Source organism: Pseudomonas sp. NPDC089428, assembly GCF_044749325.1.
Classification (GTDB): Bacteria; Pseudomonadota; Gammaproteobacteria; order Pseudomonadales; family Pseudomonadaceae; genus Aquipseudomonas.
This window is the reverse complement of sequence record NZ_JBIVHT010000005.1, coordinates 225,805-283,475: the sequence shown is the minus strand read 5'-3', so window position 1 is coordinate 283,475 and position 57,671 is coordinate 225,805. Positions and strand designations below refer to the sequence as shown.

Below are 57,671 nucleotides of genomic sequence, written 5' to 3'. Positions count from 1 at the left end.
GTGCTGGACGCATGTGTTCGACGATGCTACGGCCAACTTCGCCGAAGCTGAAGCGGGAAACGGCCAGCTGACGACCATTCTCGGCAATTCGCCCGGCCAGTGCTGGGTCGGCGCGCAAGGTACGCAACTTCGCCTGCAAGACCGGGATGGTGTCGTAAAACACCACGTTGTGCATGTCCTGCAGACCGAGGGCGCGATTTTCCTCCTCGCCCTGGTCGAACGCCAGCAGCACGCAACCACAGGCCATGGCTTCGAAGTTCTTGATCATATACTCGCCCATGCCGACATCGGCACTGACGAAGAAACGAATACGATTCAGCGTGTTGCAGTAGTCCTCACCCGACTTGGTGCGGGTCACCACCAGATTCTCGACCTGCCCCAGTTCATCCAGCAGTGCCTTGCGCCCGCTGTAGGCAACGCTGTTGGTGCTGCCGACGAAGGCCAGTTCGATATCGCGCTCGCGGCCTTGGTCGGCCAGCAGTTGCTCATCGTAGCCCTTGGGCACGAACACTGCGTCGAAACCCTCCTGGCGCAGGCGTTCGCTAACCATATAGCCCGAGCTGATCACCCGCGCCCAAGGCAACTTGCGGTAATGTGCGCTGAACTTGCCGGTGTACTTGCAGGGAATGTAGTTCTGGTAGGCGTCATGCTCAAGAATGACCAGGTTAGGCACCGTGCGGATAAACGCTACCTGACGGATCTCTTGCTTGAAGCGCAGGAAGAAGACAATGCGGTCATAGCGCTCGACCTGCACTTCACGTTTGAAATAACGGCGCAGGTTGCGCTGGTCTTCGCTGCTCAGCCAGCGCAGGTCACATTCACAGTTGGCCGCGACGCCGTCGTACAGGCGATCGAGAATCGCGCGCTGTTCCTTCTGTACCAGAAATAGAACTTTCATTGCTTTCCTTGGGCGCTCTGCGCCTTCGCGGTCAGGTTTACAGCTCTCGCCACCAGAACAATTCATGCCGGCGCACGGCCTTGCGGAAGAATTCGTTCTCCCCGTAAGGAGATGCTCGGCGCCCGGCCAGCCAGCGCTGCAGCAACCGGCGCAGACGGCGCTTGAACGGTGCCGGGGGCTGCAGGTCGTGCATCATGCCCAAGGCCATGGCCTTGTCGCGCTGGGTGGCGACATCCAGCAGCAACGTGCACGGCGCCCAGGCGTGCTCGGCGCTCAATTGCGGCGGCAGGGCCACACCATCGCCGCTGTCACCCATTGGCCAGCGGTCGTTGTCATGCAGGTGGTTGGCGTAACACAGCAGCGTCTGTGGCTGCCAGGCCATGCCCTGCAGGGCCTCCAGGACGGCAGCCTGGGCACAGACATGATCAGGATGTGGGTCGAGCTGCGGATGCGGCATCACCAGCACTTCAGGCCGGGCCATGTCCAACAGGGCGCGCAGGTCGGCCAGCAGGTTGTGCCAGGTTGGCGCACCATCGCGGTCGGCCGGCAGCGGAAACGGATTGAACTGACGGAACGGGCGGATATCGGCCATGTCTGCTTCGCGGGACACGGCAGGCTGATCGGGGGCCGCCTGCATGGCAGGCAGCTGCAGGCAGAAGTACCCCAACTGCACGCAATGCGATTCTGGCACGCCGCCCCAACGTGGCACCGCGATGCTGTCCCAGGCGCGCAGGCGGCCCTTCAGGCGGGCAGCCTCTGACTTGCCCAGGCCCATCTGCTGATAGTGCTCGGCCTCGATCTCACCTGCGGTCAGGGTCACCACCCAAGCCTCGTCCGCCTGGCTGTACAAACCATAGGCAGCCAGCTCGGCGTCATCAGCATGCGGCGCGATCACCATCACGCGGCGACGCTGCAACTCGACACTGGGTGTTATCCACAGACGTGGCTCGCCCTGTAACCGGCAATGACGCCCGCGCAGGCGCAGCGTGCCCGCCTGCAGGGCTGACGCCAGCCCGGTAAGGTTGAGGAAACGCAGCCCATCGACGCCACGTTCGAAGGTTTGCCGGTCACCGAGTTCGGCGCCATGCAACTCGACCTGCGGATCAAGGAAGCGCCCCAGCCAGCGACTTTTCACCCGCACTTCAAGTACCAGGGTTTCATCGCCCTGCAGCGCCGCGTTCACCTTGAGCAGCCCGTCGCGCAGAAGCACCGGTGTTTCGTGGCTCAGTTCGCCGAAGCGATAGGCGTAATCCTCGCCAGGTGCATAGAACAGGTGATCGGCGAACCAGGCCTCGTGAGCGGCCCAGAGCAGCGGCAGCAGCAAAAGCGGCAGCCACCACCAGGTAAAGACCCCCAGCGCCACCAGCACGACCAGGCTGGCCAGCAAGCCCAGGCGCTTGTTGCGCCGATGGCGCTTGAGCAGCTGCTGTTTGCGGCTCACGACTGGAATACCGGCACAGGGTTGCACCAACGGTCCTTGTACTCACGGTCGGCACGACCGAACGAGAAGCGAAGTGGCTTGTTGCGCGCACGAGCATCTTCCCAGGCCGCCTGGGTATTGAGGAAGCTCAGTACGCTACCGGGGCTGAAGGCCTTGGTTTCCGGATCGACGCCGCCGTTGATGTATTCGACGCTGATCCACTCTGGGGCTTCGACGCGATACACCAGCTGAATGGCGATCGGCTTGTCCTCGAGCATCAGCACCGAGCCGATCAGTAGCTCACGCAGGCGCTCCAGCACATCGGCCATGCGCTCGGCACCGGTGGCAGGGAAGCCCCAGCGGCGCTGGAACAGGTCGCAGTACATGGTTGCAATCTGCTGCGCACTGAAGTCGCTTATCGGGCGCACCACGCCACCCGCTTCTTCCAGCAGGCGCAATTCGCGGCGCTGGTTGTAGCGGAACTTCTTCGACAGGTCTTCGTGGGCGCGGGCCATGGCCAACTGCTCCTTCTGCACCTTGAGGCCACTGAAACGGCCCTGGTTCAGCTCGGACAGGTAGCGTGCGACATGGCGCAACGGGGCGCTGGCATCAGCCGCCGCCGGCAGGATGATCTCGGCATTACCAAGGTCGAACAAGGCTTTCTTGCCCGCACGCTTGAGCACCTCCTTGGACAGCGCCAGATGGCGCCCCCAGGTCGGGATGGCGGCTTTGAGCTCACCCGCCTGATACCAACCCAGGTAACGCACGGGAATCTGCGCCAGATCCGCCAACTGCTCGACCACCAAAGGGTGCGTCGCGACGCTGCCACCAAAACGCGCCCACGCCTCGGCGTAGCCTGCCGCGTCGATGACTTGCCAGCCGCGCTCGCGGATGGCCTGAATGTGATTGAGCATCAAGCCTTCCCCACCAGCGCACGAACCTGTGGCAACTGCCAGAACGCTTCGCGCACCGCCTGGTCGGAGAAACGCTCATGCAGGCGCCGCAGCATGTGCGCAGCACAGGCATCTCGCTGCTGTGCATCCAGCGCAGCCATGTGCCGCAGGGCTTGCGCCAGTTGCGCGGCATCGGCCAGCGGGAACAGCACGCCAACGCCTTCGACCACTTCACGAGCACCGCCACAAGCCGTGGCCAGCACCGGTACGCCGGCGACCATGGCTTCGAGCAGGACCATGCCGAACGGCTCATGATCGGAGCTCAGGGCAAATACATCGAAGGCCTGGAAATAGCGACGGGCATCCGCCACCTGGCCGAGGAAATCCACCTGCCCGGCAATGCCCAACTCGGCAGCCTGGGCCTTGAGCTTGGCCTCCAGGCGACCCTTGCCAAGGATTGCCAGGCGCGCGCCGGCTGGCAGGCCCGGTAGCGCCTCGGCAAAGCCACGCAGCAAGGTCGCCTGGTCCTTGTCAGGGTGCAGGCGGCCGACATTGCCAACCACCCACGCCTGGGCATCCAGGCCTAACGCCTCACGGGCCTCTGCACGGGGCACCAGGGCAGCTTGCAGGGCGTCGATGTCGATACGGTTGTACAGCGTCTGGATACGCTCGGCTGGCCACTGCGGCAGGCAACGGCGCATGTCGTCACGCACAGCGTCCGACACGCCCAGCAGGCTCAGGCGCTTGCTGAACAGGTTGGCAAACAGACGCCGGCCCTTGCGCTCATAGTCGCCAAACGCATGGTGCACGCCGATCACCGGCAAGCCGGTGCCCAGCAGCGCGACATAGATCGGCTTGAAACGGTGAGCGATGCAGAAGCTGAAATTGCGCTCGGCTGCGATGCGCCGCAGGGCACGAATCGCACCGAGTTTCAGACCACGCACGGCCTTGGAGCTGAATTCCAGAAACAGCACCTCGTCCGACGCACAGCCAGCCGCAACGTGCGGGTCGGCAGCGCCGGTGAGGAACACGGTGGTGACCTTGTAGCCGCTGCCCTGGAACAGGCTGGCGTACTGACGGGCACAATCGAGGAACGGCCCGTCATAGCCATGGCAGAACTGCAGGATCCGCGCTTCAGAGCGGCTGGTCATAGGCGGCGGCGCCGTCCTTCACGACCAGGATGTCTTCCATGATCAGGTACTGCAGGTCCGAACCGAAGAACATGTTCAGCGCATCGGTCGGCGAGCAGATCATCGGCTCGCCACGGCGGTTCAGCGAGGTGTTCAGCGACACGCCGTTGCCGGTCAGGTCTTCCAGCGCCTTCATCATGTCGTAGTAGCGCGGGTTGTATTCGCGCTTGAGCACCTGGGCACGCGAGGTACCGTCCTCGTGGACCACTTCCGGCACACGGGTCTTCCACTCTTCAGCCACTTCGAAGGTGAAGGTCATGAACGGTGCAGGGTGATCGACCTTGATCATCTGCGGGGCGACGGTGTCGAGCATCGACGGGCAGAAAGGTCTCCAGCGTTCGCGGAACTTGATCTGCTCGTTGATGCGGTTGGCCACGCCCGGCACGCTCGGGCAGCCAATGATCGAACGGCCACCGAGCGCACGCGGGCCGAACTCCATGCGGCCCTGGAACCAGGCCACCGGGTTGCCTTCGACCATGATCTTGGCGATACGCTGCGGCATGTCGTCGAGCTTGCGCCACTTCGGCGCGTTCGGGTGACGGGCGCAGGCGGCGATAACGTCCTCGTTGGTGTACGAAGGGCCGAGGTAGACGTGCTCCATCTTCTCGACCGGCACGCCGCGGGCGTGGGATACGTAGGCCGCAGCACCGACGGCGGTACCGGCGTCACCGGAAGCCGGCTGGACGAACAGTTCCTTGACGTCAGGGCGGGCGATGATCTTCTGGTTGAGCTTGACGTTCAGTGCGCAGCCGCCGGCGAAGGCCAGCTTGCCGGTTTCACGCAGGGTGTCGCCCAGGTAGTGGTCGATCATCTGCAGGGCGATCTTCTCGAACAGCGCCTGCATGCTGGCGGCGTAGTGGATATACGGCTCGTCGGCGATGTCGCCTTCGCGCTTGGGACCCAGCCATTCGATCAGCTTCGGCGAGAAGTAGAAGCCTTTGCCCTTCTCTTTATAGCGGCGCAGGCCGATGACGTTGGCGTACTCGGTGTTGATCACCAGTTCGCCGTTCTCGAAGCTGGCCAGGCGGGAGAAGTCGTACTTGCTGGCATCGCCATACGGTGCCATGCCCATGACCTTGAACTCGCCGTCGAGCATCTCGAAGCCGAGGAATTCGGTGATCGCGCCGTAGAGGCCACCCAGCGAGTCCGGATCGAAGAATTCCTTGATCTTGTGGATCTTGCCGTTTTCGCCGTAGCCGAAGAAGGTGGTGGCGTACTCACCCTTGCCGTCGATGCCGAGGATCGCGGTCTTTTCCTTGAAGCCCGAGCAGTGGTACGCGCTGGACGCGTGGGCCAGGTGGTGCTCTACCGGCTCGATCTTGATCTTCTTAGGGTCGAAGCCCAGCTGCTCCAGGCACCAGACGATCTTCTTGCGGTAGCGCTTGTAGCGACGGTTGCCCATCAGGATCGCGTCGAGGGCGCGGTCCGGGGCGTACCAGTAGCGCTTGGCATAGTGCCAGCGGGCCTTGCCGAACAGGCTGATCGGGGCGAACGGGATGGCTACCACGTCAACGTCGGACGGCTTGATGCCAGCTTGTTCCAGGCAGAATTTCGCCGACTCGTAGGGCATGCGGTTCTTCGCATGCTTGTCACGCACGAAGCGCTCTTCTTCGGCGGCGGCAACCAGTTTGCCGTCGATGTACAGGGCCGCGGAAGGGTCATGGCTAAGGGCGCCGGACAGGCCAAGAATCGTCAATGCCAAGGGATTAGCCTCTTCATTCGGTAGAGATGCGCCAGCGGCCTCATGGGCGGGTGGCGGCTAAAGGGCGAGATTATAACGCAAACATCAGGCGCTGCGCGTCGTTGTAGGAGCGGCCTCGTGTCGCGAAAGGACTGCGCAGCGGCCCCAGGATTTCAGCTTCGCAGCAGAAATTGCCGGGGACGCTTCACGCCCCTTTCGCGACGCAAGGCCACTCCTACAGAAATCGCGGTGCAGCTTATTCTGCGATCAGCCAGTCCATGCGGAAGCTGCCAGCCGTCTGCGCCAGCTCCTTGGCCAGCCACGGCAACAGTTCACGCAGCTCTTCTTCCAGCCCCCACGGCGGGTTGGCGATGGCCAGACCAGAGCCATTGAGGCCTTGCGGGCTGTCCTGATGGTGTACATACAGCTCGACACGCAGCAGTTTCGGTGCGCCGGTGCTGGTCAGGTCCTGGTAAAAGCGGGTCAGCGAACGCTGGTCCTTGATCGGATACCAGATGGCCGCAACGGTCTGGCGCATACGGCCGATCGCCTCCTTCATCGCGGTAGTGCAGCGCTTGAGCTCGTCCGCCTGCTCGAACGGCGGATCGATCAGCATGATCGCGCGCTTTTCCTGCACGGGCAGCAAGGCCCGTGGCACGTGCCAGCCCTCGCCCAGGTGCACGACCACGCGCGGGTCCTTCTTCATGTTCTCTTTGAGCAGCGGCCCGTCTTCCGGGTGCTTTTCATTGAGCAGCGCACGGTCCTGCTGTCGCATCAGGCGACGAGCCAGCTCGGGCGAACCTGGGTAGTAGCGCAGCTCACCATCGGCATTCAGGCGCTTGATGATGCGCAGGTAGTCCGCAGCCATGGCCGGCAGGTCTTCGCGGTTCCACAGGCGGGCGACGCCCTCCAGGTACTCGCCGGTGCGGGTCGCCTGATCACCTTGCAGGTCATAAAGGCCGAGGCCGGCATGGGTGTCGATGTAGGCGAACGGCTGCTCCTTGCGCGACATCAGGGCGATGAGGCGGGTCAGCACGATATGCTTGAGGACGTCGGCGTGGTTGCCGGCGTGGAAGGCGTGACGATAGTTCATGGCAACTCCTGCGGGGGTGGCAAGTTTACCTTGCCTTGCAGGCAGAGTCAGGCCTGGCTGCTGATCGGCGGCGCCCGCGAGGCAGGCGCCGCTGATTCAACAAGGATTACTTGTCAGCGTGATACGCCGCATCAGCGGTTTCGAAGCGCTGCACCATCGCCTGCGAAGGGCGACCCAGCTTGCTCACCAGAATGATGGCAATGCTGGCGAACAGGAAGCCGGGGATGATTTCGTACAGACCGAGCGTATCGAAGTTTTTCCACAGGATCACGGTCAGCGCCCCCACCACGATGCCGGCCAGCGCGCCGTTACGGGTCATGCCCTTCCACAGTACCGAGATCAGCACCACGGGACCGAAGGCGGCACCGAAACCGGCCCAGGCGTAGGCCACCAGGCCCAGCACGCGGTTTTCCGGGTTGGCCGCCATGGCAATGGCGATCAGGGCCACGGCCAGCACCATCAGGCGGCCGACCCACACCAGCTCACCCTGCGAAGCGTTCTTGCGCAGGAAGGACTTGTAGAAGTCTTCGGTCAGGGCACTGGAGCAGACCAGCAGCTGGCAGCTCAGGGTGCTCATCACCGCCGCCAGGATGGCCGACAGCAGCACACCGGCGATCCACGGGTTGAACAGGATCTTGGCCAGCTCGATGAACACGCGCTCATGGTTCTCGGTGACCGGGCCCGCCAGGTCAGGATGCGCCGAGAAGTAGGCGATACCGAAGAAGCCCACGGCACAGGTACCAGCCAGGCACAGGATCATCCAGGTCATGGAGATGCGACGGGCGTTGGCGATCGACTTCACCGAGTCGGCGGCCATGAAGCGCGCCAGGATGTGCGGCTGGCCGAAATAGCCCAGGCCCCAGCCCATCAGCGAGATGATGCCGATGAAGGTTGCACCCTTGAGCATGTCGAAGTTGGCCGGGTTCTGCGCTTCGATGGCCAGGAAGGTGGTATCGAAACCACCGGTGGAGATCAGCACGATCACCGGAGTGAGGATCAGCGCGAAGATCATCAGCGAGGCCTGCACCGTATCGGTCCAGCTCACTGCCAGGAAGCCGCCCACGAAGGTGTAGGCGATGGTCGCCGCGGCACCGGCCCACAGGGCGGTCTCGTACGGCATGCCGAAGGTGCTTTCGAACAGGCGGGCACCGGCGACGATGCCAGAGGCGCAATAGATGGTGAAGAACACCAGGATGACGATCGCCGAGATGATCCGCAGCACGCCGCTGCTATCTTCAAAGCGGCTGGAGAAGTAGTCCGGCAACGTTAGCGCGTCACCGTTGTGCTCGGTCTGCACGCGCAGACGGCCGGCAACGAACAGCCAGTTCAGGTAGGCACCGACGGTCAGGCCGATGGCGATCCAGGCTTCGGAAAGGCCGGAGAAGTAGATGGCGCCCGGCAGGCCCATCAGCAGCCAGCCACTCATGTCGGAGGCACCGGCGGAGAGCGCGGTAACCACACTCCCCAGGCTGCGACCGCCGAGAATGTAGTCGGAAAGGTTGTTGGTGGAGCGATAGGCCGCGAAACCGATCAGCACCATTGCCGCGATGTAGATCACGAAGGTGATCGTTAGTGGATTGCCCATGCGTGTGCCCTGGCGTTTGTTTTTATCTCATGCGCAACCGTCATCGAAGACGGTTGCACCCAGGCGGCGCATCCTATGCAACAACGCAAAGTCGGTGCAACCATTTTTCATTTGCAAGTTGCACCCACTCGTGCCATTTCAGAAAATTCTGCTTTTTTGCTTCATTCGGGAGCAAAAAGCGCGTTTTTCATAAGAAAAAGCACTGTAGGCCGTTCCTTTTTTAGCTGTAGGAAATGTCGCCAGACGAGTTGCACCTTTTCTTCAAGAAATTCGGGTTGCACCTGGTTGCACCCGAATTCGCCTGCAGCTAATCTTGGCGCAGCTTAAGCCACAGCCGTGGCAATAATGAGGATAAGAAATTGGCGACGACCACCCTTGGGGTCAAACTTGACGACCCGACCCGTGAGCGACTCAAGGCAGCTGCGCAGTCCATCGACCGCACGCCGCACTGGTTGATCAAGCAAGCGATCTTCAATTACCTAGAGAAGCTCGAGGGTGGCGCCACCCTGACCGAACTCAACGGTCACGCCAACAACCTGGTCGATGACGCTGGCGAGGTCCAGCCAGACCACGCCCACCAGTGCTTCCTCGAGTTCGCCGAGAGCATCCTGCCGCAGTCGGTATTGCGTTCCGCGATCACCGCCGCCTACCGCCGCCCCGAGCAGGAAGTGGTGCCGATGCTGCTGGAGCAGGCGCGCCTGAGCGCTCCACTGGCCGAAGCCACCAACAAGCTGGCGGCCGGCATCGCCGAGAAGCTGCGCAACCAGAAGAGTGCTGGCGGCCGTGCCGGCATCGTTCAGGGCCTGCTGCAGGAGTTCTCCCTGTCGTCCCAGGAAGGCGTGGCCCTTATGTGCCTGGCCGAAGCCCTGCTGCGCATCCCCGACAAAGGCACCCGCGACGCCCTGATCCGCGACAAGATCAGCAACGGCAACTGGCAGCCGCACCTGGGCAACAGCCCGTCGCTGTTCGTGAACGCTGCCACTTGGGGCCTGCTGCTGACCGGCAAGCTGGTCTCCACCCATAATGAAGCTGGCCTCACCTCCTCGCTGACCCGCATCATCGGCAAGAGTGGCGAACCGATGATCCGCAAGGGCGTCGACATGGCCATGCGCCTGATGGGCGAGCAGTTCGTGACCGGCGAAACCATTGCCGAAGCCCTGGCCAATGCCAGCCGCTTCGAAGCCAAGGGCTTCCGCTATTCCTACGACATGCTTGGCGAAGCCGCACTGACCGAACATGACGCACAGAAGTACCTGGCGTCCTACGAGCAGGCCATCCACTCGATCGGCAAAGCCTCCCATGGCCGCGGCATCTATGAAGGCCCGGGCATCTCGATCAAGCTGTCGGCGCTGCACCCGCGCTACAGCCGCGCCCAGTACGAGCGCGTGATGGAAGAGCTGTACCCGCGCCTGCTGTCGCTGACCCTGCTGGCCAAGCAATATGACATCGGCCTGAACATCGACGCCGAAGAGGCCGACCGCCTGGAGCTGTCCCTCGACCTGCTCGAGCGCCTGTGCTTCGAGCCGGCCCTGGCGGGCTGGAACGGTATCGGTTTCGTTATCCAGGCCTACCAGAAGCGTTGCCCGTACGTGATTGACTACGTCATCGACCTGGCCAAGCGCAGCCGCCACCGCCTGATGATCCGCCTGGTAAAAGGCGCCTACTGGGACAGCGAGATCAAGCGCGCCCAGGTCGAGGGCCTGGAAGGCTACCCGGTCTACACCCGCAAGGTGTATACCGACGTATCCTACGTGGCCTGTGCCCGCAAGCTGCTGGCCGTGCCGGAAGCCATCTACCCGCAGTTCGCTACCCACAACGCTCACACCCTGTCGGCCATCTATCACATCGCCGGCCAGAACTATTACCCGGGCCAGTACGAGTTCCAGTGCCTGCACGGCATGGGTGAACCGCTGTACGAACAGGTTGTAGGCAAGGTCGCCGACGGCAAGCTGAACCGTCCGTGCCGTGTATACGCCCCGGTCGGCACCCACGAAACCCTGCTGGCCTACCTGGTCCGCCGCCTGCTGGAAAACGGCGCCAACACCTCGTTCGTCAACCGCATCGCCGACCACTCGATCTCGATCCAGGAACTGGTCGCCGACCCGGTCGCCAGCATCGAGCGCATGGGCACCCAGGAAGGCAACATCGGCCTGCCGCACCCGCGTATCCCGCTGCCGCGTGAGCTGTATGGCAGCGACCGCGCCAACTCGGCCGGTATCGACATGGCCAACGAACACCGCCTGGCGTCGCTGTCCTGCGCCATGCTGGCCACTGCCAACAACGACTGGAAGGCCACCCCGCTGCTGGCCTGCGCAGCCAGCGAAGCTGCACCCGTGCCGGTACTGAACCCGGCGGACCACCGTGACGTGGTCGGCCACGTGCAGGAAGCGACCGTCGCCGACGTCGACAATGCCATCCAGTGCGCGCTGAACGCTGCACCAATCTGGCAGGCCACCCCGCCAGCCGAGCGGGCCGCGATCCTCGAGCGCACCGCCGACCTGATGGAAGCCGAAATCCAGCCGCTGATGGGCCTGCTCATCCGCGAAGCCGGCAAGACTTTCGCCAATGCCATCGCCGAAGTGCGCGAAGCCGTGGACTTCCTGCGCTACTACGCGGTGCAGGCACGCAACGACTTCAGCAACGACGCCCACCGCCCGCTGGGTCCGGTGGTGTGCATCAGCCCGTGGAACTTCCCGCTGGCAATCTTCACCGGCCAGGTGGCCGCAGCCCTGGCTGCCGGCAACCCGGTGCTGGCCAAACCGGCCGAACAGACCCCGCTGATCGCTGCCCAGGCCGTGCGCCTGCTGCTGGAAGCCGGTATCCCGGAAGGCGTGCTGCAACTGCTTCCAGGTCGCGGCGAAACCGTCGGTGCCGGCCTGGTCGGTGACGAGCGCGTCAAAGGTGTGATGTTCACCGGTTCCACCGAAGTTGCCCGCCTGCTGCAGCGCAACGTCGCTGGGCGCCTGGACAACCAGGGCCGGCCAATCCCGCTGATCGCAGAGACCGGCGGCCAGAATGCGATGATCGTCGACTCCTCGGCACTGACCGAGCAGGTGGTCATCGATGTGGTGTCCTCCGCCTTCGACAGCGCCGGCCAGCGTTGCTCGGCCCTGCGCGTGCTGTGCCTGCAGGAAGACTCCGCCGACCGCGTGATCGAAATGCTCAAGGGCGCCATGGCCGAAAGCCGCCTGGGCTGCCCGGACCGCCTGGCCGTGGACATCGGCCCGGTGATCGACGCCGAAGCCAAGGCCGGTATCGAGAAGCATATTCAGGGTATGCGCGAGAAAGGCCGCACGGTCTATCAAGTGGCAATCGCCGATGCTGCCGAGATCAAGCGTGGCACCTTCGTCATGCCAACCCTGATCGAGCTGGACAGCTTCGACGAACTGAAACGTGAGATCTTCGGCCCGGTGCTGCACGTGGTGCGTTACAACCGCCGCAACCTCGACCAGCTCATCGAGCAGATCAACGCTTCCGGCTACGGCCTGACCCTCGGCGTGCACACCCGCATCGACGAAACCATCGCCAAGGTGGTGGAAACCGCCAACGCCGGCAACATGTACGTCAACCGCAACATCGTTGGCGCCGTGGTGGGCGTGCAGCCGTTCGGCGGTGAAGGCCTGTCCGGCACCGGCCCGAAAGCCGGTGGCCCGCTGTACCTGTACCGCCTGCTGTCGACCCGCCCGGCCGACGCCATCGGCCGCCACTTCCAGCTGCAGGATGGTACGGGCCAGCCGGACCGAGCCCTGCACGACCAGCTGATCAAGCCGCTGCACACCCTCAAGGCCTGGGCCGAGAGCAATCAGCAGACCGAACTGGCCGCGCTGTGCAACCAGTTCGCCAGCCAGTCGCAGAGCGGCATCGCCCGCCTGCTGCCCGGCCCGACCGGCGAGCGCAACACCTACACCATCCTGCCGCGCGAGCATGTGCTGTGCCTGGCAGACAACGAAGCCGACTTGCTGGCGCAGTTCGCCGCGGTGCTGGCTGTGGGTAGCTCGGCGGTGTGGGCAGACGCAGAACCCGGCAAGGCCCTGCGCGGTCGCCTGCCGAAGGAGCTGCAGGCCAAGGTCAAGCTGGTTGCGGACTGGAACAAGGACGAAGTGGCGTTCGACGCCGTGATCCACCATGGCGACTCCGACCAGCTGCGCGGCGTGTGCCAGCAGGTGGCCAAACGTGCCGGGGCGATCGTCGGTGTGCACGGGCTGTCCAGCGGCGACCACCAGATTGCGCTGGAGCGCCTGGTGATCGAGCGGGCAGTGAGTGTGAACACTGCTGCTGCAGGTGGTAACGCCAGCCTGATGACCATTGGCTGAGGCCAGGGGTTGTTGAGGAACAAGGAGAGCTTCGGCTCTCCTTTTTCATGGCGCACGCCTTGAGATATTTGGCGCCTGCCAGATCGAGCGCCGCGCGGGCGGCGCTCGATTTCACAGGCGCTGAAAGCATCAAGGCATGCACCTGCATGCCCCACCCTTTTTATAGCCATATCACCCAAACCTATTAACCTCCCCCTGCCTCCACGCACCCCCTAGACTCGCTGCATCCCGCCTGAGGACCGCCCCCATGCCCGAGACCCTGCTCAGCCCCCGCAACCTTGCATTCGAGCTCTACGAAGTCCTCGACGCCGAAGCCCTGACCCAACGCCCCCGCTTCGTCGAGCACAGCCGCGAGACCTTTGACGCAGCACTGTCCACCGCGCGCACCATCGCCGAAAAATTCTTCGCCCCGCACAATCGCAAGGCCGACGAAAACGAGCCGCGCTACGTGAACGGCCGCGCCGAATTGATCCCTGAAGTGAAGCCCGCCGTCGACGCCTTCCTCGAGGCCGGCTTCCTCAACGCCAACCGCGACTTCGAAGCCGGCGGCATGCAACTGCCCAGCCTGGTCTCGCAGGCCTGTTTCGCTCACTTCCAGGCAGCCAACGCTGGCACCACGGCCTACCCGTTCCTGACCATGGGTGCGGCCAACCTGATCGAAAGCTTCGGCACCGACGAACAGAAACGCCTGTACCTGCAGCCGATGATCGAAGGTCGCTACTTCGGCACCATGGCGCTGACCGAACCCCATGCGGGCTCGTCGCTGGCTGACATCCGCACCCGCGCGGAGCCCGCAAGCGACGGCACTTACCGACTCAAGGGCAACAAGATCTTCATCTCTGGCGGCGACCACGAACTGTCGGAGAACATCGTGCACATGGTGCTGGCCAAGTTGCCGGATGCACCACCTGGGGTTAAGGGCATTTCGCTGTTCATCGTGCCGAAGTATCTGGTCAACCAAGACGGCGAGCGCGGCCCGCGCAACGACGTGCTGCTGGCCGGGCTGTTCCACAAGATGGGCTGGCGCGGCACCACCTCCACGGCGCTCAACTTTGGCGACAACGGCCAGTGCGTCGGCTACCTGGTAGGCCAGCCGCACCAGGGCCTGGCGTGCATGTTCCAGATGATGAACGAAGCGCGTATCGGCGTCGGCATGGGCGCGGTGATGCTCGGTTACGCCGGTTACCTCTACTCCCTGGAGTACGCTCGGCAGCGGCCCCAGGGTCGGCTGCCGGACAACAAGGACCCGCAAAGCCCCGCGGTGCCAATCATCGAACACACCGACGTAAAGCGCATGCTGCTGGCGCAGAAGGCTTACGTGGAAGGCGCCTTCGACCTGGGCTTGTATGCCGCGCGGATATTCGACGACACCCATACCGCCAGCGACGAAAGCGCCCGCAAACAGGCCCAGGAACTGCTCGACCTGCTGACCCCGATCGTCAAGTCCTGGCCCTCGACCTTCTGCCTCAAGGCCAACGAACTGGCAATCCAGATTCTCGGTGGCCACGGCTACACCCGTGAGTACCCGGTTGAGCAGTACTACCGCGACAACCGCCTGAACCCGATCCATGAAGGCACCGAGGGTATCCAGTCGCTCGACCTGCTGGGCCGCAAGCTGGCGCAGAACAACGGTGCCGGGCTCAAGCAACTGATCCGCCTGATTGCCGGCAGCGCCGAACGCGCCAGCCACCACCCGGCCCTGGACACCCTTCGCCAGCCGCTGGAGCAGTTGGTCAACCGCCTGCAATCAGTGACCCTGGCGCTGCTCGGCGACCTGGCCGAGGGCAAAGTCGCGGGCGCCCTGGCCAACTCGGCCCTGTACCTCAAGGTCTTCGGCCACTGCGTGATTGGCTGGCGCTGGCTGGAACAGGCGATCCACGCCGAACTTGGCCTGCTCAAGGGCATCCCCGCTGACCGCGACTTCTATCTCGGCAAGCTGCAGGCCGCTCGTTATTTCCTGACCTGGGAAATCCCTGCCTGCCATAATGAGCTGGCATTGCTCGAGGCACGCGACGACACGTGCCTGGCCATGCAAGACGGGTGGTTCTAGGGGGAGCCACCGTGAAAACGGAGGCTTCCAGATGTTCGATTCCAGCGCCCTGCTGCGCCAGCGCTTTGCCGCGCTGCGCAGTACGGCCGAATTGTTTTCCCTGCGCCATGTGAAACAGTCGCACCAGGCGCTTTCGGTTCGCCGCAATGTGGCCGAGCCGCCGGTCTTCAGCCACGACGAGGGCGCCATGCTGACGGTACGGGTCAATGGCGTGGAGGCCTATGCGGCCACCGCCGACCTGTCACAGGCCGGCCTGCAACGGGCACTGGAACAGGCCGAGGCACTGGCTCGACAGATCGCCCGGCACAGCCTGCTCGACTTGCGCGCGCAGCCTGTGACCAGCGCTCGTCATGACCACCTCTCGCCCAACTTCGACCAGCCGGTACCGAGCCTGGCCGACTGCCTTGGCCTGCTTGCCGACGAATCGGCCAGCGTGCCCAAGGACAGCCGCCTGGTGGACTGGCAGGCCAGCCTGGGCCTGAGCCTGGTCGAGCAGACCTACCTGAACTCGGCCGGCGCCGAACTGCGCCATGCCCAGCGCTTCCTGTTCCCGGGCCTGAGCGTTACCGCCAGCGACGGCCAGGACAGCCAGAGCCGCAGCCTGGGCCGCGACAACTTTGGCCAGCAAGGCGGTTTCGAAATCGTCGAGCGCTGTGGCCTGGTCGGCGCTGCCCGCCGGGTCGCCGATGACGCCTTGCAGCTGCTGTTGGCACCCAACACCCCGAGCGGCGCGCGCGACCTGCTGCTGATGCCCGACCAGATGATGCTGCAGATCCACGAGTCCATTGGCCACCCGCTGGAGATGGACCGCATCCTCGGTGACGAGCGCAACTACGCAGGCACCAGCTTCGTCAAGGCCAGCGACTTCGGCCACCTGCAATACGGCTCCAGCCTGCTCAACGTGACCTTCGACCCGACCATCGGCGAAGAGCTGGCCAGTTACAGCTTCGATGACGACGGTACGGCCGCCAGCAAGCAGTTCCTGATCCGTGAAGGCCTGCTGGTGCGCCCTCTGGGTGGGGCCCTGTCGCAATTCCGTTCGGGCCTGGATGGCGTTGCCAACAGCCGCGCCTGCGGCTGGAACCGTGCGCCGATCGACCGCATGGCCAACCTCAATATCGAACCGGGCGACCAGACGCTGGATCAGCTGATCCAGGGCATCGAGCACGGCATCCTGATGCGCACCAACCGCTCATGGTCCATCGACGATGCGCGCAACAAGTTCCAGTTCGGCTGTGAATGGGGCCAGCTGATCGAGAACGGCGAGCTCAAGGGCATCGTCAAGAACCCCAACTATCGCGGCATCTCCGCGCAGTTCTGGCGCAACCTCGCGGCGGTCGGCGACCGCAGCACCTTCCAGGTCCTGGGCACGCCCAACTGCGGCAAGGGCGAACCCAACCAGGTGGTGCGGGTCGGGCATGCCTCGCCTGCCTGCGTATTCCGCCAGATCGATGTATTCGGAGGAGACGCCTGATGAAGCACGTTTTCGAAGCCCTGATCGCGGATGTGCGCCGAGCGTTGCAAGCCGACGAGCAATTCACCCTCGGCTACAGCGCCGAACAGTCGCAATTCGTTCGTTTCAACCACGCCAAGGTGCGCCAGGCTGGCGAAGTGAGCCAGGCCAGCGCCCAACTGCGGTTGATCCGTGACGGCCGCCAGGCGGAACAGCAGGTGACCCTGAGTGGCGACGCGCAACTCGACCAGCAACGCCTGATCGCAGCCTTGGAGCAGTTGCGCCAGACCCTGCCACTGCTGGCCATCGACCCGTACCTGCGCCTGGATGAAAGCGCATGGCACAGCCACAGCCAGCAGACGCAGCCCTTGCCCGCGCTGAGCGAAGTGCTGGCCCTGCTCGAGCGCGAGGCCGGCGACCTGGACCTGGTCGGCATCTATGCCGCCGGCCCGGTCTGCCGAGGCTTCGCCAGCTCGTTCGGGGCCATTGGCTGGCACCAGGCCAACAGCTTCAACTTCGACTGGAGCCTGTTTCACGAAAATGGCGAGGCGGTGAAGGCCAACTATGCCGGCCAACTGTGGAACGCCGACGAATTCACTACCCGCCTGCGCCAGGCACGGGAACAGCTGGGCTTTCTCGGCCGACCGGCTGTGACCCTCAAGCCCGGCAGCTATCGCGCTTACCTGGCACCTGCGGCCATGGACGAAATTGCCGGAATGCTCTGCTGGGGTGGTTTTTCCGCACAGGCCCTGGCCACCGGCAACAGTGCCCTGCAGCGCCTGTACAACGGCGATGCGCAACTGCACCCGATGGTGAGTTTCAGCGAGCAGGTCAGCGGCTCGCTGAGCCCGGCATTCTCCGATGAGGGTTCACCGCGCCTGGATGTACCGCTGATTCAGCAGGGCAAAGCGCTGCAGCGGTTGGTCAGTGCCCGCAGCGCAGCGGAGTTCGAGTTGCTGGCCAATGGCGCCGACAGCTACGAGTCGCCGTGCGCGTTGAGCCTGGCGCCGGGTAACTTGCCCGGCGAGCAGATCCTTGAGCGGCTCGGTACCGGGCTGTACATCAGCAACCTCTGGTACCTGAACTACTCCGACCTGCCAGCGGCACGCATGACAGGGCTGACCCGTTTCGCCACCTTCTGGGTGGAAAACGGCCAGATTCAGGGGCCGGTGAGGACCATGCGCTTCGATGACAGCCTGTACAGCTTGCTTGGCAGCCAGCTGGAGGACCTGACCCAGGAGCGCGAGATGATCCTCTCGACCAGTACCTATGGACAGCGCAGTACCGGGTCGAGTCATCTGCCGGGGGCGCTGGTCAAAGGTCTGACCCTGACATTGTGATTGCCATTACCTGCCTCTTCGCAGCTAAAGCCGCTCCACCGGGGTTATTCGATCCCTGTGGGAGCGGCTTTAGCCGCGAAGAGGCCGGAACAGACGGAAGAAGACGTCATGCCTGATCGAGCACCGCTAGACCCCACCACCACCCGCTGGCTGCCCTGGGTGGTGGCCATCGCCTTCTTCATGCAGTCCCTGGACGGCACTATCCTCAACACCGCCCTGCCGGCCATGGCACGTTCGCTGGCCGAAGACCCGCTGCGCATGCAGGGCGTGATCATCGCCTACATGCTCACCGTGGCCCTGCTGATTCCCGCCTCCGGCTGGATCGCCGACCGCTTCGGCACCAAGCGCATCTTCTTCAGCGCCATCCTGCTGTTCAGCTTCGGCTCGCTGCTGTGCGCCACGGCCAACAGCCTCGGCTTCCTGATCTTTGCCCGCGTCGTGCAGGGCCTGGGCGGTGCGCTCATGCTGCCGGTGGGGCGCCTGGTGGTGCTACGTGCCTACCCACGCACCGAGCTGGTGCGGATCATGAGTTTCATCACCATCCCTGGCCTGCTCGGCCCGTTGCTGGGCCCGACCCTGGGCGGCTGGCTGGTGGAGATCCTCAGCTGGCACTGGATCTTCCTGATCAACCTGCCAGTCGGTGCACTGGGCTGCTATGCGGCGTGGAAGTTCATCCCCGACCTGCGCGGGGTGGAGCGCACCCGCTTCGACGGGCCCGGCTTCATCCTGTTCGGCGCAGCGATGGTGTTGATCACCATTGCCATGGAAGGCCTGGGCGAACTGCACCTGCCTCACCTGCGGGTGATGTTGCTGCTGTTCGCCGGCATGGCCTGCCTGGCCGCCTACTGGCTGCGTGCAGGGCGCGACCCGGAGCCGCTGTTCTCGCCCAGCCTGTTCCGCGTGCGCACCTTTGCCATAGGCATCCTCGGTAACCTGTTCGCGCGCCTGGGCAGCGGCGCCTTGCCGTTCCTGGTGCCGTTGCTGCTGCAAGTGGCGCTGGGCTATTCGCCGGCTCAGGCCGGCATGAGCATGATTCCCCTGGCCGCCTCGGCGATGCTGGCCAAGTCCGTCGCCCGTTCACTGATCGAGCGCCTGGGCTATCGCATCGTGCTGACCGGCAACACCTTGCTGCTGGGCATCCTGCTGGCCAGCCTGGGCCTGGTCGACGAACAGACGCCGTACGCCGTGCTGCTGGTGCAACTGGCCTTGCTCGGCGCGGTCAACTCGATGCAGTTCACGGCGATGAACACGGTGACCCTGATCGACCTCGACGATGCCAGTGCCAGCAGCGGCAACAGCCTGCTGTCGGTGGTCGCGCAGCTGTCGCTGAGCCTTGGCGTGGCCTGCGCCGGTGCCTTGCTCGGCGGTTTCACTGCGGCAGGCAGTTCCGAGGGCGTGGAGACCACCTTGGGTGCGTTCCAGCTGACCTTCGTCACCATCGGGGTGATGGCCATGCTGGCGGCGGCGATCTTCCTGCAACTGTCGCCGACGGACGGAAGGCGTGCCCGTCGTCCGGAACAACACATGGAGTCGTAGGGCGAATGGCCACGAGGCTGGTAGACTGTGCGGCATTTTTCGCTTCGCAACGCAGGCCCGCCTCGTGACCACCGAATCCACCGCCTTTGCCACCTTGCCGCTGTCCACCGCCATGCTGGCCAACCTGGACGCCCTCGGCTACGCCTCGATGACGCCGATCCAGGCCCAGAGCCTGCCCGTCATCCTGCGCGGCCAGGACCTGATCGCCCAGGCCAAGACCGGCAGCGGCAAGACTGCCGCCTTCGGCATCGGCCTGCTCAACCCGATCAACCCGCGCTACTTCGGCTGCCAGGCGCTGGTGCTGTGCCCTACTCGCGAGCTCGCCGACCAGGTGGCCAAGGAGCTTCGCCGCCTGGCCCGTGCCGAGGACAACATCAAGATCCTCACCCTCTGCGGCGGCGTGTCGCTGGGCCCACAGATAGCCTCGCTGGAGCACGGTGCGCACATCATCGTCGGCACCCCAGGGCGCATCCAGCAGCACCTGGACAAAGGCACCCTGGTGCTCGATGGCCTGAACACCCTGGTGCTGGACGAAGCCGACCGCATGCTCGACATGGGTTTCTTCGACGCCATCGCCAGCATCATCGGCAAGACCCCGTCGCGCCGCCAGACCCTGCTGTTCTCGGCCACCTACCCGACCGGCATCGAACAGCTGGCCGCCGACTTCATGCGCAAGCCGCAACAGGTCAAGGTCGAAAGCCTGCACACTGACAACCAGATCGAGCAGCGCTTCATCGAGATCGACCCGCAGCAACGACTGGAAGCCGTCACTCGCGTGCTTGGCCACTATCGCCCGCAATCGTGCGTGGCGTTCTGCTTCACCAAGCAGCAGTGCGAGGACGTGGTTGCCCACCTGACCGCCAAGGGCATCGTCGCCCAGGCCCTGCATGGTGACCTGGAGCAGCGTGACCGCGACCAGGTGCTGACCATGTTCGCCAACCGCAGCAGCTCGGTCCTGGTGGCCACCGACGTGGCGGCCCGCGGCCTGGATATCGACGGCCTGGACATGGTCATCAACGTCGAGCTGGCGCGTGATGCCGAGATCCATGTGCACCGCGTGGGCCGTACCGGCCGTGCCGGTGAGAAAGGTGTGGCGGTCAGCCTGGTGGCGCCAGCCGAAGGCCATCGTGCCCAGGCCATCGAAGACCTGCAGAAAAGCCCGTTGCGCTGGGACCAGCTGGACAGCCTGAAGAACAAGGGCGAGCCGTTGTTGCCGCTGATGAGCACGCTGTGCATCGCCGCCGGGCGCAAGGACAAGCTGCGTCCGGGCGACATCCTGGGTGCGCTGACCGGGGACGCCGGGATCCCGGGCAAACAGGTGGGCAAGATCGCCATCTTCGATTTCCAGGCCTTCGTTGCCGTGGAACGGCCTCTGGCAAAGCAGGCCATGCAGCGCTTGAACAGCGGCAAGATCAAGGGCCGGTCCCTGAAAGTCCGTATCGTCTGATCATTCTTGGGGGCCGCTGGGCGGCCCATTCGCGGGACGAGCCCGCTCCCACAGGATCACCAAAATCCTTGAGAGCGGCGCTGTACCTGTGGGAGCGGGCTCGTCCCGCGAATGGGCTGCAAAGCAGCCCCGGCAATTGCGAAGAGGTAACACCGTGCACTCCACCGACGTGATCATCCTCGGCGCCGGCGCCGCCGGCCTGATGTGCGCCCAGCTCAGCGCCCGCCGTGGCCGCCGGGTGCTGCTGCTCGACCACGCCAACAAGCCCGGCAAGAAGATCCTCATGTCCGGCGGCGGGCGCTGCAACTTCACCAACATGTACACCGAACCGAGCAACTTCCTCTCGCACAACGCGCACTTCTGCAAGTCAGCCCTGGCCCGCTACACCCAGTGGGACTTCATCGAGCTGGTCAGCAAGCACGGCGTGCCGTACCACGAGAAGAAGCTCGGCCAGCTGTTCTGCGACAACAAGGCCAGCGACATCCTCGACATGCTCCTGGCCGAGTGCGACGAGGCCGGTGCCGAGATCCGCATGCACACCAGCATCGAACAGATCGAGAAGACCGAAGCCGGCTACCTGCTGCAAACCAGCGGTGGCCAGTTCGCCTGCCAGTCGCTGGTGATCGCCACCGGCGGCCTGTCGATCCCGACCCTGGGCGCCACCGGCTTTGGTTACCAGGTGGCCCGCCAGTTCGGCCACACCCTGCTGCCGACCCGCGCCGGGCTGGTGCCGTTCACCATCACCGAGCCCCAACTCAAGGCACTGTGCACCGAGTTGTCGGGCACCTCGCTCGACTGCACGGCCAGCTGCAACGGCACCAGCTTCCGCGAGAACCTGCTGTTCACCCACCGCGGCCTCAGTGGCCCGGCGATCCTGCAGATCTCGTCGTTCTGGGAAGCCGGCGACACGGTGGAGATCAACCTGCTGCCGGATCGCGATGCGCTGAGCTGGCTGCAGCAGATGCAGGCCGAGCGCGCCAACACCGAACTGAAGACCGTGCTGGGCGAGGTGTTCACCCGCAAGCTGGCCAACCTGCTGGCCGAGCAGTGGTTCGAGTCCCGGCCGATGAAACAGTACACCCCAGCGGAACTGGCGCAGATCGCCGAAAAACTGGCGAACTGGCAAGTGGTGCCGGCCGGCACCGAAGGCTACCGCACCGCGGAAGTGACCCTCGGTGGCGTGGACACCCGCGAAGTGTCGTCCAAGACCATGGAATCGCTGAAAAGCCCTGGGCTGTATTTCATCGGCGAAGTGCTCGACGTCACCGGCCATCTGGGCGGTTTCAATTTCCAGTGGGCCTGGGCATCCGCCAACGCCGCTGCGCAGTTCGTGTAGAGTAGAATCCATTCAGCAGCACGGAACGCTTCTTGCTGGCCGTGCTGCAATGCATTCATTCGATCACTGCCTAGCAGGCCATCATGTCATCGAGTTCGTTCCGTCAGTCACTGCGTCGCCTGTGGGGCCAAGACAAGTTCAGCTACAGCATCCGGGTCACCATCGCCCTCACCGGCAGCCTGGCCCTGTGCTGGTACCAGAACGAGATGGCCCTGCTGATTCCACTGTTCCTCGGCATCATCGCCAGCGCCCTGGCCGAGACCGATGACAGCTGGCAGGGCCGCCTCAGCGCCCTGGCCGTTACCCTCAGCTGCTTTGCCATCGCCGCGCTGGCGGTCGAGTTGCTGTTCCCCTACCCATGGATCTTCGTCATCGCCCTGGCCCTGGCCGCGTTCGGCCTGACCATGCTCGGCGCCCTTGGCGAGCGCTATGGCGCGATTGCCTCGGCCACGCTGATCACCTCGGTGTACACCATGATCGGCGTGGACCAGCGTGGCGGGCAGGTCACCGACTTCTGGCACGAGCCGATGCTACTGGTGGCGGGCGCGGCCTGGTACGGCCTGCTCTCGGTGCTCTGGCAGGCGCTGTTTTCCAACCAGCCGGTGCAGCAGAGCCTGGCCAAGCTGTTCTTCGAACTCGGCAGCTACCTCAAGCTCAAGGCCAGCCTGTTCGAGCCGATCCGCAACCTCGATGTCGAGGCCCAGCGCCTGGCGCTGGCCCAGCAGAATGGCAAGGTGGTGGCGGCGCTCAATGCGGCCAAGGAAATCATCCTGCACCGGGTCGGCAACAGCCAGCCGAACTCCAAGGTCAGCCGCTACCTCAAACTGTACTTCCTGGCCCAGGACATCCACGAACGGGTCAGCGCCTCGCACTACCCTTACAACGCCCTTAACGAGGCGTTCTTCCACAGCGATGTGATGTTCCGCTGCCAGCGACTGCTGCGCAAACAGGGTGCCTCCTGCCAGGAGCTGGCCCGCTCGATCCGCCTGCGCCAGCCTTTCGTGCTGGCCACCGGCTTCGCCGAAGCCCTGGAAGACCTCAACGCTTCGCTGGAACACCTGCGCATCCAGAGCAACCCGGCCTGGCGTGGCCTGTTGCGTTCGCTGCGCGCCCTGGCTGCCAACCTGGCAACCCTCGACCGCCTGCTAAGCGCCGCCAGCAATCCCGACAGCCTGGCCGATGCCAGCGACAGCAGCCTGCTGGACCGCTCGCCACGCAGCCTCAAGGACGTGTGGACGCGCCTGCGCACCCAGCTGACACCGACCTCGCTGCTGTTCCGCCATGCCCTGCGCCTGCCGCTGGCGCTGTCGATCGGCTATGGCATGGTGCACCTGATCCACCCGACCCAAGGCTACTGGATCATCCTCACCACGCTGTTCGTCTGCCAGCCCAACTATGGTGCCACCCGACGCAAGCTGGTGCAGCGGATCTTCGGCACTGCGATCGGCCTGACCGTCGGCTGGGCGCTGTTCGACCTGTTCCCCAACCCGGTCATCCAGTCGCTGTTCGCCGTGGCGGCGGGCGTGGTGTTCTTCGTCAACCGCACCACCCGTTACACCCTGGCCACCGCAGCGATCACGCTGATGGTGTTGTTCTGCTTCAACCAGATCGGCGATGGCTACGGCCTGTTCCTGCCGCGCCTGTTCGATACCCTGGTCGGCAGCCTGATCGCCATTCTCGCGGTGTTCCTGTTCCTCCCCGACTGGCAGGGCCGGCGCTTGAACAAGGCGCTGGCCAACACCCTGGCCTGTGCCAGCGTGTACCTGCGCCAGATCATGCAGCAATACGCCCACGGCAAGCGCGACGACCTCGCCTACCGCCTGGCCCGGCGCAACGCCCACAACGCCGACGCGGCGCTGTCGACCACACTGGCCAACATGCTCATGGAGCCAGGGCATTTCCGTAAGGAAGCCGATGTCGGCTTCCGCTTCCTGGTGCTGTCGCACACCTTGCTCAGTTACCTGTCGGGGTTGGGGGCGCATCGCGATGCAGCCCTGCCGGCAGAAGTACAGGAGCAGTTGATTGATGGCGCCGGGCAGAGTCTGGCCAATAGCCTGGACGAAATTGCCAATGGCCTGGCGGCGCGGCTGCCGGTGGCGATTCACAGCGATGCCGAAGAAGCGCTGGCCGATGCCCTGGAGCAGATGCCCGAAGAGCTGGATGAGCACCAGCGGCTGGTACAGACGCAGCTGGCGTTGATCTGCCGGCAGCTGGGGCCGCTGCGCACCTTGGCCGCGCACCTGATCAAAGAGGGCTCACCGGCCTGATTTCTCGTTGCCTTTGCCGGCCTCTTCGCGGGGCAAGCCCGCTCCCACAGGTCCCCCGCTAGGCTCAAGGGTTGTAGATAACCTGTGGGAGCGGGCTTGCCCCGCGAAGAGGCCGGCGAAGGCGTTACAAGTCAAAAGCCATGCTGGCGCATCAGCCGTGCATAGCTGCCATCGGCCTTCATCGCCGCGATGGCCTGTTCGAACCGCTCGACGATCTGCTGGTGATCGGGGTGCTTGAGGCTCACCAGGATATGCAAGGTATTCTCTGCCAGCGGCGGCCCCACCAACGTCACGCCCTCGCGCACTGCCTGCGGCTCGCGTTGCAGGTTGTAGCGGGCCACGTATTCATCTTCCACGGCCAGGTTGACTCTTCCGGCTGCCAGCATGCGTACGGCGGTGGAGAAGTTGCGTACCGCCACCTTGTTCAAGCGGGTATCGCTATCGAATGCGGGTGAATAGGCATAGTCACGCACGACCGCAATACTGTAGGGAAAAAGATCGCCCTGATTTTCGTAGCTGAAGGTGTCGTCCCTGCGCTTGAGCAGGCGAATGCGATTGCTCAGGTAGCCCTTGAAAAACTGCCCGATCTGTTTGCGCGCATCGTTGTACCAGGCACTGATCAGCACGTCGTAGCGCCCTTCGCCAATGCCCATCAATGCCCGCGCCCAAGGCACTTCCTCGTAGCCGCTAGCATACCCCGCACGAGCCAGCGCTGTAGTGACCAGGCTGGTGGCCAGCCCGCCACCCGGCATGGCGCTGTCGGTGAACGGCGGCCAGTTGTCGGCCACCAACCGCAGCCTGTCCTGGCCGAAAGCAGGTGCTGCCAGGAGCACACCCAGCAAACCCAACGCGCAAAGCAGTGGCCGCATGCAGATGTCCTTTTGCAGTGGGAGGCACACGCTGTGAAAGGCGATTCGCAGATGAGGTTACACAAAGCCGTCGCCTGGGGCAGCGGCCAATAATGTCATTTAGCCTCTATTTTGGCCGAACTGCGAAAATTTGCGATGATCAGTCATCCATTTCAGGAGTTACCCCATGTCCATCCGCTGGCTCTGCAAGCATCACTCCGACCTCGAAAAGCAGGAGCTGTACGCCATCCTGCAACTGCGTACCGCCGTGTTCGTGGTCGAGCAACGCTGTGCCTACCAGGAAGTCGATGGCCAGGACCTGACGGGCGACACACTGCACCTGATGGGCTGGCAGGGTGACAAGCTGGTGGCCTACCTGCGCCTGCTCGACCCGCAGTCCCAGGGTGGCGATGTAGTCATCGGGCGAGTGGTGACCTCACCTGATGCGCGCGAGCTGAAACTCGGGCATCCGTTGCTGCTCAAGGGGCTGGAAGCAGCCGAGCACTGCTGGCATGGCACGCCGGTGTACCTGTCAGCCCAGGCACACCTGCAAGGTTTCTATGCCCGCCACGGTTTCGAGGTGGTCGGCGAGCAGTACCTGGAAGACGATATTCCGCATATCGGCATGCGCAAGGTCATGGATACCCCAGTACTTCCCTGATCTGCCGCAGGTGTTGGATGATCCACTGCTTGTCGATCGCCCCCCAGTCATGGATGCGGTAATGCCCGGCATGATTGCGCGCCCCTTCCAGCTGCTCGAACTCGCAAACGATGTCCAGGTCGGCGAGTGCGGCGATGGTGTCCTGTGCCGTTCGCCGCGGCATGCCGGTAGCCTCCATCAGCGCCGGCACGCTGGTGGCGGTCTGGCTATCGATCAGCCAGGCCACGTACAGGCGGCGGTAGAAACTGCTCTTGGTCTTGCTCACATCCATGCTGCGTGATCCTTACAGGTTGCCCGGCAACTCCCGATAGGTCAGGTAGACGCGCAGGTCGAATTCCAGTTGGTGGTAAGCCGGCTCCATGTGCTGACAGAGCTGGTAGAACGCCTTGTTGTGATCACGCTCGCGCAGGTGCGCCAGTTCGTGTACCACGATCATGCGCAGGAATTCCGGCGCCGCCTCCTTGAACAGCGAGGCGATACGGATTTCCTTCTTTGCCTTGAGCTTGCCGCCTTGCACCCGCGACACTGCGGTATTGAGCCCCAGGGCCCGATGGGTCAGGTCCAGGCGGTTGTCGAACAGCACCTTGTCCAGGTTTGGCGCACTGCGCAGGTATTGCTGGCGCAGGTCCTGGGCATAACCGTACAGCGCCTTGTCGCTCTGCACGTCATGGCGGCCAGGGTAGCGGCGCTGCAGGTACTCGCCCAGGCGGTCGCTGTCGATCATCTGCCGCACCTGCTCCTGCAGGTGCGGTGGGTAGGCTTGCAAATAGCGTAATACGGTCATGGCACGGCATTCGGCGTAACGAATGCCGATTCTAGCCAATCATGGCTGCAGCCAGGGAAAAATCGCGTTGAAGGCAGTGGCATCCACCGCCGTCATGGGGCGTGCGACCAGAAAGCCCTGTACGTAAGCGCAACCGTTTGCCTTCAGCCACGCAGCCTGGGCCTGTGTTTCAACCCCCTCTGCGATCACGGTGATGCCGTAGTCCGCGCACAGGCCGATGACACTGCGCACCAATGCAGCATCCACCGCAGAATCCGGCAGCCGCGCTACCAGATGGCGGTCCAGCTTCAACGTGTCGATGTGCAGGTCGCGCAACATGCGCAGCGAGCAGTCACCCGCGCCAAAATCGTCCAGCGCCACACGCACACCCAACTCGCGCAAGCGGTGAATCTGCTTGATCGCCGTGTCGATGTTGTACATCAGCGAGGTCTCGGCCACCTCGACCTCCAACTGCGCCGGGTCGAGCTGATATTCCTGGATTACCCGCTGCAGCTCATCGACCAGGCTGGGCATGGAGAACTGCGCGCGGCTCAGGCTGATGCCCAACACCACTTCCGGGGCAAAATGCTGGCACCAGGCCTTACGCTGTGCGGCTCCTTGGCGGTAGATCCAGCTGGCCAGGCGGTTGATCAGCCGGGCTTCTTCCAGCAACGGTATGAACAGCCCCGGCGGCACATCACCAACGCTGGGGTGCTGCCATCGCAGCAGGGCCTCGAACCCCCGCAGCTGGCCATCGGCAAAGGCCACCTGGGGTTGGTAGACAAGGCTGAAATCCTGGACCTCGATGGCATTGCGCACGCTGTCTTCAAGCATCAGCCGCGAGCGGGCACGGCCATTGAGTTCCTGATCATAGAAACGATACTGCTGACGACCGGCCTGCTTGGCTGCATACATCGCCGTATCGGCAGCGCGTAGCAAGCCTTCGACATTGCTGCCACAGTCGGGATAAGTGGCGATACCGATGCTGACGCCCAGGCACACATCCAGCCCTTCCACCTGCTGCTGGATCGACACCCGCTCAAGCAGTTTCTCGGCATAGCGGCCGGCCTGTTCCGGATAGGGCAGGCCGTCGAACAGCGCGGTGAACTCGTCGCCCCCCATGCGCGCCAGCAGGGCCTCGCTGCCCAGGCAGTCCTTGAGCTGCTCGGCCACCCAGTGCAGCACGCGGTCACCGGCCTCATGGCCCAGCGAGTCATTGATCCGCTTGAAGCCATCGAGGTCCATGTACATCAGGGCCTGGGTCTTGTTCGAGCGCTCGCCGCGCAGCAAAGCGCCTTCGGCGGCCTGGTAGAAGCCGCGGCGGTTGAGCAGCCCGGTCAAGGGGTCGGTCACCGCCTGGTACTCGAGCTGCTGGTGCAGATTGCGCTCAACCGACATGTCCAGCACCGTGACCACCATCGCCTGTTGCTCCACCGGCAACGGCGCGCACGACAGCGCCACGGGCACCAGCTGACCACCCGGGGTACGCAGGAGGGCATCATGGACCCGCACGATCTGCCGCGCGAGATAGGCGTTGTGGAATTCGGATTCGCTCCACAAGGTTGCATTGGCCAACTGCAGCAGATCGAGCAGGTGGGCGCCCTGCAGTTGTTCGACCGGGGTATGCATCAGGCGCGAGATCGCCGGATTGGCAAAGCTGATGACACCCTCGGCGCCGACCACGAGGATGCCTTCGGCGGCATTTTCCAGGATCGAAGCATTGAACGCCCTGGCGGCCTCCAGCTCGCGGGTCAGCCGCTGTAGCATGCGCCGGTTACGCTGCTGGTCCAGCTGCGCCTGCACCTTGGGTTTGAGAATCTGTGGATCGAAGGGCTTGAACAGGTAATCCACCGCACCACTGGCATAACCCTTGAGCACGGCAGCATCGGACTGCTCGTTGGCGGTAAGGAAAATAATCGGGGTCAGGCGGGTTCGTTGGCTGCCGCGCATCAGGCGAGCGACCTCGAAGCCGTCCATTTCCGGCATCTGCACATCGAGCAGCACCAGATCGACCTCGTGTTCGAGCAAAGTACCCAAGGCTTCCATCCCTGAGCTTGCCGTCAACACCTGCCAATCACTACGTGCCAACAAGGCCCGCATGCTGATGAGGTTTTCCGGGTAATCATCTACCACCAGGAGAACCGATTTGCCATCCAGTGGCTGAGGGTAAGCGCCATCCATGCTGCTTCTCTTGTTTGACCGACTTCGACTTGCTATTGGATCCGTTTAATACTCTAGACCTGCCGTTGCGACTAGCAATGCAATCAGATCGCTATCAGTGAATAAGTTTCACGGTAGCCGACTAACGGTTGCCTTGCCGTATTTTCAACGCATAAAAAAACCCGCATCGCTGCGGGTTTTTTCTTCGTGCGCCTGTGGATCAGTTGACCTTGGCGGCCAGCTCACCCTTCAGATAGCGCTGGAACATGCCTTCCAGGGAGATCGGCTTGATCTTCGAGGCATTGCCGGCAGTACCGAACGCTTCGTAACGGGCGATGCACACGTCACGCATCGCTTTCACGGTTTCACCGAAGAACTTGCGCGGGTCGAACTCGCTCGGGTTCTGTGCCATCAGGCGGCGCATGGCACCGGTGGACGCCAGGCGCAGGTCGGTGTCGATGTTGACCTTGCGCACGCCGTGCTTGATGCCTTCGACGATCTCTTCGACCGGTACGCCGTAGGTCTCTTTGATGTCACCGCCGTACTGGTTGATGATCGCCAGCCACTCTTGCGGTACCGAGGAAGACCCGTGCATCACCAGGTGGGTGTTAGGGATGCGCTTGTGGATTTCCTTGATGCGGTCGATGGCCAGCACGTCACCGGTAGGTGGCTTGGTGAACTTGTAGGCACCGTGGCTGGTGCCGATGGCGATGGCCAGGGCGTCCACCTGGGTCTTCTTGACGAAGTCGGCGGCTTCTTCCGGGTCGGTCAGCATCTGGCTGTGGTCCAGCACGCCTTCGGCACCGATGCCGTCTTCTTCACCGGCCATGCCGGTTTCCAGCGAACCCAGGCAACCCAGCTCACCTTCCACCGAAACGCCGCAGGCGTGGGCCATGGCCACGGTCTGCTGGGTGACGCGGACGTTGTACTCGTAGTCGGTCGGAGTCTTGCCGTCCTCGCCCAGCGAGCCGTCCATCATCACCGAGCTGAAGCCCAGCTGGATGGAACGCTGGCACACGTCAGGGCTGGTGCCGTGGTCCTGGTGCATGCACACCGGGATGTGCGGGAATTCTTCGATGGCGGCCAGGATCAGGTGGCGCAGGAACGGTGCACCGGCGTATTTGCGGGCGCCGGCCGAAGCCTGGACGATCACCGGGGAGTCGGTCTTGTCGGCCGCTTCCATGATGGCGCGCATCTGCTCGAGGTTGTTGACGTTGAAAGCCGGAACGCCGTAACCGAACTCGGCGGCGTGGTCCAGCATCTGGCGCATGCTAATGAGTGCCATTGTGTATCTCTCTCCCGACAAGCGTCGTTTGTTTCGTGCAAGCCTGCCGCAGGGGCGGTTGCTGTTCAAGTAGTGTGGGCCGCCTGTGCGGCCCGGCCAGTCACGGTGCCTTGCAGCCCCGCCCAATCAGATCGTTGGTTGCCACCCAGTACACCAGGCCTTCTTCGCCCTTGGTGTGGAAGGCCAGCACGCCATCGCTGTACAGCGCGCCAGAGGCGCCCGGCTCGGACTTCAGCCGGTAGACCTGGTCGCCACCGCCGAGGCGTACGTCAACCTGGTCCCGTTGTGCATCCGTGAAGCGCCACAGCACTTCAGCCTGGGTATCGCAGACCCAGCGGGTCCAGTTGTCCGCCGGGGCGGAAGGTGCTGGCTGTATCAGCGAGCATCCTGCCAGTGTCGCCAGGGCCATCGAGGCCAGCAGCGCTTTCATTACATATCCTCTAGATGACCACACAGCGGTCGCTTGGTTGCCTGCCCCGACGAAACGCACAGTATCAGGGGCAACCCGGCGCCTGGCGCTGGTGTTCTTCGTCATACTTTTCCAGGCCTTCCGGGCCTACGCGCTTGCTGATGACCGGCACGGTCTCGGCCTGCCACTCAGACTGGTAACAGCCACCCTTGGGCGGCTGCGCCGGGTCAGCATCCGACGACGGGCTGCTGGAGCAGGCGCCCAGCAGACCGGCCAGCAACATCACAGGCAATAGCTTGACCATCAGGTCGCTCCCTTTGCCAGGCGCCACCATGGTCAGGCTTTTGCCCGCTCTTCCAGGATCGCCACGGCTGGCAGCACCTTGCCTTCGACGAACTCGAGGAAGGCACCGCCACCGGTAGAAATGTAGGAGATATCCTTGCTGACGCCATATTTGTCGATGGCAGCCAAGGTATCGCCACCACCGGCGATGGAGAATGCAGCGCTTTCAGCGATGGCCTTGGCCAGCACCTTGGTGCCATTGCCGAACTGATCGAACTCGAACACGCCGACCGGGCCGTTCCACAGGATGGTCTTCGACGACTTCAGCAGCTCGGCGAAATTGGCAGCGGTCTGCGGGCCGATATCCAGGATCATGTCGTCTGCGGCAACGTCGCCGATGGCCTTGACGGTGGCTTCAGCGTCCTCGGCAAACGCTTTGGCAACCACGACGTCGACCGGCAGCGGCACGCTGACCTTGGCGGCAATGGCCTTGGCGGTTTCGACCAGGTCAGGCTCGTACAGCGACTTGCCAACCGGGTGACCGGCAGCGGCCAGGAAGGTGTTGGCGATGCCACCACCGACGATCAGCTGGTCGCAGACGCTGCTCAGGCTGTTCAGCACGTCCAGCTTGGTCGACACCTTGGAACCGGCAACGATGGCCGCCATCGGCTTGGCTGGGGCCTTCAGGGCTTTGCCCAGCGCGTCCAGCTCGGCCGCCAGCAGCGGGCCTGCGGCGGCAACCTTGGCGAACTTGGCTACGCCATGGGTGGAGCCTTCGGCGCGGTGAGCGGTGCCGAAAGCATCCATGACGAACACGTCGCACAGGGCGGCGTACTTTTGCGCCAGCTCGTCAGCGTTCTTCTTCTCGCCCTTGTTGAAACGCACGTTTTCGAAAAGCACCAGGTCACCGGCGTTCACCTGGACACCGTCCAGGTAGTCGGCCACCAGTGGCACTTCGCGGCCCAGGGCCTTGCTCAGGTAGTCGGCAACCGGCTTGAGGCTGTTCTCGGCCGAGAACTCACCTTCGGTCGGGCGGCCCAGGTGCGAGCAGACCATTACCGCCGCACCCTTTTCCAGGGCCAGCTTGATGGTCGGCAGCGCTGCCAGGATACGCGCATCGCTGGTTACCACACCGTCCTTTACAGGTACGTTGAGGTCTTCGCGGATCAGTACGCGCTTACCTTGCAGGTCGAGGTCGGTCATCTTCAACACGGTCATGAATGCAGTCCTTCAGGGCTGTTTGCTGCGGGTTGGGTGGACGACGTGCAGATAATGTTCGGCGACGTCGAGCATACGGTTGGCGAACCCCCATTCGTTGTCGAACCACGCCAGCAGGTTCACCAGGCGTGGGCCTGAAACGCGGGTCTGGCTGGCATCGACGATGGCCGAATGCGGGTCATGGTTGAAATCACAGCTGGCGTGAGGCAGTTCGGTATAAGCCAGCAGGCCTTTGAGCGGGCCGCTCTGCGCCGCCTCGCGCAACACACGGTTGACCTCGGCCGCGCTGGTGTCGCGGGCGGTCTGCAGGGTGATGTCCAGGCACGAGACGTTGACGGTCGGCACGCGTACCGCTTTGGCCTGGATTCGCCCGGCAAGTTCCGGAAGCAGGCGCTCGATACCGCGCGCCAGACCAGTGGACACCGGGATCACCGACTGGAAGGCCGAGCGCGTGCGGCGCAGGTCTTCGTGGTGATAGGCGTCGATCACTGGCTGGTCGTTCATCGCCGAGTGGATGGTGGTGATCTGTACGTACTCGATGCCAAACGCCTGGTCCAGCACACGCAGCAGTGGTACACCGCAGTTGGTGGTGCAGGAGGCGTTGGACACCAGGCGTTCGTTGCCGGTCAGGCAATGCTGGTTGATGCCATAGACCACGGTGGCATCGACATCGGCCTCGCTGGCCATGGGCTGCGAGAACAGCACGCGCGGCGCGCCGGCATCGAGGAATCGCTGGCCATCGGCGCGGGTGTGGTAGACGCCGGAGCACTCCAGCACCAGGTCGATCCCCAGGCCGGCCCAGTCGATGCCTTCAGGGGTGGCGCTGCGCATGACTTTCACGCAGTCGCCATTGATGTGCAGACAGTCGCCGTCGACCTTCACCTCGCCGGGGAATCGCCCGTGGGTGGAGTCGAAGCGTGTCAGGTATTCGATGCTGGCCTGATCGGCCAGGTCGTTCAGTGCAACGATCTCGAAACCGGCCTTTGCCCCCCGCTCGAACAGTGCGCGCAGGACACAACGGCCGATGCGGCCGTAACCGTTGAGTGCAACTTTGTAAGGACGCGGGTGGGGCATTCGGTGCTCACGAGACAGTTTTATAGTCATCAGCCTGCGGCATGTGGCGTGACCCCTTTCGCGGGCAAGCCCGCTCCCACAGAGTTGCATGCGACCCTGTGGGAGCGGGCTCGCCCGCGAATCAGGGGCGACATCGCCCGCAGATCTCTACATCAGTCTTCCAGCAGCTCTTCGGCGGTGCCCAGGATGTTTTCCAGGGTGAAGCCGAACTCCTCGAACAGTGCAGCGGCCGGAGCCGATTCACCGTAGGTGGTCATACCGATGATACGACCTTCAAGGCCGACGTACTTGTACCAGAAGTCAGCGTGGGCGGCTTCGATGGCGATGCGCGCAGCGACTTCGACCGGCAGTACCGACTGCTTGTAGGCGGCGTCCTGGGCATCGAACACGCTGGTGCAAGGCATGGAAACCACGCGCACCTTGCGGCCCTGCTCGGTCAGCTTGGCTTGCGCCTGAACAGCCAGGCCCACTTCGGAACCTGTGGCGATCAGGATCAGCTCAGGCTCGCCAGCGCAATCCTTGAGCACGTAGCCACCGCGGCTGATGTCGGCGATCTGCTGGGCATCACGCTCCTGGTGCTGCAGGTTCTGGCGCGAGAAGATCAGCGCCGATGGGCCGTCCTTGCGCTCCAGGGCGTTTTTCCAGGACACGGCCGATTCGACTGCGTCGGCTGGGCGCCAGGTATCCAGGTTCGGCGTGCTGCGCAGGCTGGTCAGCTGCTCGATCGGCTGGTGAGTCGGGCCGTCTTCGCCCAGGCCGATGGAGTCGTGGGTGTAGACGTGGATCACGCGCTGCTTCATCAGCGCCGACATGCGCACGGCGTTGCGGGCGTATTCCATGAACATCAGGAAGGTCGCGCCGTAAGGTACCAGGCCACCGTGCAGGGCGACGCCGTTCATGATCGCGGTCATGCCGAACTCACGCACACCGTAGAACACGTAGTTGCCGCTGGCATCGTTGGCTTCGACGCCCTTGCAACCTTTCCACAGGGTCAGGTTGGAGCCAGCCAGGTCAGCCGAACCGCCGAGGAACTCAGGCAGCATCGGGCCGAAGGCGTTCAACGCGTTCTGGCTGGCCTTGCGGCTGGCGATGGTTTCGCCTTTGGCAGCCACTTCGTTGATGTAGGCCTGGGCCTTCTCGCTGAAATCGGCCGGCAGCTCGCCGCTGACACGGCGCTTGAACTCGGCAGCCAGCTCCGGGTAAGCCTTGGCGTACGCGTCAAAGCGCTGGTTCCAGTCGGCTTCGGCCTTGGCGCCGGCTTCTTTGGCATCCCACTCGGCGTAGATGTCCGCAGGAATTTCGAACGGACCGTGGTTCCAGTTCAGTTCCTTGCGGGCCAGGGCGATTTCGTCGTTGCCCAGCGGTGCGCCGTGGCAGTCTTCCTTGCCCTGCTTGTTCGGCGAGCCGAAACCGATGATGGTCTTGCAGCAGATCAGGGTCGGACGGTCGCTCTTGCGCGCGGTGTCGATGGCCATCTTGATTTCGTCGGCATCGTGGCCGTTGACGTTGCGGATGACCTGCCAGTTGTAGGCTTCGAAACGTGCCGGGGTGTTGTCGGTGAACCAGCCGTGCACTTCGCCGTCGATGGAGATGCCGTTGTCGTCGTAGAAGGCGATCAGCTTGTTCAGGCCCAGGGTGCCGGCCAGCGAGGCGACTTCGTGGGAGATGCCTTCCATCATGCAGCCGTCGCCGAGGAACACGTAGGTGTTGTGGTCGACGATGGTGTGGCCTTCACGGTTGAACTGGGCAGCCAGCACTTTCTCGGCCAGGGCGAAGCCCACGGCGTTGGCGATGCCTTGGCCGAGCGGGCCGGTGGTGGTCTCGACGCCCGGGGTGTAGCCGTATTCCGGGTGGCCCGGGGTGCGGCTGTGCAGCTGGCGGAAGCCTTTGATGTCATCGATGGTGACGTCGTAGCCAGTCAAGTGCAGCAGCGAATAGATGAGCATCGAGCCGTGGCCGTTGGACAGCACGAAGCGGTCGCGGTCGGCGAAGCTTGGGTTGCTCGGGTTGTGCTTCATGTAGTCGCGCCAAAGCACTTCGGCGATATCCGCCATGCCCATTGGGGCACCTGGGTGGCCGCTGTTGGCCTTTTGCACGGCATCCATGCTGAGGGCACGAATGGCGTTGGCACGTTCACGACGGCTGGGCATCGCTTATCTCCTGGGGCTTGAAAGAGGTGGTGTTACGAAAAAAGGCGGCCATTTTCGCCCACTGCGGGGGCTGGGGGCAATGACGGATGGTCGCAGTTGGGGGATTTTCCTGTGATTGGCCTCCATTACGGCGAAAAATCCCCCGGCCTCACCCGCCCATCAGCCAATATCAAAACTTTTTGATATTGGCCTTGCGAGGGCAGCCTTGCCTGTCTAGACTGCCGCCCCATGGACCTCCGTGCGCAACCGATCCCTCAGCAAAGCGACACACTGGCTGCCCTGTGCAAAGCCAGTGGCGACGAGCTGCGCCTGAACGTATTGCGCGCCTTGGCCAGTGATTCGTTCGGCGTACTGGAGCTGGCGCAGATCTTCGACGTCGGCCAGTCGGGCATGAGCCATCATCTCAAGGTGCTGGCCCAGGCCGAGCTGGTGGCCACGCGGCGCGAAGGCAATGCGATCTTCTACCGCCGCGCCCTGCCCGACAGCCAACGCTTCGGCGGGCGCCTGCACATGGCCCTGCTCGATGAGGTCGACGACCTGACCTTGCCGGAGGACGTCCAGGCCCGCATCGCCCAGGTACAGCAACGCCGCGCCGCCACCAGCCAGGACTTCTTCCTGCGCGTGGAAGAAAAATTCCGCGCCCAGCAAGACCTGATCGCCGGCTTGCCGCAATACCGCGAGAGCCTGCTGGCGCTGCTCGACAAACTGAATTTCGCGCCGGCCGCCAGCGCGCTGGAAGTCGGCCCCGGTGATGGCGGCTTCCTGCCAGACCTGGCACGGCGCTTCGCTCAGGTCACAGCCCTGGACAACAGCCCGACCATGCTCGAGCTGGCACGCCAGGTCTGCGAACGCGAACGCTTGAGTAATGTAAACCTGCAGTTGGCCGATGCACTGGGTGCAACGGATGTGGAAGCCGACTGCGTAGTGCTGAACATGGTCTTGCACCATTTCAGCGACCCGGCCCTGGCCCTGCGCCAGCTGGCCAAACGGGTGAAAGCGGGCGGCAGCCTGCTGGTCACCGAACTGTGCAGCCATGACCAGGGTTGGGCGCGGGAAGCCTGCGGCGACCTCTGGCTCGGCTTCGAGCAGGACGACCTGGCCCGTTGGGCCACAGCAGCCGGGCTGGCCCCCGGGGACAGCCTCTATGTGGGCTTGCGTAACGGTTTCCAGATACAGGTCCGCCATTTTCAGCGGACGGCTGGCGACACTCACCATCGGTAAATTTTAGGAACCCGTCGAGATGAGCGAATACTCCCTTTTCACCTCCGAGTCCGTGTCCGAAGGGCATCCGGACAAGATCGCCGACCAGATTTCGGACGCGGTCCTTGATGCCATCATCGCCCAGGACAAATACGCCCGCGTTGCGTGCGAAACCCTGGTCAAGACCGGTGTCGCCATCATCGCTGGCGAAGTCACCACCTCCGCCTGGGTCGACCTGGAAGAGCTGGTGCGCAAGGTCATCATCGACATCGGCTACAACAGCTCCGACGTCGGCTTCGACGGCGCCACCTGCGCCGTGATGAACATCATCGGCAAACAGTCGGTGGACATCGCCCAAGGCGTCGACCGCTCCAAGCCGGAAGACCAGGGCGCGGGTGACCAGGGCCTGATGTTCGGCTACGCCAGCAACGAAACCGACGTGCTGATGCCAGCGCCGATCTGCTTCTCGCACCGCCTGGTCGAGCGCCAGGCCGAAGCGCGCAAGTCCGGCCTGCTGCCTTGGCTGCGCCCGGACGCCAAGTCGCAGGTCACCTGCCGCTATGAAAACGGCAAGGTAGTCGGTATCGACGCGGTGGTTCTGTCGACCCAGCACAACCCTGAAGTGTCGCAGAAAGACCTGCAGGAAGCCGTGATGGAGCTGATCGTCAAGCACACCCTGCCAGCCGAGCTGCTGCACAAAGGCACCCAGTACCACATCAACCCGACCGGCAACTTCATCATCGGTGGCCCGGTGGGCGACTGTGGCCTGACCGGCCGCAAGATCATCGTCGACTCCTACGGCGGCATGGCCCGTCACGGTGGTGGCGCGTTCTCCGGCAAGGACCCATCCAAGGTCGACCGCTCCGCCGCCTACGCCGGCCGCTACGTGGCCAAGAACATCGTTGCCGCCGGCCTGGCCGAGCGTTGCGAGATCCAGGTGTCCTACGCCATCGGCGTGGCCCAGCCGACCTCCATCTCGATCAACACCTTCGGCACCGGCAAGGTTTCCGACGACAAGATCATCCAGCTGGTGCGCGAGTGCTTCGACCTGCGTCCGTACGCCATCACCAAGATGCTCGACCTGCTGCACCCGATGTACCAGGAAACCGCTGCCTACGGTCACTTCGGCCGCGAACCGCAGCAGAAGACTGTCGGCGACGACACCTTCACCACCTTCACCTGGGAACGCACCGACCGCGCCCAGTCGCTGCGTGACGCTGCCGGCCTGTAATTCTCCTACAGCGGTAAACGAAAGCCCCTGCCGAGTGATCGGCAGGGGCTTTTTTTTGACATATCGGCTGACAACTGCGCGACGCGACGCTCACTGCTGTTGCCTAGGCTGAGGCTTTCCCTCCGCCAAGCAAGGATGCTGGCCATGCCGTTACTGCTCCTGTTCCTGCTCTTTCTATCGTTCAACGCACAAGCCGACGGTTGCCCGGTCTGGTCGGCCGAGCGGGCACGCGCAGAAGTCACCAGCCTGCGCGCGACCGTCCTGCAATGGGATGACCACTACCATCGCCTGGGCAAGTCGCTGGTGCCCGACGAGGTCTATGACCAGAGCAGACAGCGCTTGCTGCAACTGCAAAGGTGCTTCGCACTGGAGAGCGAGCTGGATTCGCTGGCCAGCGCACACGGGCCGATTGCCCACCCGGTCCGCCACACCGGCGTCGACAAGTTGCCGGACGAACAGGCCGTGAGCCGTTGGATGGCCGGCAAGACAGGTGTCTGGCTGCAACCGAAGGTTGATGGCGTCGCCGTGACCCTGGTCTATCGTCAAGGCCGGCTGGTCCAGCTGCTCAGCCGTGGTGATGGCACCCAGGGGCATGACTGGAGCCGACATATCGCGGTTCTCGAAAACGTCAACCGACACCTGCCCAGCCCACTGGACCTGATCCTGCAAGGGGAGCTGTACATGCGCCTGGGTGACCATGTGCAGGCACAAGCCGGCAGTGTCAACGCCCGCACCACTGTCGCGGGGCTGTTGGCGCGCAAGCAACTGGGGCGTGAACAAGGCGCGGAGATTGCGCTATTCGTCTGGGACTGGCCGCAAGGGCCGATTGATCAAGGCGAGCGTATGGCTCGGCTGGCTACCCTGGGCTTCCCCGACAGTCAGCGTTACAGCGTGGCCATCAACAGTGCTGTCGAGGCTGCACACTGGCGCATGCACTGGTATCGCACCGCCCTGCCCTTCGCCACGGACGGGGTGATCCTGCGCCAGAACGCACGGCCGCCGGCCGAACGCTGGCAGAGCAATGCGCCCTACTGGATCGCGGCCTGGAAGTACCCCTTCACCCAGGCGCTTGCCGAGGTACGTGACGTGCACTTTCGCATCGGCCGCACGGGCCGTATCACGCCCATCCTGAAGCTGCTGCCGGTGCAACTCGACGACCGCCGTATTGGCCAGGTGAGCCTGGGCTCCCTGGCTCGCTGGCAGGCACTCGATATTCGTCCCGGTGACCAGGTGGCCATCAGCCTGGCAGGGCTGACCATACCGCGCTTCGAGCAGGTGGTGCTGCGTGCCACCGAACGCGACGCCGTCACAGCGCCTGCGCCAGGTCAATACAACGCGCTGACATGCTGGCAGGCTAGCGAAGGCTGCGAAGAACAGTTCATCGCCCGCCTAACCTGGCTCAGCGGCAAGCAAGGCCTGGCCATGCCGGGCACCGGGCCCGGTACATGGCGACGACTGGTGCAAAGCGGGCAGGTAACGTCGTTGGCAGATTGGCTGGCGCTGGACGCCGAGCAACTGGCCCAGCTACCTGGCATCAACGGCACCCGCGCCAGGCGCCTGCAACGAAGCTTCGAGGCTGGCCGCACCCGGCCGTTCGCCCGGTGGATCAGCGGCCTCGGCGCGCCGATACCGCGCAACTTGCCACTCGAAGGCAACTGGGCAAGCCTCGCCAGCCGCTCAGCTGCGCAATGGCAGGCCTTGCCCGGTATCGGCGCAACCCGCGCCAGCCAGCTGCAGGCTTTTTTCGCAGCGGAGCACGTGCAGGACCTGGCACAACAGCTGAGTGCAAACGGCATTCAAGGGTTCACGGCCGTAGCCACCCGTGAGAGGCAATGAGTTTTAACAAAATCAGCCGTAGGCAAACGCCGAGATTGTTCCAGAAATATCCAACAAGGGTTCCTAAATCGTCAAAAGCAAGGCAGGATTTGCCCCATCTTTTGCTGCCCCGCCCCCTCAAGGAGGCTTTGATGAAATTGATTTCCACTCTGGCACTGCTGACCACGCTTGGTCTTGCGGCTGGCGTTGCCCAAGCTGCCCAGCCCGAAGAGGGCCTGACTGGTTGCGCGGCCAAGCGCAGCGCCGTCGAGAACCAGCTGAAAATCGCCCGTGACCACGGCAACAGCGATCAGGTGGCTGGGCTCGAGGAAGCACTGCGCGGCGTTGAAAACTGCACCGATGCCGGCCTGCGCAAAGAGCGCGAGCAGAAAGTGCTCGATGCGCGTCACGAGGTGGCGCAGCGCGAGAAGGACCTGAAGAAGGCCGAGAAAAAAGGCGACGCGGAAAAGATCATCAAGCGCAAGGACAAGCTTGCCGAGTCCCGCAAGGAGCTGCAGGAAGCCGTGGACGACCTGGACCGCTGATCCTGCCTGATCGCCTGTTGACGCAGGCGATCAATGATTGCGGAATTCGGTATGGCACGCCTTGCAAGCCGCCTCGACCTTGTCCATCGGTGCCTTCAACTGCGCCGCGTCCAACGGCTGGGTACGCGTCACGTCAACCAGCTCACCCGTCACGCCCTCCAGTTGCCGGGCAAGATCATGGAAACGCGCCTGCCGCTCCCACACCTCCGCTCGCGCGCTGCTGTCGCCCTCATCCCGCACCTGAGGAAAATGCTGCCACGGCGCGTGGGCCAGGCCATCGAGCTTCAATGCTCCAGCGGCGAACTTCACCCCGTCGAAAGGCAACCGACCGCGCAACATGCCACCCATGTCTTCGCTGGTCTTGAGCATGTCCTTGAAAATGGCCTTGCGCTTGCCCAGTGGCGAGTTGGGGTCGACCCGGTCACAGGCCGTCAGGGCAAGGGCAGCAAGCAGTACTACGGTCAATCGCTTGAACATCACGGTCACTTCAGCCAACGCAAAGGGGCGGCCAGTATCGCCGCCTGTCAGGCAAAGACCAATAGCCACATAAAACACAAGGGCGAATCTTCATGTTCGCCAGTCACAGGTACCTACTGATGAAATCTGCCCTGCGCCATCTGGCCTGGACACTCCCGGCACTCGCCCTGCTGGCCGGCTGCAACGGCGGCGAAAGCGCCAAGCCCGAGCCTCACGCCATCGCCACCTATGCCCCGGCCACCTGGAAAGACCTGCCTGCGGTCAGCGATGAAGACCTGCTGGCTGGCTTCTATGCCTGGCGCAGCGGCTGCGAAAAACTCAAACGCGACCCGGTGTGGGCCGCCACCTGCGAAGCGGCCGGCAGCGACACGGCGAGCGCCACACAGGTGCGCACGTTCCTCGAACATAACCTGCAGGTGTATGGCTTGCGCTCCGCCGACAACAACGCCAACGGCCTGATCACCGGCTACTACGAACCGGTCTACCCCGGCAGCCTGAAGCGCACCGAAGCAGCGCACGTGCCGGTATATGGCGTACCCGATGACATGATCGTGGTCGACCTGGCCAGCGTATACCCCGAACTCAAGGGCAAGCGCCTGCGCGGCCGCCTCGATGGACGCGTGCTCAAACCCTACGATACCGCCGAGGTGATCAGCCGCGATGGCGTCAAGGCGCCCGTGCTGGCCTGGCTGACCGATCCGATGGACCTGCAGTTTCTGCAGATCCAGGGCTCAGGCCGGGTCCAGTTGGAGGATGGCCGCCAGCTGCGGCTGGGCTATGCCGATCAGAACGGTCACCCCTACCGGCCAATCGGCCGCTGGCTGGTGGAGCAAGGCCAGTTGAAGAAAGAAGACGTGACCATGGGCAGCATCCACGCCTGGGCCATGGCCAACCCGCAGCGGGTGCCGGAACTGCTGGCCAGCAACCCCAGCTACGTGTTCTTCAGTGCCCGCCCGGACAGCAACGAGGGGCCGCGCGGCTCGCTGAACGTGCCGCTGACAGCGGGCTACAGCGTGGCCATCGACCGCAAGGTGATCCCGCTGGGCAGCTTGCTGTGGCTGTCGACCACGCGCCCCGATGGCACGCCGGTGGTACGCCCGGTGGGCGCTCAGGATACCGGCGGGGCAATCGCGGGCGAAGTGCGTGCGGACCTGTTCTGGGGGACCGGGCCGCAAGCTGGCGAGCTGGCGGGCAACATGAAGCAGCAGGGCCAGATCTGGATGCTCTGGCCCAAGGGCAAGCCGCTGCCTGAAGTACCTAAAGTGCCTTGATCGGCGCTGGATTCTTCGCGGGCAAGCCCGCTCCCACAGGTGCTGCACAGATCTCAAGACCTGTGGGGACCCTGTGGGAGCGGGTTTATCGAGGCGTCGAACCGCCGCGAAGCAGGCGATGCGTTTTCAGACCGAAACCACGAAGAACGAAACGATGATCGCCAACCCGGCAAACCACACCAGCGACCGCAGCGCTGCCCAGTCCGCCAGGTAGCAGATGATGTAAAGCAAACGGCTGGTGATATACATCACCCCCAGCACATCCTGGGTCACCTGCTCGGCATTGCCGACGATATCCGCCACCAGCACCGCTGCGGCAAACGCCGGGAAGGCTTCGTAGCCGTTCTGCTGCGCCGCATGGGCACGCCTTGGCAGGCCCGACAATGTATCGAGGAAGGCGCGCGGATCATGATTGTCCTTCAGGCCGAAGCGGCCACTGCTGACCTTGGCGACCAAGGCACAAAGCGGGTTCAACAGCAGCGCGATCAGGATGCACCAGAGGGCAACGGTCATGCTCATGACTCCTTGTTCGAAAATGGGTTAGAGCTTCATCACCAGCATGCCCGCCAGGACCAGCCCGCAAGCTAGGAGTCTTGGCCCGCCAAAAGGTTCTTTGAGGTAGCGCATGCCCAGCAATACCACCAGGATCACACTCAACTCGCGCAGGGCTGCCGCTTCGGCCACCGAGCCCAGGTGCATGGCCCACAGCACCAGCGCATAGCTGAACAGCACGCAAAAGCCCACCGCCAGCCCCAAGCGCCACTGTGTGCGCCAGAACAGTACGAACGGCGCCCGCCGCGCCACGCTGGCCAGCAACGGGAATGGCCAGGCACTGAGCAGCGTCAACCACACCAGGTAGTCCCAGGGTTTACCCCACAACCGCACCGCCTGGCCGTCGAACCAGGTATAGCAACCGATACACAGGCCGATCAGCGCAACCACCGGCAACATCGACCAGGGCAATCGGTCACCGCCACCGCCCTGCCACAGCAGACAGGCCATGCCACACGGGATCAGCAGGATACCGATGATCTGCTGCTGGCTGAGCGACTCACCGGCAAACGCCAGGGTCAGCCCCAGCACCACCAGCGGCGACAGCCCGCGCATCAGAGGATAGACCAGCCCTAGGTCACCAACCCGGTAGGCCTGGATCAGCAGGAACCGGTACAACTGCTCGGCCAGCGCCGAAGCCAGCAGCCAAGGCCAGATCTCGGCGGGTGGGAACTCGGTGAAGGCCACGGCGAACACGGCGAACACCAGCGCGACGAGATCCATGCTGGCAATCACCAACAGGCGTTCGCCGCTGAATTTGATCAGGGTGTTCCAGGTCGCGTGCAGCAGGGCGGCGACCAAAACCAGGGAAGTTGCCAGCACGCCTTTGGGTCCTTGTGACGTTTTTGAGGGATGAATATATAGCGTTGGGGTGCGGGTTGCCTGTGGTGTGTACGCCGATGGAGATCCAGCGCCTGTGAGATCGAGCGCCGCGCGGGCGGCGCTCGGTCTCACAGGCGCTGGAAATGTTGCGGCATGCACCAGGCCGCCATAATGCGCCCTTCAGCAGTGAACACCCGGAACGATTCCAGCATTTCTGGTCAAATCCTGTGTCCCGAGCCCCTCGCCAGATCATCAAAGAACTGCCCGAGCCATTCGGGTTACGACTTGGAAGCCACTGTCACAGGATTCGGGATGCTTGAATTAGTTGCCGCGTTTATCTGCCTCACCACCCTCCTCACCTATGTCAATTACCGCTTCATCGGCCTGCCGCCCGCCATCGGCGTGATGGTCACGGCGCTGCTGTTCTCCCTGATGCTGCAGGGCCTGAGCCTGATCGGCTTCCCTGGCCTGGAAGAACGCGTCGAAGGCCTGATGAACCAGATCGATTTCAACGACCTGCTGATGCACTGGATGCTGGCGTTCCTGCTGTTCGCCGGCGCACTGCACGTGAACCTCAGCGACCTGCGCAGCTACCGTTGGCCGATCGGCCTGCTGGCCACCTTGGGCGTGCTGATCGCCACCGTGGTGATCGGCTACCTGTCGCACTGGGTGTTCGCCCTGTTCGGCTGGCAGGTGCCGCTGATCTATTGCCTGCTGTTCGGCGCACTGATCTCCCCGACCGACCCGATCGCAGTGCTGGGCGCGCTGCGTACCGCCAATGCGTCCAAACCCTTGAAAACCACCATCGTCGGCGAATCGTTGTTCAACGACGGTACCGCGGTCGTGGTGTTCACCGTACTGCTGGGCATCATCCAGCTGGGTGAAACGCCAAGCGTATCCGACACCGCCATCCTGTTCGCCCGCGAAGCCATCGGCGGCGTGCTGTTCGGCGGCATCATCGGCTATGCCACCTACCGCATGATCAAGAGCGTCGAGCAGTACCAGGTCGAAGTCATGCTGACCCTGGCACTGGTGATCGGTGGTTCGGCAATGTGCTACGAGCTGCATGTTTCGGCGCCGATCGCCATGGTGGTCGCCGGCCTGATCATCGGCAACCTGGGGCGCAACCTGGCGATGAACGACATGACCCGCCGCTACATGGACGGCTTCTGGGAACTGATCGACGACATGCTCAATGCCCTGCTGTTTGCCTTGATCGGCCTGGAGCTGTTGCTGCTGCCGTTCAACTGGCTGCACCTGGCGGCGGGCAGCGTGCTGGCACTGGCGGTACTGCTGTCACGCCTGCTGACGGTGGCACCGGCGATCGTGCTGTTGCGGCGCTGGCGGCCCGTGCCAAAAGGCACCGTACGGGTACTGACATGGGGTGGCTTGCGCGGTGGGGTATCGGTGGCCCTGGCGCTGTCGCTGCCATTGGGCGAGGAACGTGACCTGCTGTTGTCGATCACCTACATCGTGGTGTTGTCGTCGATCCTGGTGCAGGGCTTGAGCATCGGCCGGGTGGTGCGCAAGGTCAGCGCCCAGCCTTGAGAATGCCGGGGCCGCCTGGCGGCCCCGGAATCCTTACTCCACCGCAGAGTCCGGGAACTGGTCCTGGATGTACTTGATCTCGGTACGCCCGTGTGGCGCCGGCAAGCCATCATCGCCGAGGTTGACGAAGACCATTTTGTCCACGGTCAGGATGGCCTTGCGGGTGATCTTGTTGCGCACTTCGCACTTGAGGGTGATCGAGGTACGGCCAAACTCGGTGGCAGTGATGCCCAGCTCGATGATATCGCCCTGGCGCGAGGCACTGACGAAGTTGATCTCCGACATGTACTTGGTCACCACGCGCTGGTTGCCCAGCTGGACAATCGCATAGATCGCCGCTTCTTCGTCGATCCAGCGCAGCAGGCTGCCGCCGAACAGCGTGCCGTTGGGGTTGAGGTCTTCGGGTTTTACCCATTTGCGGGTGTGAAAGTTCATCTGTACTCCTGACCTGCTTGGCTAACGTGGAGTAATGATGGCAGAGCGGCCGCCAGCGCTCCATTGAACATCGACTATCGTCGCGATAAATCGACAGAAAGCCTTGGGTGTGTCACACAGCCACGGCTATAATCGCTGCCGATTCACATGGCTGCCCGCAGTGGCGGCCATCCCGCCACCCATCCGAGGGGCGCTGCAGCAGGCTCGGCCTGTCAGGCTCGGTTGGGGCGTTGTCCGCTGAAGCGGACGCTCAACGCACAACGGCGCCCATTCGCACACTACGAATGGAGGCTCTCATGAGCGCTGTAAACACGCCTGCTGGTTTTTCCGACTTCAAGGTCGCCGACATTTCCCTGGCCGACTGGGGCCGCAAGGAAGTCATCATCGCCGAATCGGAAATGCCCGCACTGATGGGCCTGCGCCGCAAGTATCAAGCCGAGCAACCGCTCAAGGGCGCGAAGATCATCGGCTGCATCCACATGACCATCCAGACTGCCGTGCTGATCGAGACCCTGGTCGCCCTGGGCGCTGAAGTCCGCTGGTCGTCGTGCAACATCTTCTCCACCCAGGATCAGGCCGCTGCCGCCATCGCCGCCGCCGGCATCCCGGTGTTCGCCTGGAAAGGTGAAACCGAGCAGGAATACGAGTGGTGCATCGAGCAGACCATCCTGAAAGATGGCCAGCCTTGGGACGCCAACATGGTGCTGGACGACGGTGGTGACCTGACCGAGATCCTGCACAAGAAATACCCGGCCATGCTGGAAAAAATCCACGGCGTGACCGAAGAAACCACCACTGGCGTGCACCGCCTGCTGGACATGCTGGCCAAGGGCGAGCTGAAAGTCCCGGCGATCAACGTCAACGACTCGGTCACCAAGAGCAAGAACGACAACAAGTACGGCTGCCGTCACAGCCTGAACGATGCCATCAAGCGCGGCACCGACCACCTGCTGTCGGGCAAGCAAGCACTGGTGATCGGCTACGGTGACGTGGGCAAGGGCTCGGCCCAGTCGCTGCGCCAGGAAGGCATGATCGTCAAGGTCACCGAAGTCGACCCGATCTGCGCCATGCAGGCCTGCATGGACGGCTTCGAAGTCGTTTCGCCGTTCAAGGACGGTATCAACACCGGTACCGAAGCCGGCATCAACGCCGACCTGCTGGGCCGTATCGACCTGATCGTCACCACCACCGGTAACGTCAACGTCTGCGACGCCAACATGCTCAAGGCCCTGAAGAAGCGTGCCGTGGTCTGCAACATCGGCCACTTCGACAACGAAATCGACACTGCCTTCATGCGCAAGAACTGGGCATGGGAAGAGGTCAAGCCGCAGGTTCACAAGATCCACCGTACCGGCGCGGGTACTTTCGACCCGCAGAACGACGACTACCTGATCCTGCTGGCCGAAGGCCGCCTGGTGAACCTGGGCAACGCCACTGGCCACCCAAGCCGCATCATGGACGGTTCGTTCGCCAACCAGGTGCTGGCGCAGATCTTCCTGTTCGAGCAGAAGTTCGCCGAACTGCCAGCCGCCAAGAAAGCCGAGCGCCTGACCGTGGAAGTGCTGCCGAAGAAACTCGACGAAGAAGTGGCCCTGGAAATGGTCCGCGGCTTCGGTGGCGTGGTCACCCAGCTGACCCCGCAACAGGCCGAGTACATCGGCGTGACCGTCGAAGGCCCGTTCAAGCCGCACGCCTACCGCTACTAAGCGGCGGGCTTGGAGCGACCAGCTCCAACGCCGAAACCTGAACGATGCCCAAGCCAGATCGGCCATCACCGATCTGGCTTTTACTTGCAGCTTGCTGCTTGAGGTTTGCTGCTCGAGGAACGCCTGATGTCCCAAGATCGCCGTTACAGTTTCGAGTTCTTCCCAACCAAGACCGACGCCGGTCACGAAAAACTGATGGGCGTTGCCCGCCAGCTGGCCGCGTACAATCCGGACTTCTTCTCCTGCACCTATGGTGCCGGTGGCTCCACCCGCGATCGCACGCTGAACACCGTGCTGCAGCTGGAAAGCGAAGTGAAGGTCCCGGCCGCACCGCACCTGTCGTGCGTCGGCGACACCAAGGATGAGCTGCGCGCCCTGCTGGCCGAGTACAAGGCAGCTGGTATCAAGCGCATCGTCGCCCTGCGTGGCGACCTGCCGTCGGGCATGGGCATGGCCAGTGGTGAATTGCGTTATGCCAGCGACCTGGTCGAGTTCATCCGCCAGGAAACCGGCGACCACTTCCACCTGGAAGTTGCCGCCTATCCGGAAATGCACCCGCAGGCGCGCAACTTCGAAATCGACCTGGCCAACTTCGTGCACAAGGTCAAGGCCGGTGCCGACAGCGCCATCACCCAGTACTTCTTCAACGCCGACAGCTACTTCTACTTCGTCGAGCGCGCGCAGAAACTGGGCGTGGACATTCCAGTGGTGCCCGGCATCATGCCGATCACCAACTACAGCAAACTGGCACGCTTCTCCGATGCCTGCGGCGCCGAGATCCCGCGCTGGATCCGCAAGCAACTGGAAGCCTACGCCGACGATACGGCGAGCATCCAGGCCTTTGGCGAGGAAGTCATCACCCGCATGTGCGAGCAATTGCTGCAAGGCGGCGCACCGGGCCTGCACTTCTACACCCTCAACCAAGCCGAGGCGAGCCTGGCGATCTGGAACAATCTGAAGCTGCCACGCTGAAACTTTTTGGCACCATTGGATTCAGAGGCAATTAAGGCTTTGGTCATAGACTAAAGCCTTGATTACGTTCTGACTCTGACAGGTGTCGTCTGCAATGCAACATTTCATGCCATCACGTCCTCAGCTCGTGTATCTGGCGTTCGGCCCTGCCACTTATCACCAGGAAGCCTGTTTCAGCATCGTCAGCGCCCTCGCGCAGCTGGGGGACAATGCCAACACGGCCATCGACATCCAGGTCCATACCGACAATGCCGAGCCCTACGGCAAACTGCCGGTGACCGTTCATCTGCTCGACGAGGCTACCCGCAAGACGTGGAGCAAGCCCCACGGCTACCATTTCCGCAGCAAGCATGTGCTGTTGCGCCAAGTGCTGCAGCAACATCCCCAGGCCGTGCTGATCGACACCGACACCTTCTTCCGCAAGTCGCCGCTGCAACTGTTCCAGCGGGTCAAGCCCGGCACACTGTTGTGCAACGCCATTTACGCGCGCTACGGCGATAATCCGAAGTGCGTGCTCTACACGAACCTGCTGGGCATTCTCCAGTCACGCGGCCTGGCCGACTGCAAGATGCCGCTGATCAACTCGGGGGTGATCGGGCTGTGCGCCGAGGACACCGATGCCCTGGACCGCTCCATTACCATGATGGACGAGTTCTATCCGTTGGCCCGCACCGCCTACACACTCGAAGAGTTCTGCCTGGCGGTGGCCGCTTACCGCAAGATGGAGCTGGCCGAATGCACCGACGTCATTCACCATTACTGGAGCCGCAAGGCCCAGTTCCGCGCCAAGATTCAGGCCTGGCTGCGCAAACACGGCGATAACCCTCTGGGTGCGGCGGCGCTTGCCGATGTGGCTTTGGTCAACGACCAACTGCCACGACCACCGACCCTGCAACGTTTGGGCTACAAGGCCTTGAGCCTGACCATGCCCAGCCGCGAGCGCCAGTTCGTACGCGAACTGCTTTATGGCTGCTACCCCTACCCCAACGAATTCGATCGCGCTTGCGCAACGGCCTGGTGGGACAAGGCGCTGGAGAATCTCAACGAACGCTACGGGCGCATCGAACCCGAGCAATTGCGTCAGTGCCTGCGCCACCCGAGCCTGCGCCTGTCACTGCGTGGCCGGCGCAAGGATATCGAGGCACACCTGCTGCGCACTTCCCATCGATGAGGCCCCCACCGGGGGCTTTCATCTTCACTGGCCTTGCCCCCCAGTGAGCGCGTAATCTCGCGCCATGCCCCACATCGCCCACTTGCTGTGCATCCTGCTGCTCGCCTGCCTGAGCCCGATGGCGCTGGGCGAGCGGCTGCGCCTGGTCAGCGACGATTGGGCGCCTTATGTGTATCGCGATGGTGGCCGGGCCAGAGGGATCGATTACGAAGTCACCACCGAGGTGTTCCGCCGCCTGGGGGTCGAGGTGGACTGGCAGTTCCTGCCGTGGAAGCGCTGCCTGGCCCTGGTGGAGCAAGGCCTGGCTGACGGGGTGATGGACACTTTTCAGGTCGAGTCGCGCAAGACCTACATGGTCTATCCGGCAGAACCCATGTCCGATGTCGAGTTCGTGCTGTATCAGGCCAGCAACCGGCGCCATGCCATTCGCCAACTGAATGACCTTGCCGGCCTGACCGTAGGCACGTCGCCGGGCTACGCCTACGACAAGGCGTTCAACGAATCCCAGGATTTCCGTCGCGAAACCGCGCCGAGTCACGAAGCCAATTTTGGCAAACTCATACGCGGGCGCATCGATCTGCTGGTCACCGACCGCCTGGTCGGGCGTTACTTGCGCAAACAGCTTGGCCTTGAACAACAGGTCGAAGAGCTGCCCCTGATCATCAGCCGTCAGGCGCAATTCCTGGGCCTGGCACGCAAACCCGGGCGCGAACAACTGGCCTTGGCGTTTACCGAAGAGCTGCGCCGCTTCAAGCAGGAACCGGCATTCGAGGCGATTATCGAACACTACATCGGCGACGCTGGCGATCTTGCCGGCACCGTTGAGCAGCAGGAAAGCAGCACGCTGCGTTAGCTCTGTTATACTCGGGCCTTCCCGCCCGGCTCACGCCCGGACGCTCGGCCTCGCAACAGGCATCCCGATCGGCATTGACGCCCCTTGGCGTCCACCCTCCGCTTCCCGGATGTGCAGTGAAAGCCCAGCTGGACCGGACGCGATCGCATCCCTTCGATGCCCGTCGCGCCAGGCAGAATATCCCAACGGGCCCAGCCCCCACGAGAACAGGATTGCCCATGTCCTTTGCTTCCCTCGGTCTCTCCGAGGCTCTTGTCCGCGCTATCGAGGCAGCGGGCTACACCCAGCCGACTCCGGTGCAACAGCGGGCCATTCCCGCCGTGTTGCAAGGCCGCGACCTGATGGTTGCCGCACAGACTGGTACTGGTAAAACCGGCGGCTTCGCCTTGCCGATCCTCGAGCGCCTGTTCCCGGCCGGCCACCCCGACAAATCCCAGCGTCATGGCCCACGCCAGCCACGCGTACTGGTCCTGACCCCGACCCGCGAACTCGCCGCCCAGGTACACGACAGCTTCAAGGTGTACGCCCGTGATCTGCCGCTGGTCAGCGCCTGCATCTTCGGCGGCGTCGGCATGAACCCGCAGATCCAGGCCATTGCCAAGGGTGTCGACGTGCTCGTCGCTTGCCCGGGGCGCCTGCTCGACCTGGCCGGCCAAGGCAAGGTCGACCTGGCCCACGTGGAAATCCTGGTTCTCGATGAAGCCGACCGCATGCTCGACATGGGCTTCATCCATGACGTCAAAAAGGTCCTCGCCCGCCTGCCGGCCAAGCGCCAGAACCTGCTGTTCTCGGCGACCTTCTCCAAGGACATCACCGACCTGGCCGACAAGCTCCTGCACAACCCGGAGCGCATCGAGGTCACCCCGCCGAACACTACCGTCGAGCGTATCGAGCAGCGCGTCTACCGCCTGCCCGCCAGCCACAAGCGCGCCCTGCTGGCGCACTTGATCACACTGGGTGCCTGGGAACAGGTACTGGTGTTCACCCGCACCAAGCACGGCGCCAACCGCCTGGCCGAGTACCTGGAAAAGCACGGCCTGACCGCCGCCGCGATTCACGGCAACAAAAGTCAGAACGCCCGGACCAAGGCCCTGGCCGACTTCAAGGCCAACAGCGTGCGCGTACTGGTAGCCACCGACATCGCCGCCCGTGGCCTGGACATCGACCAGTTGCCACACGTGGTCAACTTCGAGCTGCCGAACGTCGAGGAAGACTACGTGCACCGCATCGGCCGTACCGGCCGCGCCGGGCGCTCGGGCGAAGCCATCTCCATGGTCGCGCCGGATGAAGAAAAGCTGCTCAAGAGCATCGAGCGGGTCACCAAGCAGAAGATCCCGGATGGCGACCTGATGGGCTTCGATGCCAGCCAGGTAGAAGCCGAAAAGCCTGAAGTACGCGAGCGCCAGCAGAACAGCGGCCGCGGCGGCCGCAACCAGCAGCAAGCCCGTGGCGAAGGCGGCAAAGACGCCAACGGCGGTCGCAAGGACAAGGGCAAGGATAAAGGCAAGGCCAAGCAGCAGGCGGCGGACAAACCGGCCGACAAGGAAAAGTCCGGCGACAAGCAGCAACAACGCAAACCGCGTGACAAGAAGCTGCGTCAGCAGCAACAAGCCAGCAGCAGCAGCAGCGTGCCGAAAGCACCGGCTGATCGTGACCCGGAAGAGTTCCTGGACGACGATATCGACAACTTTGGTAACCGCGCCGACTACGTCAGCCCATACCAGAACGGCAAAGGCCAAGGCCGCAACCGCCGTCCGGGTGGTGCAGGCCAGGGCCAAAGCCAAGGCGGCGGCCAGCGCAGCAGCAACGGTGGTGGTCAAGGCCAGGGCCGCAATGCAGGCGGCCAGCAGCGCAGCGCCAGCGGCGACAAGCGCCCACGCAACAACAACGGTGGCGGCGCCCGTCGTGACAACAATGGTGGTGGCCGTAACCGTTCGGCCGGCCGTGAAGATGCCTCGCGTCAGGAGCCGGCAGTACGCAGCAGCCGCGAACAACACCAGCCGGTAATCATCCGCAAGGAATCCAAGCTCGATCGTTACCCGACGCCGGAACAGCTGGATGACCTGCCGAGCCGCCCGCGCGGTGAGCGCCCTGCACTGCTCACCCGCAAGGGCTGAGCCGCGCATCAGGCAATAAAAAACGCCGCCCAATGGGCGGCGTTTTTTATTGCTCGGGCAACAGCATCACTTCTGCTGAACACCTTCGAACACGAAGTACAGCTCAACTTTCTCGGACAGCGGACCGAGGTCCATCGACTTCGGCGCGAAGTCCTTGCGGTTGATGTCCAGCTTGCCCTCGAAGCCGGCACGGTAGCCGCCCCACGGGTCCTTGCCCTCGCCAATGAAGGTAGCCTTGATCACAACCGGCTTGGTGACGCCAGTCAGGGTCAGGTCACCGGCGACATCGGCAGTCAGCTGGCCTTCGGCGTTCTTGCCGGTCGGAGTTACCTTGGTCGACTTGAACGTCGCGGTTGGGTACTTGGCTACGTCAAGGAAGTCCTTGCTCTTGATGTGCTTGTCACGCTCGGCGTGGTTGGTGTCCACGCTTACCGTCTTGAGGGTGACATCGATCTTGCTGGCTTCAGGCTTGGCCGGGTCCCAGCTGAAGTTGCCATCCCAGTCCTTGAAGGTGCCGGTGATGAAGCTGTAGCCCAGGTGGCTGATCTTGAAATCAACGAACGCGTGCTGGCCTTCCTTGTCGATCTTGTAATCGGCAGCCATGGCCTGGCCGGCGGCGAACAGTGCAGTACCCAGCGCCAGAGCGGCAAAAGTCTTTTTCAACATCCTTACTTCCTTCCTATGCAATTGAGGTTGAGAGTCAAGCTTTGCGGCCCAGCATGCGGGTCAGGGTCGCGTCACGGTCGATGAAATGGTGTTTCAATGCGGCCAGGGCGTGCAGCACGGCGAAGATCACCAGGCCCCAGGCCAGCCACAGATGAATCACGCCAGCCAGGTCTGCCTGGTCGGGCAGGTCGCTGATCAGCGCCGGTACTTCGAACAGGCCGAAGACCGGAATGCCGACACCGTCGGCAGTAGAGATCAGGTAACCGGCGATCATCACCGCGAACAGGCCCAGGTAAAGCGCCAGGTGGCCCAGTTTGGCCGCCACGCGGGTGAACGCCCCATGGTTAGCCGGTGCCGGAGGAGGTGGGCTGATGAAGCGCCAGACCACCCGCAGCAACATGACCGCCAGCAGCACCAGGCCGATACTCTTGTGAAGATCGGGACCGGCCTTGCGCCAAGGATCGTAGTAGCCGAGATCGACCATCCACAGGCCCAGGCCGAACAGCCCGAAGACTGCCAGTGCAACGCCCCAGTGCAGGACGATGCTGACCATGCCATAGCGAGAAGGTGAATTGCGCAGTTGCATGATGACGTGATTCCCCGTGAAAGCTGTGCACAGACTAGCGCGTAACGTATCGAATAAAAGCTTAAAAAATTGCTTTGGATTATCGAGAAATCCGATGATTAGTCTGCAATTTGGCTATTAAGGAAACATTAACGATAGCTGGAGAGTTTAGGGTTGCCAGGGCCGGCCTCATCGCGGGCAAGCCCCGCTCCCACAGCTACTGCGCATGCCTGGAGGCGTAAGCAGTGTGGGGGCGGGTTTGCCGCGAAGAGGCCGGTGCGGGAATCAACCGGCCTTGGCCTGGTTATCGGTCACAGGCTTTTTGGCAGGCGCGGACTTGACCGTGGCCTTTTTGGTATCGACCGCTTTATGCGCCTGCTTGGCCGCAGGTTTGGCCGCGGGCTTGTGTGCTGGCGCATGCTTGGCCGGTGCTGCCTTGGTAGCGGCAGGCTTGGCCGGTTCTTCCTTGGCCATCTCTGCAGGCGCAGGGGCAGCAGGGGCAGTTGCAGGAGCCGGTGCCGGTACTGGTACGACTTCCTCGGTCTTGGCAACCGGTGCAGCCTTCACTTCGGGCTTGTCACCACCACCGAACAGGCGCGAGAAGAACCCGCCGCTGTCCTTCTTCGCCACCGCGGCGCCCGCCGTTGCCGCTGCCGCGACGGTTGCGGCCTTGGCCGGGTCGAACGACTTGCCGGCCAGCAGGTCCTGCACCTGGCTGGCGGCACGCTGACCGCTGCGCAGGGCGCCTTCGAGGGTACCTGGGTACAGCGCATCGGTGTGCTCACCGGCAAAGGTGATGCGCTGCACCGGGCGCTCCCACAGGCGCCAGTACTTGCTGATCTGCCCCGGGCCGTAGGCCAGGTAAGCGCCACCGGTACCGGCATCGACACTGTAACGCTTGACTTCGTAACCGGTGAACGCGCCACGAGCCTGCGGATAAAACGCATGCAGGCGGATCAGCACCTGGTCGACCATCTGCTTGTCGCCGAAGGCCTGCAGCAGGCGGGCGTTGTCACCCGACAGGTTGATCACCACGTTGGCACCGCCCTTGAGCGCCGGCTCGATCCACAGCATGCCGAGGCCGGCGTTACTGAAGATCTCGCCCGACATACGCGCGCGGCTTTCCCATACCGGCTGCTTGAACTTCAGCATCAGCTGGTCGCGCCAGCCATAGTTGGTGCCCTTGAGCGCTGCCACGTGCTGGGTGTCCAGGCCAGGAGTCATCTGGATCTTGGCCAGCGCCCGCAGAGGCACCGCCATCACCAGGTAATCGGCCTTGTAGTCCGTGCTGCCGACCTTGACGGTGACGCCATCCTTGTCCTGCACGATCGCCGTCACTGGCGAGCTGGTCTTGATGGTCTTCAGCTGCTTGACGAAAGCCTGGGCAAGCACCGGGCTGCCGCCAGGCAGGCGCGCGGCACGCAGGTCGCGGTCACTGACGCCACGGTAGACGCGGTTCTGCTGGGCGAAGTAGAGCAGCGACAGGCGCGATGGCTCGTCATAGCGGGTGCGGATCTGCTGGTTGATCAGCTGACGCGCGGTGGTCGGCAATTGAAGCTTGTCGAGCCAGGTGGACACGTTCATCTGGTCGAGGGCGAACAGGGTGCTGTTTGCCTGTGGGTTGAGCGGGTCATCGATCGAGCGGGCCAGGTCGTCGAGGGTCTTCTCGTAACGCTTGAGCGCTTCGGCGGTGGCCGGTTGCTTGGTGGTCAGGTCTGTGGCGCTGAAGTACTCACCGTCGATCAGGTAGCCTGGGGTACGCACGAACTCGGGCGCGGGCAGGGTTTCAAGCTTGAAACGGTCGAGGTACTGGTTCAACACCGGCTGGGCCTTGGCATTGCCGATCCACTCGCTGGTGGCCAGGCCCGAACGGCCGCCCATTCCGGGCTTGGCCTCCAGCAGGGTGACCTGCCAGCCCTTGTTCTGCAGCTCATAGGCTGCGGTCAGGCCAGCCAGGCCGCCCCCCACCACGATTGCCGAAGGTGTCTTGTCCTTTGCCAGCGCGGCACCGCTGGACACACCGATCAATACCAACGCGCACAGGCGCACCCAAGCAGCAGCCATGTCGGCGAACTCCGAGTTGAAATTGCAGGGATGGGAAGAGGCGGGAATGCCCCGAGAGTCGATGCGCTAAGAATACGTCAGGTATGCGGACCCTGCCAGCACAGCGACATCAAGTGCTTTTGGCAACTGGCATTTTTGTCAGTAGCCAGGCCTCTGGTCACTCGATGATGCTGTCGGCAGTAGCTGAAAATAACCGACAAATGGAGCTGCCCATGACCTTCAAGGAGAATTTCTCACATGTAAGAAGGCAGTCACTCGAGTACAAACAGACACTGCATATGCCTACAGGTCTGAGCATTCGCTCCAACAGCACTTCCTGTACGGGGTTCCACGAGGCGTTCAAGGGCCCCGAGGGCACAGAGTTGGTGATTGGCGAACTCTGTGATGTGGAGATTGCATTCCGGCAGGAAGTTGAAAGCCTGCTGATCGAGTACTACGTTGTCAGCGACCAGCATTTCGAAGAAGTTCAACTGCTGCTGGATACCGATGGCTGCGAAATGGACCTGATTTCCCCGGTCCCACGCCATTTCTATTGGCTGACCCTTTCTGGCAGTGGCTACACCGATTACAGACGCGGCCCCGTCTCTTCTCAGCCATACCAGCAGATCATCGAAGGGCCATTCCGCCGCCTGACCATCTCCACCTCCCTGGCTGGCACGGTGAACATTCGCCGGCTGGAGTGGACGCGCACCTACCGCCATTGACCACTAGCGGTTGTCCTGCCCCCTGGCTTTGCTTAGGCTTACGCGGTCAAAGCAGGCAGTAAAGCCAGGAGAAGTGCCCATGGGCCTCAACGATCAGTGGATGCAACGCGACCTCAAGGTCCTGTGGCACCCCTGCACCCAGATGAAAGACCACGAGCAGTTGCCGCTGATCCCGATCAAGCGTGGCGAGGGCGTATGGCTCGAGGACTTCGACGGCAAGCGTTACCTGGATGCCGTGAGCAGCTGGTGGGTCAACGTGTTCGGCCACGCCAACCCGCGCATCAACCAGCGCATCAAGGACCAGGTCGACCAGCTGGAGCACGTGATTCTCGCCGGTTTCAGCCACCAGCCGGTGATCGAGCTGTCCGAGCGCCTGGTGGCCATGACCCCGGCCGGCCTGGACCGGGTGTTCTATGCCGACAACGGCTCGTCATGCATCGAAGTGGCGCTGAAGATGAGCTTCCACTATTGGCAGAACATCGGCAAACCAGCGAAAAAACGCTTCGTTACCCTGACCAACAGCTACCACGGCGAAACCATTGCCGCGATGTCCGTGGGTGACGTGCCGCTGTTCACCGAAACCTACAAGGCGCTGCTGCTCGACACCATCAAGGTGCCAAGCCCGGACTGCTACCTGCGCCCCGAAGGCATGGGCTGGGAAGAGCACTCGCGCAACATGTTCACCGCCATGGAACAGACCCTGGCCGAGCACCACGAAACCCTCTCGGCGGTGATCATCGAGCCGCTGATCCAGGGTGCCGGTGGCATGCGCATGTATCACCCGGTGTACCTCAAACTGCTGCGCGAAGCCTGCGACCGCTATGACGTGCACCTGATCCACGACGAGATCGCCGTCGGTTTCGGCCGCACCGGCACCATGTTCGCCTGTGAACAGGCCGGCATCCGCCCGGATTTCCTCTGCCTGTCCAAGGCCCTGACCGGTGGCTACCTGCCGCTGGCCGCCTGCCTGACCACCGACAAGGTTTACCAGGCCTTCTACGACGATTACCCGACCCTGCGCGCGTTCCTTCACTCGCACAGCTACACCGGCAACCCGCTGGCCTGCGCCGCCGCCCTGGCGACACTGGACATCTTCGAGCAGGACAACGTGATCGAGGCCAACAAGGCCCTGGCCACGCGCATGGCCAGCGCCACCGCGCACCTGGCCGATCATGCCCACGTCGCCGAAATCCGCCAGACCGGCATGGCCCTGGCCATCGAGATGGTCCAGGACAAGGCCACCAAGGCCGCCTACCCGTGGCAGGAGCGTCGTGGCCTGAAGGTGTTCGAGCACGCCCTGACCCGCGGCGCCCTGCTGCGCCCGCTGGGTAGCGTGGTGTACTTCCTGCCGCCGTATGTGATTACTCCGGAGCAGATCGACTTCCTCGCCGAAGTGGCCAGCGAAGGCATCGACATCGCCACCCGCGACAGCGTCAGCGTCGCCGTACCGGCCAACTTCCACCCCGACTTCCGCGACCCGGGCTAGTCGCCGCACCTCCTTCCTTGTGGGAGCGGGCTTGCCCGCGAACGAGGGCTAAGCCCTCGCCAGACACCCGCGGTGCCTGCTTCGCGGGCAAGCCCGCTCCCACAGGGGCTCTGCGTACA

Annotated in this window: 46 protein-coding genes and 1 riboswitch (1 of these 47 running past the window's edge); of the genes, 22 read left to right on the top strand and 24 right to left on the bottom strand. The window is 63.4% G+C overall.

Annotated elements, in window-relative coordinates; genetic code table 11:
• The 7 genes from ACIPZ5_RS12420 to putP all read right to left on the bottom strand — a co-directional run.
• Positions 1-898 carry the 5' portion of a glycosyltransferase gene (locus ACIPZ5_RS12420; RefSeq protein ID WP_343598137.1) on the bottom strand. 59 nt of this gene lie to the left of the window's left edge, so the window shows 898 of its 957 coding nt (coding positions 1-898); it begins with the start codon at positions 896-898; its stop codon lies beyond the left edge, outside the window.
• 37 nt (positions 899-935) lie between these two features.
• The gene (locus ACIPZ5_RS12415) at positions 936-2,339 is read right to left on the bottom strand and encodes a PIG-L family deacetylase (protein ID WP_343598135.1); all 1,404 of its coding nucleotides are present in this window, start codon (positions 2,337-2,339) and stop codon (positions 936-938) included.
• Complete coding sequence (locus ACIPZ5_RS12410; RefSeq protein WP_400808889.1) at positions 2,336-3,232, bottom strand: antimicrobial resistance protein Mig-14; 897 nt, start codon at positions 3,230-3,232, stop codon at positions 2,336-2,338. Before ACIPZ5_RS12410 ends, ACIPZ5_RS12415 begins: the two co-directional genes overlap by 4 nt.
• Positions 3,232-4,362 carry a glycosyltransferase gene (locus ACIPZ5_RS12405; protein WP_400808887.1) on the bottom strand — a complete coding sequence of 377 codons (1,131 nt, stop codon included), beginning with the start codon at positions 4,360-4,362 and terminating at the stop codon, positions 3,232-3,234. Before ACIPZ5_RS12405 ends, ACIPZ5_RS12410 begins: the two co-directional genes overlap by 1 nt.
• Positions 4,346-6,103, bottom strand: coding sequence for a carbamoyltransferase (locus ACIPZ5_RS12400; RefSeq protein WP_400808884.1), 1,758 nt, complete (start codon positions 6,101-6,103; stop codon positions 4,346-4,348). The genes ACIPZ5_RS12405 and ACIPZ5_RS12400 overlap by 17 nt, the downstream gene beginning before the upstream one ends.
• Before the next feature lie 235 nt (positions 6,104-6,338).
• A complete protein-coding gene (locus ACIPZ5_RS12395; RefSeq protein ID WP_343598127.1) occupies positions 6,339-7,175 on the bottom strand; it encodes a 23S rRNA (adenine(2030)-N(6))-methyltransferase RlmJ in 837 nt (278 codons plus the stop codon).
• Between the two features lie 106 nt (positions 7,176-7,281).
• The gene (gene putP / locus ACIPZ5_RS12390) at positions 7,282-8,760 is read right to left on the bottom strand and encodes a sodium/proline symporter PutP (protein ID WP_343598125.1); all 1,479 of its coding nucleotides are present in this window, start codon (positions 8,758-8,760) and stop codon (positions 7,282-7,284) included.
• A gap of 359 nt (positions 8,761-9,119) precedes the next feature.
• On the opposite strand from putP, the gene putA reads away from it, so the two are divergent.
• From putA to yccS, 8 genes are all read left to right on the top strand, one after another.
• On the top strand, positions 9,120-13,073 hold the full coding sequence (gene putA, locus ACIPZ5_RS12385) for a trifunctional transcriptional regulator/proline dehydrogenase/L-glutamate gamma-semialdehyde dehydrogenase (protein WP_400808880.1): 3,954 nt from the start codon (positions 9,120-9,122) through the stop codon (positions 13,071-13,073).
• A gap of 247 nt (positions 13,074-13,320) precedes the next feature.
• The gene (locus ACIPZ5_RS12380) at positions 13,321-15,123 is read left to right on the top strand and encodes an acyl-CoA dehydrogenase (RefSeq protein WP_400808877.1); all 1,803 of its coding nucleotides are present in this window, start codon (positions 13,321-13,323) and stop codon (positions 15,121-15,123) included.
• Between the two features lie 31 nt (positions 15,124-15,154).
• Positions 15,155-16,597 carry a TldD/PmbA family protein gene (locus ACIPZ5_RS12375; RefSeq protein ID WP_313710453.1) on the top strand — a complete coding sequence of 481 codons (1,443 nt, stop codon included), beginning with the start codon at positions 15,155-15,157 and terminating at the stop codon, positions 16,595-16,597.
• A complete protein-coding gene (locus tag ACIPZ5_RS12370; protein ID WP_400808874.1) occupies positions 16,597-17,916 on the top strand; it encodes a TldD/PmbA family protein in 1,320 nt (439 codons plus the stop codon). The genes ACIPZ5_RS12375 and ACIPZ5_RS12370 overlap by 1 nt, the downstream gene beginning before the upstream one ends.
• Positions 17,917-18,024: 108 nt before the next feature.
• Positions 18,025-19,452, top strand: coding sequence for a multidrug transporter subunit MdtD (mdtD, locus tag ACIPZ5_RS12365; RefSeq protein ID WP_261942424.1), 1,428 nt, complete (start codon positions 18,025-18,027; stop codon positions 19,450-19,452).
• 112 nt (positions 19,453-19,564) lie between these two features.
• Positions 19,565-20,899, top strand: coding sequence for an ATP-dependent RNA helicase DbpA (gene dbpA, locus ACIPZ5_RS12360; RefSeq protein ID WP_400809053.1), 1,335 nt, complete (start codon positions 19,565-19,567; stop codon positions 20,897-20,899).
• 154 nt (positions 20,900-21,053) lie between these two features.
• Complete coding sequence (locus tag ACIPZ5_RS12355) at positions 21,054-22,235, top strand: NAD(P)/FAD-dependent oxidoreductase (RefSeq protein WP_343598115.1); 1,182 nt, start codon at positions 21,054-21,056, stop codon at positions 22,233-22,235.
• Positions 22,236-22,318: 83 nt separating this feature from the next.
• Positions 22,319-24,502 carry a YccS family putative transporter gene (yccS, locus tag ACIPZ5_RS12350; protein ID WP_343598113.1) on the top strand — a complete coding sequence of 728 codons (2,184 nt, stop codon included), beginning with the start codon at positions 22,319-22,321 and terminating at the stop codon, positions 24,500-24,502.
• Positions 24,503-24,633: 131 nt separating this feature from the next.
• On the opposite strand, the gene ACIPZ5_RS12345 is transcribed toward yccS, so the two are convergent.
• Positions 24,634-25,371 carry a substrate-binding periplasmic protein gene (locus ACIPZ5_RS12345; protein ID WP_400808870.1) on the bottom strand — a complete coding sequence of 246 codons (738 nt, stop codon included), beginning with the start codon at positions 25,369-25,371 and terminating at the stop codon, positions 24,634-24,636.
• Positions 25,372-25,537: 166 nt separating this feature from the next.
• Here ACIPZ5_RS12345 and ACIPZ5_RS12340 point away from each other — a divergent pair, with 166 nt between their 5' ends.
• On the top strand, positions 25,538-26,011 hold the full coding sequence (locus ACIPZ5_RS12340) for a GNAT family N-acetyltransferase (protein ID WP_343598109.1): 474 nt from the start codon (positions 25,538-25,540) through the stop codon (positions 26,009-26,011).
• On the opposite strand, the gene ACIPZ5_RS12335 is transcribed toward ACIPZ5_RS12340, so the two are convergent.
• The 9 genes from ACIPZ5_RS12335 to tkt all read right to left on the bottom strand — a co-directional run bounded on the left by ACIPZ5_RS12335 (position 25,986) and on the right by tkt (position 35,352).
• The gene (locus tag ACIPZ5_RS12335) at positions 25,986-26,282 is read right to left on the bottom strand and encodes a winged helix-turn-helix domain-containing protein (protein WP_343598107.1); all 297 of its coding nucleotides are present in this window, start codon (positions 26,280-26,282) and stop codon (positions 25,986-25,988) included. The genes ACIPZ5_RS12340 and ACIPZ5_RS12335 overlap by 26 nt on opposite strands.
• 12 nt (positions 26,283-26,294) lie before the next feature.
• Positions 26,295-26,795, bottom strand: coding sequence for a M48 family metallopeptidase (locus ACIPZ5_RS12330; protein WP_027920691.1), 501 nt, complete (start codon positions 26,793-26,795; stop codon positions 26,295-26,297).
• Between the two features lie 39 nt (positions 26,796-26,834).
• Positions 26,835-28,955: a putative bifunctional diguanylate cyclase/phosphodiesterase gene (locus ACIPZ5_RS12325; RefSeq protein WP_400808866.1), complete on the bottom strand. Its 2,121-nt coding sequence runs from the start codon at positions 28,953-28,955 to the stop codon at positions 26,835-26,837.
• Positions 28,956-29,154: 199 nt separating this feature from the next.
• Entirely contained in the window at positions 29,155-30,219 is a 1,065-nt protein-coding gene (fba, locus tag ACIPZ5_RS12320; protein ID WP_008093958.1) for a class II fructose-bisphosphate aldolase, read from the bottom strand.
• Between the two features lie 100 nt (positions 30,220-30,319).
• On the bottom strand, positions 30,320-30,649 hold the full coding sequence (locus ACIPZ5_RS12315) for an MliC family protein (RefSeq protein WP_343598099.1): 330 nt from the start codon (positions 30,647-30,649) through the stop codon (positions 30,320-30,322).
• A 64-nt stretch (positions 30,650-30,713) separates the two neighbouring features.
• Positions 30,714-30,932 (bottom strand): hypothetical protein, encoded by a 219-nt coding sequence (locus ACIPZ5_RS12310; protein ID WP_261942417.1) that lies wholly within the window; start codon positions 30,930-30,932, stop codon positions 30,714-30,716.
• A gap of 32 nt (positions 30,933-30,964) precedes the next feature.
• Positions 30,965-32,128: a phosphoglycerate kinase gene (locus tag ACIPZ5_RS12305; protein ID WP_343598095.1), complete on the bottom strand. Its 1,164-nt coding sequence runs from the start codon at positions 32,126-32,128 to the stop codon at positions 30,965-30,967.
• Positions 32,129-32,140: 12 nt separating this feature from the next.
• Positions 32,141-33,202: an erythrose-4-phosphate dehydrogenase gene (gene epd / locus ACIPZ5_RS12300; RefSeq protein WP_343598093.1), complete on the bottom strand. Its 1,062-nt coding sequence runs from the start codon at positions 33,200-33,202 to the stop codon at positions 32,141-32,143.
• Between the two features lie 152 nt (positions 33,203-33,354).
• The gene (gene tkt, locus ACIPZ5_RS12295) at positions 33,355-35,352 is read right to left on the bottom strand and encodes a transketolase (RefSeq protein WP_400808860.1); all 1,998 of its coding nucleotides are present in this window, start codon (positions 35,350-35,352) and stop codon (positions 33,355-33,357) included.
• 228 nt (positions 35,353-35,580) lie between these two features.
• Between tkt and ACIPZ5_RS12290 the strand changes: the two genes are divergently transcribed.
• From ACIPZ5_RS12290 to ACIPZ5_RS12275, 4 genes are all read left to right on the top strand, one after another.
• Entirely contained in the window at positions 35,581-36,573 is a 993-nt protein-coding gene (locus ACIPZ5_RS12290; protein WP_343598089.1) for a metalloregulator ArsR/SmtB family transcription factor, read from the top strand.
• Between the two features lie 19 nt (positions 36,574-36,592).
• The gene (gene metK, locus ACIPZ5_RS12285; RefSeq protein ID WP_261942412.1) at positions 36,593-37,783 is read left to right on the top strand and encodes a methionine adenosyltransferase; all 1,191 of its coding nucleotides are present in this window, start codon (positions 36,593-36,595) and stop codon (positions 37,781-37,783) included.
• Between the two features lie 144 nt (positions 37,784-37,927).
• A complete protein-coding gene (gene ligB / locus ACIPZ5_RS12280; protein ID WP_400808856.1) occupies positions 37,928-39,619 on the top strand; it encodes an NAD-dependent DNA ligase LigB in 1,692 nt (563 codons plus the stop codon).
• 131 nt (positions 39,620-39,750) lie between these two features.
• A complete protein-coding gene (locus ACIPZ5_RS12275; RefSeq protein ID WP_400808853.1) occupies positions 39,751-40,143 on the top strand; it encodes a DUF1090 domain-containing protein in 393 nt (130 codons plus the stop codon).
• A 30-nt stretch (positions 40,144-40,173) separates the two neighbouring features.
• On the opposite strand, the gene ACIPZ5_RS12270 is transcribed toward ACIPZ5_RS12275, so the two are convergent.
• Positions 40,174-40,620 (bottom strand): cytochrome c, encoded by a 447-nt coding sequence (locus tag ACIPZ5_RS12270; protein WP_313710436.1) that lies wholly within the window; start codon positions 40,618-40,620, stop codon positions 40,174-40,176.
• Between the two features lie 119 nt (positions 40,621-40,739).
• Here ACIPZ5_RS12270 and ACIPZ5_RS12265 point away from each other — a divergent pair, with 119 nt between their 5' ends.
• On the top strand, positions 40,740-41,891 hold the full coding sequence (locus tag ACIPZ5_RS12265; RefSeq protein WP_400808850.1) for a murein transglycosylase A: 1,152 nt from the start codon (positions 40,740-40,742) through the stop codon (positions 41,889-41,891).
• A gap of 126 nt (positions 41,892-42,017) precedes the next feature.
• Here ACIPZ5_RS12265 and ACIPZ5_RS12260 read toward each other — a convergent pair whose 3' ends face one another.
• Together ACIPZ5_RS12260 and ACIPZ5_RS12255 are read right to left on the bottom strand one after the other, a co-directional pair.
• Positions 42,018-42,404, bottom strand: coding sequence for an MAPEG family protein (locus tag ACIPZ5_RS12260; protein WP_261942408.1), 387 nt, complete (start codon positions 42,402-42,404; stop codon positions 42,018-42,020).
• Positions 42,405-42,431: 27 nt separating this feature from the next.
• On the bottom strand, positions 42,432-43,265 hold the full coding sequence (locus tag ACIPZ5_RS12255) for an EamA family transporter (RefSeq protein ID WP_343598080.1): 834 nt from the start codon (positions 43,263-43,265) through the stop codon (positions 42,432-42,434).
• 312 nt (positions 43,266-43,577) lie between these two features.
• Here ACIPZ5_RS12255 and ACIPZ5_RS12250 point away from each other — a divergent pair, with 312 nt between their 5' ends.
• Positions 43,578-44,813 (top strand): sodium:proton antiporter, encoded by a 1,236-nt coding sequence (locus tag ACIPZ5_RS12250; protein WP_343597769.1) that lies wholly within the window; start codon positions 43,578-43,580, stop codon positions 44,811-44,813.
• Positions 44,814-44,846: 33 nt separating this feature from the next.
• On the opposite strand, the gene ACIPZ5_RS12245 is transcribed toward ACIPZ5_RS12250, so the two are convergent.
• Positions 44,847-45,248: an acyl-CoA thioesterase gene (locus ACIPZ5_RS12245; RefSeq protein ID WP_166885937.1), complete on the bottom strand. Its 402-nt coding sequence runs from the start codon at positions 45,246-45,248 to the stop codon at positions 44,847-44,849.
• Positions 45,249-45,427: 179 nt separating this feature from the next.
• A riboswitch (S-adenosyl-L-homocysteine riboswitch) is annotated at positions 45,428-45,524 on the top strand.
• A gap of 20 nt (positions 45,525-45,544) precedes the next feature.
• On the opposite strand from ACIPZ5_RS12245, the gene ahcY reads away from it, so the two are divergent.
• The 5 genes from ahcY to ACIPZ5_RS12220 all read left to right on the top strand — a co-directional run bounded on the left by ahcY (position 45,545) and on the right by ACIPZ5_RS12220 (position 52,067).
• The gene (gene ahcY, locus ACIPZ5_RS12240; RefSeq protein WP_110633282.1) at positions 45,545-46,954 is read left to right on the top strand and encodes an adenosylhomocysteinase; all 1,410 of its coding nucleotides are present in this window, start codon (positions 45,545-45,547) and stop codon (positions 46,952-46,954) included.
• Between the two features lie 126 nt (positions 46,955-47,080).
• Complete coding sequence (metF, locus tag ACIPZ5_RS12235) at positions 47,081-47,926, top strand: methylenetetrahydrofolate reductase [NAD(P)H] (RefSeq protein ID WP_261942404.1); 846 nt, start codon at positions 47,081-47,083, stop codon at positions 47,924-47,926.
• 94 nt (positions 47,927-48,020) lie between these two features.
• A complete protein-coding gene (locus tag ACIPZ5_RS12230; protein WP_400808843.1) occupies positions 48,021-49,097 on the top strand; it encodes a hypothetical protein in 1,077 nt (358 codons plus the stop codon).
• Between the two features lie 64 nt (positions 49,098-49,161).
• Positions 49,162-49,950 carry a transporter substrate-binding domain-containing protein gene (locus ACIPZ5_RS12225; protein ID WP_343597761.1) on the top strand — a complete coding sequence of 263 codons (789 nt, stop codon included), beginning with the start codon at positions 49,162-49,164 and terminating at the stop codon, positions 49,948-49,950.
• 218 nt (positions 49,951-50,168) lie between these two features.
• Positions 50,169-52,067, top strand: coding sequence for a DEAD/DEAH box helicase (locus ACIPZ5_RS12220; protein WP_400808839.1), 1,899 nt, complete (start codon positions 50,169-50,171; stop codon positions 52,065-52,067).
• 66 nt (positions 52,068-52,133) lie between these two features.
• Here the strand turns inward: ACIPZ5_RS12220 and ACIPZ5_RS12215 are convergent, their stop codons facing one another.
• The 3 genes from ACIPZ5_RS12215 to ACIPZ5_RS12205 all read right to left on the bottom strand — a co-directional run bounded on the left by ACIPZ5_RS12215 (position 52,134) and on the right by ACIPZ5_RS12205 (position 55,362).
• The gene (locus ACIPZ5_RS12215) at positions 52,134-52,733 is read right to left on the bottom strand and encodes a YceI family protein (protein ID WP_313710426.1); all 600 of its coding nucleotides are present in this window, start codon (positions 52,731-52,733) and stop codon (positions 52,134-52,136) included.
• A 34-nt stretch (positions 52,734-52,767) separates the two neighbouring features.
• Positions 52,768-53,319 (bottom strand): cytochrome b, encoded by a 552-nt coding sequence (locus ACIPZ5_RS12210; protein ID WP_343597756.1) that lies wholly within the window; start codon positions 53,317-53,319, stop codon positions 52,768-52,770.
• Positions 53,320-53,583: 264 nt separating this feature from the next.
• Positions 53,584-55,362 (bottom strand): flavin monoamine oxidase family protein, encoded by a 1,779-nt coding sequence (locus ACIPZ5_RS12205; RefSeq protein ID WP_400808835.1) that lies wholly within the window; start codon positions 55,360-55,362, stop codon positions 53,584-53,586.
• Between the two features lie 212 nt (positions 55,363-55,574).
• Here ACIPZ5_RS12205 and ACIPZ5_RS12200 point away from each other — a divergent pair, with 212 nt between their 5' ends.
• Together ACIPZ5_RS12200 and ACIPZ5_RS12195 are read left to right on the top strand one after the other, a co-directional pair.
• Positions 55,575-56,066 carry a hypothetical protein gene (locus ACIPZ5_RS12200; protein WP_400808833.1) on the top strand — a complete coding sequence of 164 codons (492 nt, stop codon included), beginning with the start codon at positions 55,575-55,577 and terminating at the stop codon, positions 56,064-56,066.
• Between the two features lie 79 nt (positions 56,067-56,145).
• A complete protein-coding gene (locus ACIPZ5_RS12195) occupies positions 56,146-57,552 on the top strand; it encodes an adenosylmethionine--8-amino-7-oxononanoate transaminase (protein WP_400808830.1) in 1,407 nt (468 codons plus the stop codon).
• Positions 57,553-57,671: the final 119 nt, after the last annotated feature.

Excerpts from the sequence above, each read along its gene's own strand:
- ACIPZ5_RS12215 (WP_313710426.1), bottom strand. The coding sequence starts at position 52,733 with ATGTTGAAAAAGACTTTTGCCGCTCTGGCGCTGGGTACTGCACTGTTC.
- metF (WP_261942404.1), top strand. The coding sequence starts at position 47,081 with ATGTCCCAAGATCGCCGTTACAGTTTCGAGTTCTTCCCAACCAAGACC.
- ACIPZ5_RS12270 (WP_313710436.1), bottom strand. The coding sequence starts at position 40,620 with ATGTTCAAGCGATTGACCGTAGTACTGCTTGCTGCCCTTGCCCTGACG.
- ACIPZ5_RS12305 (WP_343598095.1), bottom strand. The coding sequence starts at position 32,128 with ATGACCGTGTTGAAGATGACCGACCTCGACCTGCAAGGTAAGCGCGTA.
- ACIPZ5_RS12200 (WP_400808833.1), top strand. The coding sequence starts at position 55,575 with ATGACCTTCAAGGAGAATTTCTCACATGTAAGAAGGCAGTCACTCGAG.
- ACIPZ5_RS12340 (WP_343598109.1), top strand. The coding sequence starts at position 25,538 with ATGTCCATCCGCTGGCTCTGCAAGCATCACTCCGACCTCGAAAAGCAG.
- ACIPZ5_RS12375 (WP_313710453.1), top strand. The coding sequence starts at position 15,155 with ATGTTCGATTCCAGCGCCCTGCTGCGCCAGCGCTTTGCCGCGCTGCGC.
- epd (WP_343598093.1), bottom strand. The coding sequence starts at position 33,202 with ATGCCCCACCCGCGTCCTTACAAAGTTGCACTCAACGGTTACGGCCGC.
- ACIPZ5_RS12330 (WP_027920691.1), bottom strand. The coding sequence starts at position 26,795 with ATGACCGTATTACGCTATTTGCAAGCCTACCCACCGCACCTGCAGGAG.
- ahcY (WP_110633282.1), top strand. The coding sequence starts at position 45,545 with ATGAGCGCTGTAAACACGCCTGCTGGTTTTTCCGACTTCAAGGTCGCC.
- ACIPZ5_RS12220 (WP_400808839.1), top strand. The coding sequence starts at position 50,169 with ATGTCCTTTGCTTCCCTCGGTCTCTCCGAGGCTCTTGTCCGCGCTATC.
- dbpA (WP_400809053.1), top strand. The coding sequence starts at position 19,565 with ATGCTGGCCAACCTGGACGCCCTCGGCTACGCCTCGATGACGCCGATC.
- ACIPZ5_RS12315 (WP_343598099.1), bottom strand. The coding sequence starts at position 30,649 with ATGAAAGCGCTGCTGGCCTCGATGGCCCTGGCGACACTGGCAGGATGC.
- ACIPZ5_RS12205 (WP_400808835.1), bottom strand. The coding sequence starts at position 55,362 with ATGGCTGCTGCTTGGGTGCGCCTGTGCGCGTTGGTATTGATCGGTGTG.
- ACIPZ5_RS12370 (WP_400808874.1), top strand. The coding sequence starts at position 16,597 with ATGAAGCACGTTTTCGAAGCCCTGATCGCGGATGTGCGCCGAGCGTTG.
- ACIPZ5_RS12380 (WP_400808877.1), top strand. The coding sequence starts at position 13,321 with ATGCCCGAGACCCTGCTCAGCCCCCGCAACCTTGCATTCGAGCTCTAC.
- ACIPZ5_RS12275 (WP_400808853.1), top strand. The coding sequence starts at position 39,751 with ATGAAATTGATTTCCACTCTGGCACTGCTGACCACGCTTGGTCTTGCG.
- fba (WP_008093958.1), bottom strand. The coding sequence starts at position 30,219 with ATGGCACTCATTAGCATGCGCCAGATGCTGGACCACGCCGCCGAGTTC.
- ACIPZ5_RS12410 (WP_400808889.1), bottom strand. The coding sequence starts at position 3,232 with ATGCTCAATCACATTCAGGCCATCCGCGAGCGCGGCTGGCAAGTCATC.
- metK (WP_261942412.1), top strand. The coding sequence starts at position 36,593 with ATGAGCGAATACTCCCTTTTCACCTCCGAGTCCGTGTCCGAAGGGCAT.
- ACIPZ5_RS12245 (WP_166885937.1), bottom strand. The coding sequence starts at position 45,248 with ATGAACTTTCACACCCGCAAATGGGTAAAACCCGAAGACCTCAACCCC.
- ACIPZ5_RS12310 (WP_261942417.1), bottom strand. The coding sequence starts at position 30,932 with ATGGTCAAGCTATTGCCTGTGATGTTGCTGGCCGGTCTGCTGGGCGCC.
- ligB (WP_400808856.1), top strand. The coding sequence starts at position 37,928 with ATGCCGTTACTGCTCCTGTTCCTGCTCTTTCTATCGTTCAACGCACAA.
- ACIPZ5_RS12345 (WP_400808870.1), bottom strand. The coding sequence starts at position 25,371 with ATGCGGCCACTGCTTTGCGCGTTGGGTTTGCTGGGTGTGCTCCTGGCA.
- ACIPZ5_RS12230 (WP_400808843.1), top strand. The coding sequence starts at position 48,021 with ATGCAACATTTCATGCCATCACGTCCTCAGCTCGTGTATCTGGCGTTC.
- ACIPZ5_RS12405 (WP_400808887.1), bottom strand. The coding sequence starts at position 4,362 with ATGACCAGCCGCTCTGAAGCGCGGATCCTGCAGTTCTGCCATGGCTAT.
- ACIPZ5_RS12290 (WP_343598089.1), top strand. The coding sequence starts at position 35,581 with ATGGACCTCCGTGCGCAACCGATCCCTCAGCAAAGCGACACACTGGCT.
- ACIPZ5_RS12195 (WP_400808830.1), top strand. The coding sequence starts at position 56,146 with ATGGGCCTCAACGATCAGTGGATGCAACGCGACCTCAAGGTCCTGTGG.
- putP (WP_343598125.1), bottom strand. The coding sequence starts at position 8,760 with ATGGGCAATCCACTAACGATCACCTTCGTGATCTACATCGCGGCAATG.
- tkt (WP_400808860.1), bottom strand. The coding sequence starts at position 35,352 with ATGCCCAGCCGTCGTGAACGTGCCAACGCCATTCGTGCCCTCAGCATG.
- ACIPZ5_RS12250 (WP_343597769.1), top strand. The coding sequence starts at position 43,578 with ATGCTTGAATTAGTTGCCGCGTTTATCTGCCTCACCACCCTCCTCACC.
- ACIPZ5_RS12225 (WP_343597761.1), top strand. The coding sequence starts at position 49,162 with ATGCCCCACATCGCCCACTTGCTGTGCATCCTGCTGCTCGCCTGCCTG.
- ACIPZ5_RS12265 (WP_400808850.1), top strand. The coding sequence starts at position 40,740 with ATGAAATCTGCCCTGCGCCATCTGGCCTGGACACTCCCGGCACTCGCC.
- ACIPZ5_RS12395 (WP_343598127.1), bottom strand. The coding sequence starts at position 7,175 with ATGAACTATCGTCACGCCTTCCACGCCGGCAACCACGCCGACGTCCTC.
- yccS (WP_343598113.1), top strand. The coding sequence starts at position 22,319 with ATGTCATCGAGTTCGTTCCGTCAGTCACTGCGTCGCCTGTGGGGCCAA.
- ACIPZ5_RS12210 (WP_343597756.1), bottom strand. The coding sequence starts at position 53,319 with ATGCAACTGCGCAATTCACCTTCTCGCTATGGCATGGTCAGCATCGTC.
- mdtD (WP_261942424.1), top strand. The coding sequence starts at position 18,025 with ATGCCTGATCGAGCACCGCTAGACCCCACCACCACCCGCTGGCTGCCC.
- ACIPZ5_RS12335 (WP_343598107.1), bottom strand. The coding sequence starts at position 26,282 with ATGGATGTGAGCAAGACCAAGAGCAGTTTCTACCGCCGCCTGTACGTG.
- ACIPZ5_RS12260 (WP_261942408.1), bottom strand. The coding sequence starts at position 42,404 with ATGACCGTTGCCCTCTGGTGCATCCTGATCGCGCTGCTGTTGAACCCG.
- ACIPZ5_RS12325 (WP_400808866.1), bottom strand. The coding sequence starts at position 28,955 with ATGGATGGCGCTTACCCTCAGCCACTGGATGGCAAATCGGTTCTCCTG.